Raw genomic sequence first — 57,671 nt, forward strand, 5'->3', positions numbered from 1 at the left:
CCATTGCATAAGCAAGTAAGATCCCTCGAAGATGACGAGGTAGATAGGTCCGAGGTGGAAGCGTGGCGACACGTGCAGCTGACGGATACTAATCGATCGAGGACTTAACCAATACGAAAAGGGGAGCAAGCTCGCTTGCATCCATAGGGCGTTCAAGCTTCTGACGGACAAGTCAGGAGACTGGGATAGAAGAAGCGGAAACGACCGTAGGATGCAGCTTGCGGAACTAGACAATACGAAAAGGGGAAGCGAGCGCTTAGCGCCGGAAGGAAAATGTTCTTCCGACGCGACATAAGTGGAGCCAACTTGAAGAATTAGACATCAAGAAAAGCGAAGCACCGTCTCCTTTCTTCCCTGATCTGTTATCTAGTTTTGAAGGAACCATCCTTCGAATAGTCTAGTGACGATGGCGGAGAGGTCACACCCGTTCCCATCCCGAACACGGAAGTTAAGCTCTCCAGCGCCGATGGTAGTTGGGGCTAACGCCCCTGCAAGAGTAGGACGTTGCTAGGCGGACAGAAGCTAGAGAACTGGTCAATCCGTTCTCTAATTTTTTTGTCCAATTAGATTTTGCGTTTTTATTAACGCCATTAAAATCCTCTCCCCCATAAAAAAGCACCGTGGAAAATAGGTGCCGAAATGAAGAAAAAGCGGCTAACCTTTTATAATGAAGAGGTTAGTCGCTTTTTTTATTCAGTCTTTTTTATGTCAATTCGCCTTTTTCGAACATCAGGAATCAAGCGATGCAGATGAATGATTAACAGTCCGTGATGATAGGTTGCCTCGATTCTCTCCTCTTTTATTGGGAAAGGAAGAGGAATCGTCTTTTCCCATGTTCCTTGAAAAATCCCTTCCTCCACGAGCTCAAACCCTTGAAAATGTAAATTAATCGTTGCTTTAATTTCTAATGCTCTGTAATACGTATATAATTCGACATGCTCTATATCTTCTAAACCAGGCAAACAAACCACAATGAGTAGCTCATTCTCTGCTTTTTTGTATATATTCACTCCTGTCGTGTTCGTTGATTTTTCTGTAGCAGGGAGAAAAGATTGGAAACTCCCCCAAAAATCTTCGTTAAAAAAATTTTCCCAATGCTTCGTCCAGTCTGGAGGAAATGAACCGAATGGGCTTGTTTTCATGTTGTTTCTCCTTTCTTCTCCCTGTTTACTTAAGACTAAACAGAATTTTGTCTGGTGCCTTTCTTGCGTTCTTCTTAAATAGAAAAACCAGGAATCGTCACTTTTGCTATTTTATCATATGTCTCGGCTATAAATTGGTGAAACAAATAGAGAATCCGAACATTATTTTTTATTTTAAAAAAAACGTTCGATTCTGTGTTGACATCGTTACAAAAACATTGATAAGATAGTGGTAACTTGATAACATTCCCTCATATAATCTTGGGAATATGGCCCAAAAGTCTCTACCCAATAACCGTAAATTATTGGACTATGAGGGAAAGGATCGAATGGCTTTTTCGCCTTTTTTATGGCCGAATTATGCCCAGAACGGTGCTTTCCCTCAAATAAGGAACACGCGTTCTGGGTTTTTCTATGGTAAAAACTAATGAGGTGAGAGCAAATGAACCCGCTTGTTGGTGTCATTATGGGAAGTCAATCGGATTGGGATACAATGAAGCATGCTTGTGATATATTATCGGAATTACACATTCCGTTTGAAAAAAAAGTGGTTTCTGCACACCGAACCCCTGACTACATGTTTGAGTATGCAGAATCTGCGGAAAAGAGAGGCATTAAAGTAATTATTGCCGGAGCCGGGGGAGCCGCACATCTACCTGGGATGGTAGCCGCAAAAACAACGTTGCCTGTTATCGGTGTGCCCATTCAATCAAAAACGTTAAATGGTTTAGATTCTCTTTTATCGATCGTACAAATGCCAGGAGGTGTGCCTGTTGCGACTGTTGCTATTGGAAAGGCAGGAGCGACGAATGCAGGCCTTTTAGCCGCGGCCATTCTTGGGATTTTCGATTCCGAATATATGAATGCTTTAAAAGCGAGAAGAGAGCAAATTCGTAAAGAAGTATTAGAAAGCAGTGATGATCTTGAATAACCAGATGATCGTACCTGGACAAACCATTGGGATTATTGGAGGCGGACAGCTTGGTCGAATGATGGCTATTGCCGCTAAAGAAATGGGGTTCCGCATTGCCGTGCTTGACCCGATCGCCGATTCTCCGTGCGGTCAAGTAGCAGATATCGAAATTACGGGAGAATATAGCGATTTAAGTGCCATTCAAAAGCTGGCTGAGGTAAGCGATGTGATTACGTATGAATTTGAAAACATTGATGCGGCAGCGCTCGATTGGCTTGTCAGCCACTCCTATGTTCCACAAGGAAGCAAGCTGCTCATGATCACTCAAGATCGAGCTACAGAAAAACAAGCGATTGTGACAGCAGGACTTCCAGTTGCCCCTTATCAGGAGGTGCAAACAAAAGAAGAATTAGTGACGGCCGTTGATGCGATTGGCCTGCCGTGTGTGCTGAAAACATGCCGAGGCGGTTATGATGGCAAAGGGCAATTTGTGATTCGTTCCAAAAAGGATGTCCAAGCGGCTAGTTTGTTGCTGCAATCAGGCCATTGTGTGTTAGAAGGATGGGTTTCCTTTGAAAAAGAAGTCTCTGTCATTGTATCAAGAAATGGGCTAGGAGATATGAAAGTATTTCCTGTTGCAGAAAATATCCATCTTGATAATATTTTGCACCAAACGATCGTTCCCGCACGAATGGCTGAGCACATCGCCCAAAAAGCCATCGCTTATGCAGAAAGACTTGCGACGTATTTTGAATTAGTCGGAACACTGGCAGTGGAAATGTTTTTAACCAGTGAAGGAGATATTTATATTAATGAGCTTGCCCCTAGACCGCACAACTCAGGTCATTATACAATTAATGCTTGTGTGACCTCTCAATTTCAGCAACATATTCGTGCCATCTGCAATTGGCCTTTAAGCGGTACAGAGTTATTGAAGCCGGCTGTGATGGTCAATATTTTAGGCGAGCATCTCCAGCCAGTAATAGACTGCATTGCCGAAATGGCCGATATGCACCTTCATTTATATGGAAAAAAAGAGGCGAAGCACAAACGGAAGATGGGACATGTTACGCTGCTTGCTGAAAATGTAGATGCCGCACTGCAACGTATCGATGATTTGAAAATTTGGATGAAATGACAGATGTTTGAGTGCAGAAGGAGGAAAAAAAAATGATCGAACGGTATACAAGACCGGAGATGGGAGCGATTTGGACGGAAGAAAATCGCTTTAAAGCGTGGCTGGAAGTAGAAATTTTAGCTTGTGAGGCTTGGGCGGAGCTGGGAGTCATTCCAAAGGAAGACGTGGCGAAAATTCGCCAAAACGCTTCGTTCGATATCCAGCGCATTAAAGAAATTGAGGAAGAAACTCGTCACGATGTGGTTGCCTTTACCCGTGCGGTCTCCGAAACATTAGGAGAAGAACGAAAATGGGTGCATTATGGATTAACATCGACGGACGTTGTCGATACCGCTTTATCGTATTTACTGAAGCAGGCAAATGAAATTTTGCTTAAAGATTTAGAGTACTTTATTCAAGTATTAAAGGAAAAAGCACAAGAGCATAAATATACGGTCATGATGGGACGGACGCATGGGGTTCATGCAGAGCCGACAACGTTTGGGTTGAAATTAGCTCTTTGGTATGAGGAAATGAAGCGAAACTTAGAACGTTTCAAACAGGCTGCTGAAACGGTTCGAGTTGGGAAAATTTCCGGAGCTGTCGGAACGTATGCGAATATTGATCCTTTTGTTGAAAAGTATGTATGCGAAAAGCTTGGATTAGAGCCAGCACCTATTTCCACTCAGACTCTTCAGCGTGATCGCCATGCCCATTATATGGCGACATTGGCGCTCATTGCAACGTCCATCGAAAAATTTGCTGTTGAAATTCGTGGTTTGCAAAAGAGTGAAACACGTGAAGTGGAGGAGTTTTTTGCTAAGGGACAAAAGGGATCTTCTGCAATGCCGCATAAACGCAATCCAATCGGCTCTGAAAATATGACAGGGATGGCGCGTGTCATTCGCGGATATATGCTAACGGCTTACGAAAATGTGCCGCTTTGGCATGAACGCGATATTTCCCATTCATCAGCTGAACGCATTATTTTGCCTGATGCCACCATCGCGTTGAACTATATGCTCAATCGCTTTGCTAATATTGTAAAAAACTTGACAGTATTCCCAGAAAATATGAAACGCAATATGGATCGCACGCTTGGATTGATTTATTCTCAACGCGTTTTGTTAGCGTTAATTGATAAAGGCATGGTACGTGAGGAAGCGTATGACTTAGTTCAGCCAAAAGCAATGGAAGCATGGGAGAAACAAGTTCCGTTCCGTTCGTTGGTTGAGGCAGACGAAGCGATCACACAGCGATTGACGAAAGAGGAAATCGATGATTGCTTTGATTACCATTATCATCTCAAGCACGTTGATACGATTTTTACGCGTCTCGGATTATAAGCAAAGCAGGTAAGGTTTTCCCTTACCTGCCCACAAGCCAAAAAATTCCTAATATTCTGTTTTGGGAGGCTTCTACCCATGGTCAAAAAATTAGAGCAGCTTTATGAAGGAAAAGCAAAAAAAGTGTATCGCACAGATGAAGAAGCGGTGTTTTGGATTGAATATAAGGATAGCGCCACGGCATTTAACGGAGAGAAAAAGGCAACTATTGCTGGAAAAGGACGTTTAAATAATGAAATTACCAGCTTATTATTTGCCAAATTGCATGAAGCCGGCGTCAATAATCATTTTATTCGTAAACTTTCGGAAACAGAGCAGCTTGTTAAAAAAGTAACGATTATTCCCCTTGAAGTTGTTGTCCGCAATTATGTCGCTGGAAGCCTTGCAAAGCGGCTTGGCATTGCCGAAGGAACAAGTTTGGAAAAACCGCTGATTGAGTTTTATTACAAAAATGATGAGCTTGGCGACCCTCTGTTGTTGGAAGACCATATTGCTATTTTAAAGCTAGCGACCTCAGAACAAATCGCCATATTAAAGGAGCAGGCTTTAAAGATCAATGAGATCCTCACCCGCCATTTTCACAGCTGTCAGGTTCGATTAATTGATTTTAAATTAGAGTTTGGTTTTGATGCGGAAGGAAACATAATATTGGCGGATGAAATTTCGCCAGATACTTGTCGTCTATGGGATATGGAAACCAATGAAAAATTTGATAAAGATGTATTTCGACGCGATTTAGGAAACTTAACGGATGCCTATGAAGTGATTTTACAAAGATTAGGGGGACAAACAAAATGTACAAAGTAAAAGTATATGTCACATTGCGAGAAAACGTGCTAGATCCACAAGGAAGTGCGGTAAAAGGAGCGCTTCACAGCTTATCTTACCAAGAAGTACAAGATGTGCGGATTGGCAAGTTTATGGAGCTTATGATTGAAAAAAACGATCGCGATATTGAAGAAATTGTGCGCGATATGTGTGAAAAGCTATTAGCCAATACAGTGATTGAAGACTACCGGTATGAGATTGAGGAGGTAGTGGCGCAGTGAAATTTGCAGTGATTGTATTTCCGGGCTCCAACTGTGATGTTGATATGTACCATGCGATTAAGGATGAATTGGGAGAAGAGGTCGAGTATGTATGGCATGATGCCGACCATCTTGATGAGTTTGATGGAATTTTACTTCCGGGAGGCTTTTCATACGGAGACTATCTTCGTTCAGGGGCGATTGCCCGCTTTTCCAACGTGATGAAGGCGATCCAACAAGCGGCAGAAGCAGGGAAACCGATTTTAGGCGTATGTAATGGATTTCAAATTTTGTTGGAAGCCGGGCTTTTGCCAGGAGCAATGCGCCGCAATCACAGTCTAAAATTTATGTGCCGTCCAGTAGAGCTTCGCGTAGAAAATCATGAAACAATGTTTACTTCAATGTACGAGAAGGATGAAATGATTACGATCCCGATCGCCCATGGCGAAGGCAACTATTACTGCGATGAAGAGACGTTAAAGCAGCTGATCGATAATCGCCAAATTGTTTTTCGATACTATGGGGAAAATCCGAACGGCAGTTTAGCTGACATTGCCGGTATTATCAATGAAAAAGGCAATGTTCTAGGGATGATGCCTCATCCGGAGCGTGCAGTGGATGAGCTGCTCGGCAGCGCTGATGGTTTGAAGTTGTTTCAGTCAATTGTGAAATATTGGAGGGAAGCACATGTCGTTACTTCTTGAGCCAAGTCCGACAATGATTAAAGAAGAAAAATTATATCGTGAAATGGGATTAACAGATGAAGAGTTTGCAATGGTAGAACGCATTCTTGGGCGTTTGCCTAACTATACGGAAACCGGCATTTTTTCCGTGATGTGGTCGGAGCATTGCAGCTATAAAAACTCCAAGCCCGTTTTAAAAAAATTCCCGACTGAAGGCGATCATGTTTTGCAAGGGCCTGGTGAAGGAGCAGGGATTGTCGATATTGGTGACGGATTAGCCGTTGCGTTTAAAATTGAAAGCCATAACCATCCTTCTGCGATTGAACCGTACCAAGGCGCAGCAACTGGGGTTGGAGGAATTATTCGCGATGTCTTTTCCATGGGAGCTCGGCCGATCGCCTTGCTGAATTCATTGCGTTTTGGGGAGTTAACTTCTCCTCGTGTCAAATATTTATTTGAACATGTTGTCGCTGGCATTGCCGGATATGGAAACTGTGTTGGCATTCCGACCGTCGGCGGCGAGGTGCAATTTGACCGTGCTTACGACGGAAATCCGCTCGTCAATGCTATGTGTGTGGGATTGATCCGTCATGAGGATATTCAGCGCGGTGTAGCATCGGGTGTCGGCAACACGGTGATGTATGTTGGAGCTAAAACAGGACGCGACGGCATTCATGGGGCCACCTTTGCTTCTGAAGAACTGACCGAAGAGTCTGAAGCAAAGCGCCCAGCGGTTCAAGTCGGTGATCCTTTTATGGAAAAATTGTTGCTGGAAGCTTGCTTAGAAGTCGTTCAGTCTGATGCGCTCGTTGGCATCCAAGACATGGGCGCTGCCGGGCTTACTAGTTCTTCTGCTGAAATGGCCAGCAAAGCCGGCTTTGGCATTGAGATGAATTTAGATCTTGTGCCACAGCGCGAAACAGGGATGACTCCGTACGAAATGATGCTTTCAGAATCGCAGGAACGGATGCTTCTTGTTGTGAAAAAGGGCCGCGAGCAAGAAATTTATGATTTGTTTGCTAAATACGGGCTTGAGGCCACTGCGATCGGAAAAGTAACGGATGACAAAATGCTTCGTCTTTATTTCCATGGCGAAGTGGTCGCTGAGGTTCCAGTCGATGCTTTAGCGAAAGATGCACCCGTGTATCATAAGCCGTCCAAAGAACCGGATTATTATCAAGAATTTCAACAAATCGATTATCTTCCGACGGTAGAGAACTATGAGGAAACACTGCTTTCATTGTTAGCGCAACCGACGATTGCGAGCAAGGAATGGGTATATGATCAATATGATTATATGGTGCGAACGAATACGGTAGTCGCGCCGGGATCAGATGCGGCGGTTGTGCGTATTCGCGGGACAAAAAAAGCATTGGCGATGACGACGGACTGCAACTCACGCTATATTTATTTAGATCCAGAGACAGGAGGAAAAATCGCCGTTGCGGAAGCGGCCCGGAATATTGTCTGCTCAGGCGCTAAGCCGCTAGCGATTACAGATTGTCTTAATTTTGGAAATCCTGAAAAACCAGAAATTTTTTGGCAGATTGAAAAAGCGGTCGATGGAATGAGCGAGGCGTGCCGTTTATTAAATGCACCGGTCATTAGCGGCAATGTATCGCTTTACAACGAAACGAATGGTGAAGCGGTGTACCCAACCCCTGTTGTCGGAATGGTCGGGCTCGTTGATGAATTGAGCCATATCACGACGCAAGCGTTCAAACAGTCTGGCGATTTCATTTATGTGATTGGAAAAGCAAAGCAGGAATTTGGCGGCAGTGAATTACAAAAATTATTAGAAGGCCGCATTTTCGGCAAAGCGCCAAGCATTGACTTGCATGTGGAGGCCGAGCGCCAGCAAGCGCTTTTAGCGGCGATTCGCGCCGGATTGGTTGCTTCCGCTCACGATGTATCTGAAGGCGGTTTGTCCGTAGCGTTAGCTGAATGTTTAATGAATGCGGATGGATTAGGAGCAAAGGTAAAGATCAGCGGCGATGCGGTTGCCGAATTATTCAGCGAAACACAATCGCGTTTTATTGTGTCCGTGAAAAAGGAACATCAGGCGGCCTTTGAACAGTTCATAGAAGCGACTTTGCTTGGAGAAGTCACTAGTGATGGGATGCTTCATATCGAGGCAGAAAGCGGTAAAACAGTTGTCCAGCTTTCGGTTACACAAATGAGAAGCGTGTGGAAAGGAGCTATTCCATGCTTGCTGAAATCAAAGGATTAAACGAAGAATGTGGAATTTTTGGGATTTGGGGACACGAGGAAGCGGCACAAGTCACTTATTATGGATTGCACAGCTTACAGCATCGCGGCCAAGAGGGGGCAGGGATTGTCGTTTCCGATGGTGAAACATTGAAGGGACATAAAGGTCTCGGGCTTGTGACGGAAGTATTTAGCGATGGCCAGCTACAGCAATTAAACGGAGCGGCAGCGATTGGGCATGTGCGCTATGCAACAGCAGGAGGCGGAGGCTACGAAAATGTTCAGCCTCTGCTATTCCGCTCGCAAAGCGGAAGCATTGCTTTGGCCCATAACGGCAATTTAGTCAACGCGGCTGAGCTTAAGCTCCGTCTTGAACAGCAAGGAAGCATTTTTCAAACGACTTCGGATACGGAAGTATTTGCTCATTTAATTCGTCGTAGCATGGCGCCAACGTTAAAGGAGCAAATCAAGGTGGCCCTCAACTATCTCGAAGGAGCATTCGCCTTCCTTTTGTTGACGGAAACAGAAATGTACATCGCTCTTGATCCACAAGGATTCCGTCCGCTTTCTATCGGCCGTCTTGGCAATGCTTATGTCGTCGCTTCGGAAACGTGTGCGTTTGATGTAGTGGGAGCTGTGTACGAGCGCGAAGTAGAGCCTGGAGAACTGATTATCATTAACAAACACGGCATTTATGCAGAACGTTATGCGGAAAAACGCCCGCGCTCGATTTGCAGTATGGAATACATTTATTTTGCCCGTCCTGACAGCAATGTCGATGGGATCAATGTTCATACAGCCCGCAAAAATTTAGGAAAACGCTTGGCGCTTGAAGCGCCAGTCGATGCAGATGTTGTGACAGGTGTGCCTGATTCCAGCATTTCTGTCGCGATTGGTTATGCAGAGGTGACAGGAATTCCATATGAGCTAGGATTAATTAAAAATCGTTATGTAGGGCGGACGTTTATTCAACCGTCGCAGGCATTGCGTGAACAAGGCGTGAAAATGAAGTTATCTCCTGTCCGGGGAGTCGTAGCTGGCAAGCGGGTCGTCATGGTTGATGACTCGATTGTGCGCGGAACGACAAGCAGACGAATCGTCAACATGCTTCGAGAAGCTGGGGCGAAAGAGGTCCATGTTCGCATTAGCTCACCGCCTATTACTCATCCTTGTTTTTATGGAATTGATACGCCAACAAAAGAGGAACTCATTGCTTCCGCCCATTCGGTTGAAGAGATGCGGCAGATGATTGGCGCCGATTCGTTAGCATTTTTAAGCCATGAAGGATTGCTGGAAGCGATTGGGCGTTCGGCGAACGGTTCTCTGTTTCGCGGTCAATGCATGGCATGTTTTACCGGAGAATACCCAACTAATACATGCAGCCAGTTATTAGAGCAAACAGTTAAGCAATAAAGGAGGACTTAAAATGGCGGAGTCGTATAAGCGAGCGGGTGTCGACATTGAGGCTGGATATCAAGCGGTTTCGCTGATGAAAAAGCACGTACAAAAAACGAATCGGAAAGAAGTATTGGGCGGACTAGGCGGTTTTGGCGGCATGTTTGACCTATCGCAGCTCGGATATCGTGAACCTGTTCTTGTATCGGGAACAGATGGGGTTGGCACGAAATTAATGCTAGCTTTTATGATGGATGAGCATGATACCATTGGAATCGACTGTGTGGCAATGTGTGTCAATGATATTGTCGTTCAAGGCGCAGAACCGCTGTTTTTCCTTGACTATATCGCGTGCGGAAAAGCGGTGCCTGAAAAAATTGCGCAAATTGTTAAAGGTATTTCCGATGGCTGTGTGCAAGCGGGATGCGCCCTCATTGGCGGCGAAACAGCAGAAATGCCTGGAATGTATGGCGAAGAAGAATATGATGTGGCTGGATTTGTGGTGGGAGTAGCGGAGAAATCCAAACTTATCACGGGAGCAAACATTCAAGAAGGCGATGCGCTTATTGGGCTTGCTTCAAGCGGCATTCATAGCAACGGCTATTCGCTTGTGCGGAAGATTGTGCTTGAAGAAGCCCAACTTGACCTTCATAAAACGTATGAGGGATTCGCTGCTCCACTAGGTAAAGAGCTGCTAAAACCGACGCGCATTTATGTGAAGCCGTTGCTGGCAGTGATGAAAGAATTTGCGATCAAAGGCATGGCCCATATTACTGGGGGCGGCTTTGTTGAAAATATCCCTCGCATGCTGCCAAGCGGTTTTTGTGCCGAAATTGATTATGGCTCTTGGCCGATTCCGCCGATTTTCGATTTGCTTCAGGAGAAGGGACATCTGATGCGCCAGGAGATGTTCAATATTTTCAACATGGGGATCGGTCTAGTCATGGCGGTAGATAGCGAAATGATTCAACCGCTATTGGAACGTTTAGAACAGCTCGGAGAGAAGGCGTATCTGATCGGACGGGTGAAAAAAGGAGAAGGAGTTGTCTTTGCTGGAGGGAAAATGGAATGAAACGAATCGCTATTTTTGCATCTGGCAGCGGAACGAATTTTCAAGCGATTGTCGAGGCTGTCAAACAAAAAAGACTGCAAGCTGACATTGCTTTGCTTGTATGCGATCGCCCGGGAGCAAAGGTGATTGAGAGAGCGAAGAAAGAAGGGATCGCTACCTTTGTTTTTCATCCAAAAGATTATGCAGAAAAGGCCGAGTTTGAACGCGATATTTTAATGCGCTTAAAAGAAAAAGGGATTGAGTGGATCGTTTTAGCCGGTTATATGCGCCTAATTGGGCCAACGCTTTTATCGGCTTACGAGGGAAAAATGGTGAATATTCATCCTTCGCTTCTGCCTGCCTTCCCTGGAAAAGACGCAATCGGACAAGCGTATCGCGCCGGTGTGAAGGCAACGGGAGTGACGATTCATTATGTGGACGAAGGAATGGATACAGGACCGATTATTGAACAACGTGCCATTCCTATTTATGAAGGAGAATCGTTGGAGCAATTAGAAGCGAGAATTCATGAGCTGGAGCATCAGCTATATCCCGAAGTATTACAAACATTGTTTGAACATTGAGAGAAAGGATCGAACATGCATGAAAGCTCAACGTGCTTTAATAAGTGTTTCGAATAAAGAAGGTATCATTGCTTTCGCTAAGCGCTTGTCAGAATTGGGAATCGAAATCATTTCAACAGGTGGAACGAAGAAAGCTCTAGAGCAAGAAGGGATTCCGGTGATCAGCATTTCTGAGGTCACAGGATTTCCGGAAATTTTAGATGGGCGTGTGAAGACGCTGCACCCAATGATCCATGGCGGACTTTTAGCGATTCGCGATGATGAGCGCCATAGCAAGCAGCTTGATGAGCACCATATTCGACCAATTGACTTAGTCGTTGTGAATTTATATCCGTTCCAGCAAACGATCGCCAAGCCAGAAGTTACATTTGCCGAGGCGATTGAAAATATCGACATTGGCGGTCCGACCATGCTTCGGGCGGCGGCGAAAAATCATCAATATGTAACGGTTGTTGTTGATCCGGCTGATTATGAAATCGTATTGCAGCAGCTCAAGGAAAATGGGGCGGTTTCTCATGATACGAATTTAAAATTGGCGGCGAAAGTATTCCGTCATACGGCCGCTTACGATGCCATGATTGCTGAGTATTTAACAAATTTCGCGGGGGAACGCTATCCAGAATCCTTGACCATGACCTTTACGAAAAAACAAGATTTACGCTATGGCGAAAATCCGCATCAACAAGCTGCTTTTTATCAAAAGCCGCTTGGCTCTATCTTTTCCATTGCGGCGGCTAAACAGCTGCATGGCAAGGAGCTATCCTATAACAATATTAATGATGCGAATGCGGCATTGCAAATTGTCAAAGAATTTGCTGAACCGGCCGCCGTTGCGGTTAAGCATATGAATCCGTGCGGAGTAGGAATCGGCGATACGATTTTGGCCGCTTTTACAAGAGCGTATGAAGCGGATCCAACTTCAATCTTTGGCGGAATTGTCGCCTTGAACCGAGAAGTGGACCGCGATACGGCATTAAAAATGCATGAAATTTTTCTTGAAATTATTATCGCTCCATCCTTCAGTGAAGAAGCCGTTGAAATTTTAACGCAGAAGAAAAATCTTCGCTTATTAACCATTGATTTTGCAGCGCAGCACAAAAATGAACCGTTTTTCGTGTCCGTGCATGGCGGCCTGCTTGTACAAGATGAAGATCGATACACATTGGACGATGCCGAGATAAAAATTGTCACGAAACGGCAGCCGACCGAAACGGAATGGGAAGATTTAAAGTTGGCATGGAAGGTGGTCAAGCATGTCAAGTCCAATGCGATTGTGCTCGCGAAAGACCATATGACAATCGGGGTCGGAGCAGGGCAAATGAATCGCGTGGGCGCAGCTAAAATTGCGATTGAACAAGCGGGTCATAAAGCGCAAGGAGCCGCTTTAGCCTCTGATGCATTTTTCCCGATGGATGATACAGTAGAAGCAGCAGCCAAAGCAGGAATCACCGCGATCATTCAGCCGGGCGGATCGATCCGCGATGAGGATTCCATCAAAAAGGCAGATGAATACGGCATTGCCATGGTCTTTACTGGCGTGCGCCATTTTAAGCATTAAGGAGTGAAGCAAATGAAAGTACTCGTAATCGGTCGTGGGGGACGGGAGCATGCGATCGTTTGGAAAGCGGCGCAAAGTCCGCTTGTGCAAAAGCTGTATGCCGCACCGGGGAATCCGGGAATGGCTCAAGCAGCCCAACTGATTCCCATCGATGAACAGGATATCGAAGCGCTTGTGCATTTTGCTAAAAACGAAAGAATCGATTTGACGATTGTCGGTCCAGAAGCACCGTTATTGAATGGAATTGTCGATCGCTTTGAAGAAGAAGGGCTACGTATTTTTGGACCGAAAAAGAAAGCCGCACTGATCGAGGGAAGTAAGGCGTTTGCAAAGGAATTGATGCAAAAATATGGCGTACCGACAGCGGAGTATCGCTCCTTTACTTCATATGAAGAGGCCAAAGCGTATGTGGAGGAAAAGGGAGCGCCGATTGTCATCAAAGCGGATGGACTGGCGGCTGGAAAAGGTGTTACTGTGGCGATGACGGAACAAGAGGCCTTAGCCGCTTTATATGATATGATGATCGAAAAGAAATTTGGGGCAGCAAGTGCGCAAGTCGTGGTTGAAGAGTTTTTAGAGGGGGAAGAGTTTTCGTTGATGGCTTTTGTCAACGGTGAAAAAGCTTACCCAATGGCGATCGCCCAGGATCATAAACGCGCCTTTGATAACGATGAGGGTCCGAATACAGGAGGAATGGGAGCGTACTCTCCTGTGCCGCAGATTTCTGCAGAAGTCGTGGAGCAAGCCATTGAGCAAATCATTCATCCCATCGCAAAAGCGCTTGTCGCAGAAGGAAATCCATTTACAGGCGTTTTGTATGCAGGGCTAATCGCAACCCCTCAAGGACCAAAAGTCATTGAATTCAATGCCCGTTTCGGTGATCCGGAGGCGCAAGTGGTACTGCCCCGTCTAGAAACAGATTTGGTTGAGCTGCTGGTCGATTTACTGGAAGGGAAAGAGGCGGAGCCGAAGTGGTCCAATGAAGCGGTTATTGGCGTCGTTTTAGCTTCTAAAGGCTATCCGGATGCATATGAAAAAGGAGCGCCGATTATCGGGCTGGACGCGTTGAAAGAAGACACACTTGTATTTCATGCTGGAACGAAGGTTGAAAATGGCATCGTATGCACAAATGGCGGCCGTGTGCTGCTCGTTGCGGCAAAAGGTGAGACGTTGCGGGCTGCGCAGCAAGAAGTGTATACGGAAATTTCTCATATCCAATGTGATCAATTATTTTATCGAAGCGATATTGGTCGCAAAGCTACCGCACGCGCTTTTTCTTCACATAAACAAAAGTAAGAGCGACAATGCTCCCGATTAAGGTAGCAAGCACAAATGACATATCGGTCATATATTCAAGCAGCATTATGAATTCTCTCCTTATCCATAGATTAGAGGGCTGGCTTATGAAAGTCAGCCCTGTTTTTATCATTAAGTTGGGTTGTTTGCTGTTTCCTTTGTTTGTTCTTGCTCTCGGCATTTTTCATACAATGCTGTGAGCGGACAGAAGCGTGTAATTCCCTCTGCCACTTTCATAGCGGCTAACCAAGCAATCACCATATAGGAGTCGCGCCAAGGATGTTTGACCATTTTGGAAGTGGCCCAGGCAAGCATGGTTAATCCGCATGTGATTCGAATGAAGGCGTTCAGGATGCCAATATTTACTTTGACCATATATTTCCTCCTCTTTTTTTGTTTGTGTAAATGACTTTAATACGGTAAAATGATCATATGGTACAATTTTGGAAAAAAAGGAACGGGGATGTATATATGGCCGAACAACGCTATCAGTGGAACACCGAGCAGCTTCGCGAACAAATGGCGATCATTGATGGAAAGCGATCGCCAGCAAAGTTGCTTACCAACGCGACGTATTTGCATTCATATTTACGTAAATGGGTGAAAGGGAATATTTGGATAAAACATGATCGCATTGTTTATGCGGGCGAGCGTTTGCCAAGCGATCTGGAACAGTGCGAAGTGATTGATTGCAGCGACTACTATTTAGTCCCTGGCTATGTCGAACCACACGCCCATCCTTTTCAGTTATATAATCCCCAAACGTTTGCCGAATATGCAGCAAAGTTTGGTACGACAACGATTATCAATGATAACTTATTCCTTGTTTTGCAGCTCGCAAAAAAGAAAGCGTTTTCTTTTTTGCGGGATATGGAATCGTTACCGGCAACGATCTATTGGTGGTGCCGTTTGGATGGGCAGACAGAACTCGCTAAAGAAGACGATACTTTTTCTTATGCCATCATTAAAGAATGGCTTAAGCAAAAATCAGTCATACAGGCTGGCGAGTTAACAGGCTGGCCGAAGCTTCTTGCCGGAGATGATACGATGCTTCATTGGATTCAAGAGGCCAAAAGTATGAAAAAGCGAATTGAGGGACATTTTCCGGGAGCTTCAGAGAAAACGCTTACAAAAATGATGCTGGCTGGCACGGACTGCGACCATGAAGCCATGACAGGCAAAGAGGTATACCATAGGCTTTTGCACGGGTATACGGTTTCATTACGGTATTCATCGATTCGTCCGGATTTGCCGAAGCTGCTTGAAGAGATGAAAGAATTAGGGATTGAGCAATATGATCACATCATTTTTACAACAGATGGTTCACCGCCTTCATTTTATGAACACGGCATTGTTGATCAGATGATTCGCATCGCGATCCAAAAAGGGGTTCCTGTCATTGATGCGTATCATATGGCAACATTCAATGTGGCGCGCCATTATCATATGGAACATTTACACGGTACGATCACGACAGGACGGTTCGCCAATATTAACTTTTTGCGCGATAAGGAAGACCCGACGCCTGTAAGTGTGCTTTCAAAAGGGCAATGGATGCTGCGAGACGGAGGTTTTGAAACGTGGGATCACGGTATCGACTGGCGAACGTATGGTATAGGTCCACTTCAATTGACTTGGCAATTGTCAATGGATGATTTACAATTTTCCATGCCTCTTGGAATGTATATGGAGAATTCGGTGATTATGCGCCCATATTCCGTATTAATTGACACTGCGCACGATGAATTGGCGGAGAGCTATGATGAGAGCTTTTTAATGCTTATAGATCGGCAGGGGAGATGGCGTGTCAATACAGTGGTTAAGGGGTTTGCCACCCATGTGAAAGGATTGGTCAGCTCTTATTCTAATACCGGCGATATTTTATTAATTGGCAAAAGCAAGCGGGATATGCTAATGGCATTTCAGCGCATGTGTGAAATTGGCGGCGGAATGGTACTGGCTGAAAACGGGGAAATCATTCATGAAATTCCGCTTGTGCTTAACGGGATGATGTCCAATGAACGTGTCGACAGCCTGATCTGCGAAGAGAACAAGCTAAAGGAGCTGTTAAAAGAACGAGGCTATCGCTTTGTTGATCCTATTTATTCTTTATTATTTTTTCAATCGACTCATTTGCCTTATATTCGCATTACGCAAAAAGGAATTTATGATGTCATGAATAAAACGGTACTCTTTCCGTCGATAATGCGTTAAAATATAAAAGAAAAAGGTTGTGTGAGGATTGAAGCGCTGGTTAATTGCCATAAGTGGAACATGTCTTCTGTTTAGCGGCTGTACAAAAGCCGAAAAAAAGGAACGTCAGCCTGCGACAGCTATAGAAACGCCACAGAAGGAACCGGAAAACGAGACTGGGCAACAACAGGTACTCTCGCCATTGACAGGGTTGCCTGCCAAACAGGACGCGAATCATCGTGTGGTAGGTGTGATGATTAACAACCATCCGGCGGCCCGCCCCCAATCAGGATTGCAGAAAGCGGATGTTGTATATGAGGTGCTGGCAGAAGGGGATATTACACGTTTTTTAGCCTTATATCAAAGCGAGTTCCCTGAAAAAGTGGGGCCGGTTCGCAGCGCTCGTGATTATTATATTGAGCTAAGCAAAGGATTTGACGCGCTCTATATTTGTCACGGCTGGAGCCCTGAGGCAAAAAGTATGCTGGAAGCTGGCGGAACAGATTATTTGAATGGGTTGTTTTATGACGGAACGCTCTTTAAAAGAGCTTCGTTCCGAAAGGCTCCACATAATTCGTATATTACATTTGCTAATATCGAAAAAGGAGCAAAAGAAAAAGGCTATTCTTTAGAAGAAACGGTAGAAGCGCTTCCTTTTTTCAAAAATGAAGCGCAAAGTGAACCAGCAGAGCAAGTGGATATTTCGTATTCCAAAAGATCGTATGCTCATGTTCAATATCAATACATTTCGGATAAAAAAGGCTACATCCGTTACAGCGGAGGAGAGCAAACGATCGATTATGATACACATGATCCTATTTTGGTTCAAAACGTGTTCATTGTTGCGGCAGTCCACACGATTGCGGATGAATATGGCCGGCGCGATATCGATTTGACCTCCGGTGGAGATGGATATTTATTTCAAAACGGCACCGTCAAGCGTGTGGAATGGAAAAATGTCAATGGGCGGTTGCTGCCGTATGATCATGGTGTGCCGGTCGGATTTACTCCGGGAAAGACTTGGATTAATGTTGTGCCATCACTTGATATGGTCCAATATCGTTAGTATAGTAAATGGAGGGTTGAATACTATATGCAAATTGATAAGCTGAGAGGCAGAGAAGTCGATCAATTGTTTCAAGCCATTCTTTCGCTTCGTGACTTAGAGGAATGCTATCGTTTTTTTGATGATTTATGCACGGTCAACGAAATTCAGTCGTTGGCCCAGCGCCTTGAAGTGGCCCGTATGCTCCGAGAAGGCTATACGTACCACAAAATCGAAACAGAAACGGGGGCTAGCACAGCCACTATCTCTCGTGTCAAACGATGTTTGAACTATGGAAGCGATGCTTATGAAATGGTGCTTGAACGTATTAAAGAAGAGCAAGCTGACGACTTCAAAGAAACGAATCATATAAAATGAAAGGAAGGAGCCTTGTTTTGGTGCTCCTTTTCTTTTTTGAAGAAGAGACATTGGATCTTATGCGGTCCTCGGCTCTTTTTTGTAATGGTATATATAGGTTTGCGATGAATAAGGCTTATAGGCTCATCCATCTGCTTGAGGATTTGTTATAATAAGATGATGGATAAAGAGTGTTCATAACCAGACAAGACGGTTGCTTATTAGCAGTAGACAAAGCGAGGTTCGTCGTTTTTGCCAATAAATCCCCACGTCTGATGACGGAGAAGTAAATGGAGGTTTTTCTATGTACGATATTCACCAGTGGCGTCATGTGTTTAAACTGGATCCCAATAAAGAAATCAGCGACGAGCATCTGGAACAAATTTGCGAATCCGGAACGGATGCAGTCATTGTCGGCGGAACGGATCATGTCACGCTCGAAAATGTCCTCGATCTAATGGCACGCATTCGCCGATTTGCGGTTCCTTGCGTTTTAGAAGTATCGAATATCGAATCTGTGACGCCCGGATTTGATTTATATTTCATCCCGACGGTTTTAAATAGCAGACAGACAAAGTGGATAGTGGATTTGCATCATGAGGCGATGAAGCAATTTGGGGAGCTTATGAATTGGGATGAAATTTTCATGGAGGGATATTGTATTTTAAACAAAAACTGCAAAGCGGCAATGCTTACGGAAGCGAAGACGGAGCTTTCTGACGAAGATATCGTCGCCTATGCATTAATAGCGGAAAAAATGTATCAACTGCCAATTTTTTATTTAGAGTACAGCGGCACTTATGGAAATGTAGAAACGGTGCGCCGAGTGAAAGAGGCGCTGCATCATACGCGGCTATTTTACGGTGGCGGCATTGAAGGCCCGGAACAAGCAAAGGAAATGGCGCAATATGCGGATACGATTGTCGTCGGAAATGCGGTATATCACGATTTGCCGAAAGCGTTAGAAACAGTGAAAGTTGTAAAACGCGAAATTGTCTGAACGGAAAAAATGTAGTAAAATAGAACAAATGTTTGTATGGTGGTGATAGAATTGAATTTCTTATCCAATAAGCTGCTTGCGAATCTGAATCCCGAACAGCAAGCGGCAGTCAAAACGACGGAAGGGCCTTTATTGATCATGGCTGGAGCGGGAAGCGGAAAGACGCGCGTATTGACGCACCGTATCGCTTATTTGATGGCGGAAAAGCATGTTGCCCCCTGGAACATTTTAGCGATTACCTTTACAAATAAAGCCGCCCGTGAAATGAAGGAGAGGGTGCAGTCGCTTGTCGGCGGAGCGGCGGAAGAGATTTGGATCTCGACGTTTCATTCGATGTGCGTGCGCATTTTGCGGCGCGATATCGACCGTATTGGCATTAATCGCAACTTTTCTATTTTAGATGCGACCGATCAGCTTTCAGTGCTCAAAACGATTTTAAATGATAAAAATATCGATCCGAAAAAATTTGATCCGCGTGCCATTTTAGGAACGATCAGCAGCGCTAAAAACGAGCTGCTTTCTCCGGAGAAATTTGCTAAAAAAGCAGCTACTTATTATGAAAAAGTGGTAAGCGATGTGTATACCGAATATCAACAGCGTCTTCTGCGCAACCATTCTCTTGATTTTGACGACCTAATTATGGTGACGATTCAGCTGTTTGAACGCGTGCCGGAAGTGCTTGAGCATTATCAATATAAATTTCAGTATATTCATATTGACGAATATCAGGATACGAACAGAGCGCAGTATATGCTTGTTAAAATGCTGGCCGCGAGATTTCAGAATTTATGCGTTGTCGGTGATTCCGATCAATCGATTTATCGCTGGCGTGGAGCGGACATTCAAAATATCTTATCATTTGAAACGGACTATCCCAATGCCAAAGTAGTACTTCTTGAACAAAACTATCGTTCGACCAAGCGCATCTTACAAGCGGCGAACAAGGTCATTGAAAATAACTACAACCGCAAACCAAAAAGATTATGGACCGAAAATCCGGAAGGAAAAAAAATCGCCTATTATGAGGCGATGAGCGAATCAGATGAAGCGCAATTTGTCGCTGGTAAAATTAAAGAGTATGTGGACAGCAGCAAGCGCCGCTATTCGGATTTCGCCATATTGTATCGCACGAATGCCCAATCGCGGATGATGGAGGAAGTGTTGATTAAATCGAATATTCCTTATCAAATCGTCGGCGGCTTAAAGTTCTATGACCGAAAAGAAATTAAAGATATTTTGGCGTATTTGCGTTTGATCGCCAATCCAAATGACGATATTAGTTTGACGAGAATTATCAATGTGCCAAAGCGCGGTATCGGCGCTTCATCGCTCGATAAAATTGCAAGCTACGCTTCCGCACACGGTCTTTCGATGTTTCAGGCGCTTGGCGAGCTTGAGCATATGGGGATTAGTGCGCGCATTGCCGCTTCGTTGCATGAATTTCGTCGGCAAATAGAACATTGGGGGCAGCTGCAAGAATATGTATCTGTTACGGAGTTGGTAGAGGATGTTTTAGAGAAGTCGGGGTACCGCGAGATGCTTGAAGCGGAAAAAACATTGGAAGCGCAAAGCCGGCTTGAGAATATTGATGAATTTTTATCCGTAACCAAACATTTTGAAAATGTAAGTGAAGATAAATCGCTCATCGCCTTTTTAACGGATCTTGCTTTAGTGGCTGACATTGACCAGTTAAACAATGAAGAGGAAACAGACAAGGAAGCCGTTGTGCTGATGACGCTTCACTCGGCAAAGGGATTAGAATTCCCTGTCGTTTTTTTGATCGGCATGGAAGAAGGCATTTTTCCACATAGCCGCTCACTCGACGATGAAGAGGAAATGGAAGAAGAGCGGCGCTTGGCCTATGTCGGCATTACCCGCACCGAAGAGGAATTGTTTTTAACAAGCGCCCAAATGCGCACCCTGTTCGGCCGAACGAATGTGAATCCAGCTTCGCGCTTTATCGGGGAAATTCCTGATGAATTAGTCGAACAGGTGAATAAAACGAAGCGCTGGCCAGCAAACGAACAAGCGAGAACGAAGTCCGTTCGTTTAGCTGCGGTGCCGACAACGACAGGAGGAGAAGCGGTCGCTTGGAAGGTAGGCGATAAAGCAGAGCATAAAAAGTGGGGAATCGGAACCGTTGTGAGCGTGCGCGGAGACGGAGACGACAAAGAGCTGGATATCGCTTTCCAAAGTCCGATTGGAATTAAGCGATTATTAGCTAAATTTGCCCCGATTACGAAGGTCTAGAGAAAGGATGAACGAACAATGGATCGACAAACAGCTATTGGGCGCATTGAGGAGCTTCGCCGTCTTTTAGATCAATATAACTATGAGTATTACGTATTGGATCGACCATCGGTGCCTGATGCTGAATATGACCGGCTGCTGCAGGAGCTCATCGCTCTTGAAGAGGCGCATCCTGATTTAAAAACGAAAGATTCTCCTTCCCAGCGTGTAGGCGGACAAGCGTTAGATGCTTTCCAAAAAGTGGAGCATCGTGCTCCGATGCTAAGTCTTGCCAATGCTTTTAATGAAGGAGATTTGCGGGAGTTTGACCGCCGCGTTCGTCAAGAAGTTGGCGATGATGTCGCGTATGTATGTGAACTGAAAATCGACGGACTTGCTGTTTCCTTGCGCTATGAGGATGGCTATTTTGCTCAAGGGGCTACACGGGGCGATGGAATAACAGGAGAGGACATCACCGAAAATTTAAAAACCATTCGTTCGCTCCCATTGCGGCTGCAGCAACCTGTCACGTTAGAGGCGCGCGGTGAAGCCTATATGCCGAAAAGATCGTTTGAGCGATTAAATGAACAGCGCCGCCAGCGCGGCGAGGAACTGTTTGCCAACCCGCGCAATGCAGCCGCTGGATCGTTGCGTCAGCTTGATCCAAAAATTGCGGCCTCTCGCCATTTAGACATGTTTATTTATGGTTTAGCGAATGCAGAGGAAATGGGAATCGATTCGCACAGTGAGGCGCTTGATTATTTGCAACGGCTTGGATTTAAAACCAATCCGGAGCGGCGGAGATGTGCGAATATGGAAGAAGTAATTGAATTTATAAAGGAATGGAATGGGAAACGTCCGCAGCTTTCCTATGAGATTGATGGCATTGTGATTAAAGTGGATTCATTTGAACAGCAGGAACAGCTCGGCGCAACGGCTAAAAGCCCTCGTTGGGCGATCGCTTACAAATTTCCAGCCGAAGAAGTAGTCACAAAGCTGCTTGGCATTGAATTAAGCGTCGGCCGTACGGGAGTGGTCACGCCAACCGCGCTTTTAGAGCCAGTTCGCGTTGCTGGCACAACGGTGCAGAGAGCTTCGCTTCATAATGAAGATTTGATTCGAGCGAAGGATATTATGATTGGCGACGCCGTCGTTGTCAAAAAAGCAGGTGACATTATTCCTGAAATTGTAAATGTTTTGCCTGAAAGGCGAACGGGAGACGAAATTCCTTTTGCGATGCCGACCCATTGTCCAGAATGTAAAAGCGAGCTTGTCCGCTTAGAAGGAGAGGTGGCGCTTCGCTGTTTAAACCCAAAATGTCCAGCCCAAATTCGCGAAGGTTTAATCCATTTTGTTTCCCGACAGGCGATGAACATTGAAGGACTTGGCGAAAAGGTGATTGCTCAATTGTTTCAACAAGGGCTTGTACATGACGTGGCCGATTTGTATACATTAACAAAAGAGCAGCTCGTTCCTTTGGAGCGGATGGGCGAAAAGTCTGCCGCGAATTTGCTTGCAGCGATTGAAGCATCCAAGCAAAATTCGCTGGAACGTCTTTTGTTCGGACTTGGCATTCGCCATGTCGGAGCGAAAGCGGCGAAAGTACTTGCCGAGCATTTTGAAACAATGGAACGTCTTGAGTCGGCTACACAGGAAGAATTGCTGGAGATTCACGAAATCGGCGAAAAAATGGCCGATTCCATTGTCACTTATTTTTCGCGGCAGGAAGTAAAAGAACTGTTGAACGAGCTCCGTTCTTATGGAGTGAATATGACTTACAAAGGAACAAAATCAGTAAAAGCAGTTGAAGGAACGTCTTATTTTTCTGGAAAAACGGTCGTATTAACCGGCAAGCTGGAAGCATTATCGCGCAGTGAAGCGAAAGAAAGAATCGAACAGCTTGGCGGCAACGTGACGGGAAGCGTCAGCAAAAAGACCGATTTAGTCATTGCCGGTGCAGAAGCCGGATCGAAATTAACGAAAGCGCAGCAGCTCCATATTGAAATTTGGAATGAAGCGCGCTTTCTTCAAGAACTTGAGCGGCAGGTGTAAGGACCATGAAAAAAATGGCGATATTATCTATAGCAACGATGTTCTTGCTATCGGCTTGTGCTCCGAAATTTGGCCAAGAAGAAGTCGTACAACAAAAAGATAATAAACAGCAAAAAGCTGTGATTCCAAAATACAATATTTCTGATTCGTACTATCGAATGATTTTGCCATTTAAGCCTTCAGAAGCGAGAGGACTTGTGGTGGAGGATTTGAATACACGTTTGGATGTGAATGAGTTTGAAACGGGCTTGATGCGTGTAGCTCAAGATCGTTTCTCACCGCAGGACTATTTATTTCAAGAAGGGCAATATTTGGACAAAAAAACGATTCAGAGCTGGCTTAAGAGGAAAAGCGAAGACGATAAGGGCTTGAATCCGGCGCTTGGCAACAAAGGAACCAATGAAGAAAAAAATACAAAAAGTCCGATTTATTTGGCCAATATTTTAGAGCATGATTATTTAATGAAAAACGATAATAATAAAGTAAAACTTGGCGGTATTGTTTTAGGACTCGCCTTAAATTCCGTCCATTATTATGAGACGGAGCAGGGATATCCGCGCGAGGTGCAAATCGAGGATGACGTCATTGAAAAAGAAGGCAAGCGACTGGCTTCTGAAGTATTGTCGCGGGTTCGTCAGATTAAAGGATTAGAAAGCGTGCCGATTACTATTGCCTTATTTAAGCAACAGCCGCAATCGGCGATTATTCCAGGCCATTTCTTTGCCGTGACGAATGTAGACGAGGGAAGCACGACGATCGACAAATGGGAAAAAATTAATGAAGAATACACTTTATTTCCATCAGATGACGCGGAAAAAAATCACCGCGAAGATTTAATGAAGTTTTTAAATTTTAAATCCGATATCGAAGATTTTTTTCCAAATTATACAGGCGTCATCGGCAAAGCATTTTATGTAGACGATCAGCTTCAGCAGCTGACGGTCAATATTCCGATGCAATTTTATGGCAAGGGAGAGGTCATTGCGTTTACGCAATATGTAACGGGGCTTGTGATGGAGCAATTCCCGGATTATATCACGGTCAATGTCTATATTTCGTCTGTTAACGGCCCGGAAAGCATTATCATCCGCGAAGCGAAGGCCGAACAGCCATTTGTCCATATATATCAATAGACGGAAAACGATAGCGATTGAATAAGTTTTTATTATCCGTTAGAATGATAGATGTGGGTTGTAAACGTTTAATTTCGGCAAAGGGGGCACAAGTATGGTACAACCTTATAGACATGAACCATTCACAGATTTCACAGCAGAAGCAAATAAACAGGCTTTTGAAGCCGGTTTACAACAAGTACAAGCGTATCTTGGCCAAGACTACCCGTTAGTGATTGGCGGAGAACGGGTGACGACGGAAGATAAAATCGTTTCAATCAACCCAGCTAATAAAGAAGAAGTAATTGGTCGCGTATCAAAAGCGAATAAAGAGTTAGCTGAAAAGGCTATGCAAGCAGCAGATGCCGCATTCAAATGGTGGAGTAAAACAAAACCGGAAATGCGCGCTGATATTTTGCTCCGTGCTGCTGCGATTGTGCGTCGCCGCAAGCATGAGTTTTCGGCATTGCTTGTGAAGGAAGCGGGAAAACCTTGGAGAGAAGCGGATGCGGACACAGCAGAAGCGATCGATTTTATGGAGTACTATGCTCGTCAAATGTTAAAGCTGAAAGAGGGCATTCCGGTAGAAAGCCGTCCAGGTGAGTCGAATCGTTTCTTCTATATTCCGCTTGGCGTCGGTGTGGTGATTTCGCCTTGGAACTTCCCGTTTGCGATCATGGCGGGAACAACAGTAGCTGCTCTTGTTACGGGCAATACCGTTCTTTTAAAACCAGCGAGCACAACGCCTGTTGTCGCTTATAAATTTGTGGAAGTGTTGGAGGAAGCAGGTCTTCCAGCCGGCGTATTGAACTATATCCCGGGAAGCGGCGCAGAAGTCGGCGACTACTTAGTGGACCATCCGCGCACTCGCTTTATCAGCTTCACAGGCTCTCGTGATGTCGGCATCCGCATTTACGAGCGCGCAGCGAAAGTACATCCAGGCCAAATTTGGCTCAAACGCGTCATCGCGGAAATGGGCGGAAAAGATACAATCGTGGTCGACAAAGAAGCTGACTTAGAATTGGCAGCTCAATCGATTGTTGCCTCTGCCTTTGGCTTCTCAGGACAAAAATGCTCCGCTTGCTCTCGTGCGGTTGTTCTTGAAGAGGTATACGATCAAGTATTAAATCGCGTCGTCGAGCTAACAAAGCAGTTGAAAGTCGGCAATCCGGAAGAACAAAGCACGTTCATGGGTCCTGTGATCGACCAATCTGCTTACAATAAAATTATGGAATACATTGAAATCGGCAAACAAGAAGGCAAGCTGATGACAGGCGGCGAAGGAGATGACTCAAAAGGCTTCTTCATTCAGCCAACAGTATTCGCCGATGTCGATCCAAAAGCGCGCTTAATGCAAGAAGAAATCTTCGGCCCAGTTGTGGCGTTCACAAAAGCGAAAGATTTCGATCATGCGCTTGAAATTGCCAATAACACCGAATACGGCTTAACAGGAGCGGTCATTTCGAAAAACCGCTTTAACCTTGACAAAGCGCGCGAAGAATTCCATGTCGGTAACCTTTACTTCAACCGCGGATGCACAGGCGCGATTGTCGGTTACCAGCCATTTGGCGGCTTCAACATGTCAGGAACAGACTCAAAAGCAGGCGGCCCTGACTACTTGATTCTTCATATGCAAGCAAAAACGGTATCGGAAATGTTTTAAAGTAAAAACCCCCTCTTGGCGAATGCTGGGAGGGGGTCTAGTGAATTTGTCGATGCGCAAAAAATCCACCTCTGTCCAAACGGCGACTGAGGTGGATTTTTCTAAAATTCCTCTGTCCAGATGGTAAAAATATTGTTGTTATACTTACGTTTCTTTGAAGAGCCTAATATACTTGGTAACATAAAGAAACCCTCGTGTTATGGGGGGATGGTGTAAAGCCAGACTGGAAAGAGAGTGGGTTTCATTTTACAGAGCATAAAATGGATAAGGACTTAGCTCCTCACTTATGAAGACATACCTCTGATATATCCAGTAAGGGGCTTTGGAAACCTAACAATGAATTAAGAATGTTGTTAGGTAACAAACATTAAATTGGGGGTTGTGGAAATATTACGAAGACTTTTGGAATAGCTCCTAAATTCTCATCATGATTTCGTGTTCAGGTTTGGACATTTGAAGAAAATCATTAGGAGGCGGTGATCTTGAGTGTCAATATGTATGGATTAAAGAGAAAAACATTTTATCAGCTTCTTCATTTCTTCCAAAGCTATGCGGACATTATTGAAAAAATCATTTTGTTTGGTTCGCGGGCACGAGGTGATTATAAAGAAACATCGGATATTGATATTGCGATTAAATTTAGAAAAAACAACGAGCAGCTATATCGCATTCAAGACGATTTGGCTGAAGTCAATATAATTTATACAGTAGACGTGATCGATTATGACAAAATAAGTAACGGAAAACTCAAATCGTATATTGATCAAGAAGGGAAAACGATCTTTTTAACGAACGATCGGGGGGAGATAGTTGTGACGATGAATAAAATCATAGATAAGCTTTCCGATTTTGAGAAGGTGCTATATAAACTTCATCAAAGCGTCGGGCGCGATGTCACGAAAGACGACCTTGTTCTTGATGCGACGATTCAGCGGTTTGAATTTACATATGAGCTGGCATGGAAATGGATGAAAAGTTATTTGGAATACAACGGAAACAACGAAGTAACAAGCCCGCGAAAGACGATAAAGGAAGCGTTTAAAGAAGGACTCATTCAAGACGGAGAAACGTGGATTCAAATGCTGGAAGACAGAAACAGAACATCACACACGTATGATGAGCAAATAGCGATGGAAATTTATGAACACATTCGCCAGAGATACGTTTATCTATTTGATCGGTTATTGATGGAAATGAAAAAGCGAGTGGAGGAGTTAGAGAAATAACGCGATATGTTGTCCCCACAGGTTTTCCCACCCTAGATGTCCGACGATTCGGAGTTCTTTTTTGTACTTTGGATATTTTACGTATGGAAGGCTCCTTTTGGTTTTCTCATTTGATTTCTCCATCAATCTCTCAATCCAGTGATCAAAGAACAGCATCGATTTATTTTATGATAGAGTCGGATCATGGAACAGACAACGCTTGTCCTTGTCCGAAGTCGATTCATCTCCCGCTTTCATCAAGCTGTACAAGATTCAGAAACGCGAGACTTCCCGACTGAATAAAGCCAGCTTGGAAAAACGCTTTTTGTTTATGGACAGAATTTTTCTAAATAGAGGAACGATGGTCGGCTATCAGCCATTTGGCGGCTTCAGCATGTCAGGAACAGACTCAAAAGCAGGCGGCCCTGACTATTTGATTCTTCACGTGCAAGCAAAAACGGTATCGGAAATGTTTTAATGAAAATCCCTCTCTGCCTAGGCAGGGAGGTTTTTCATTATGCTATATTCCCGCGTTTATCCCCTTCAAGTGATGTACAAAGCCGCTTTTTCTCTTCTTTTGCTTTGTGTAAGTAGAACTAGTTTTAGACACTTTAAATGTCCGAAGATCACTGTTGATACAAAATGGTTTCCTTTTTAGCGATAAATTTATTACATCAGTGGAAGGAAGTTCACTGATTTTGTCGAATTTTGGTTAATTGTAAATATTTGTGTAGATATGTGGGGGACAAAATAACGAGGGGGATGAAAGCGTTTATATGAATATGTGAGACAAATGACGGAAGAAATCAATCGCATTGCCTGATGGCTGATAAGAGGTGGATCGGTGGTATCAAAGAACACATGCCAAGCTTGGCATACCGCATTTCAAAAGGAATCATCCTTGCGCTGTAAATCTGGAAAGGGGGAGAAGAGGCTAAGATGATTCATATTTTGGTTGTCGATGACCATCGGCTTGTTGGTGAGGGGACAAAGAAAGTACTGGAAAATGAACCAGACTTTCATGTGGAGCTTGTAACATCTGGAAAAGATGTGGAACCAATCATAGAAAGGTACACCTATGATGCATATTTGTTGGATTGGCAGATGCCGGGGATAAGTGGAGTCGAATTAGGTAAGCGAATTCTGCAAAAACAACCAGATGCGAAAAATGTTATGTATACCGGATATGACATCGCGCCTTTTTTTCATTACTTGATCGAATCAGGTATCACCGGCTTTGTCAGTAAAACGGCGACAAGCGAGCAATTAATCACAGCGATTCGTTGCGCATTAAGGAACGAAGCGGTGGTTCCTGTGCATTTGTTGCGCCGGATGCAGCTTTCTGAGGTGAAGGACCGAACGCAAGAAGGCGAACCGGTCGCGCTGAGCCCCCTTGAGCAGGAAATATTAATGGAAGTTGCCAATGGCTTAGGCAATAAGGAGATTGCAAAAAAATGTCATATCAGCCAACGCAGCATCGAACGGCAACTATCCCGCATTTTTGCCAAGCTGCAAGTTTCTTCAAGGATCGAAGCGGTAGAAAAAGCTAGAAAGCTAGGGCTGATCCCCGCGATTCACATGGAATATTAACGCCTCCTTACCAGTGAGGCGTTTTCTTTTTTAAGCCCGCCATTTAGTGACGGAGTTCCGCCAAAAAATGGCGGGGTTCCGCCACAGGTTGGCGGTGGGGGCAAATGAAAATAGAAGTATAATATGAGATATGGGGAGGTGAGAATGTGATGGAGGAAGTTTAGTAGAATTGTCAAATGCCATTCCATAAAACGCAGAAAACGAAAAAAAAACCAAAAATCTATATAAACAATTGGATCTTTTATACTATGAAATGGCTAAAAGGTCGAAGATAGGTATTAAATGTTTTATTTTGTGTATCTGTTAAGAAATTTCTGTTGCTTTTTATTGTAAAAACGAAGTGAATTTTTGTATTGAAGAAAAAAATAATGGATGGGGGAATATTTGAATGAAACAATTTAAAAATCTAGTTTTGAGTATTATTGGAATTAGTCTATTGCTAGGTCTCAGTGTTTCGCCTGCTTCTGCTGCTTACCCTGTTGATGCTAATATAAGTCCTGCACACGAAACGAAAATAGGCTCTTCTGCGTGGTTTACGAAGAGATTATCTTGGGGGGGAGGAGCAACAAATGTATATTATATATCCTACTATGATGGTAAGGCAACTATCTTTTATGATCCACAAGCTAATTACTATTCTTATAGTAGTACTTCTTTCTATGATAAGGGATCGTTAAGCACGAGAACATGGAATACATCCCTTTATGTATCCAACGGCTCTTCCACAACAGTCTATGGAAGTGTAACGTTGAAAGATCGCTAAAAATGATGTGAAAGAAAACGGGGCTGTTGAATCAGAGTCTTATTGATGAAGTCGAGTCTTGAAAATAAATATATGATAATCGCAGTTTGGTTCTTAAAAATGTTCATACAGCCTCGTTTTTAGCTAAGGAGAAGGGGGGAAAAGATGATTCGATTAGAAAATATCAGCCAATCATTTAAGCACCATTCTAGCAAAATCAAAATTTTCAATCATGTTGATCTAGTGATTCAGCAAGGGAGCTGGGTGTCGATTGTCGGTCCGTCCGGATCAGGGAAATCGACTTTATTAAAAATTATGACGGGCTTATTAAAACCGGATACAGGGACTGTTTATTACCGGGATCTCGATCTCTATCGAATGGGCGAACGAGAAAAAAGCGATTTCCGCCGACGTCATATTGGGTTTGTATTTCAAGATTTTAAATTATTGCCGTATTATTCGGTTTTAGACAATGTGATCCTCCCTTTATATTATGATAAAAAGAAACAGGAATTATATGAAAAAGCGAAAATGCTGTTGCTATCGCTCGGCATTCAAGAGCCGTTATTTTCCAGGCTGCCGAATGACTTATCCGGAGGAGAAAAGCAGCGCATTGCCTTTGCGCGTGCGCTCATTGCCGATCCGGACGTATTGGTTTGCGATGAGCCGACAGGGAATTTAGATCGGGAGAATCGCGATCATATGATTGAGATTTTGCGTTCCTTCAACCAGCAAGGAAAAACGATGATTTTAGTGACCCATGATATGGAAGTGGCGGCCTACTCTAATTGCATTTACTTATTAAAAGATGGGCTTCTTCTGCCAAATGAGGTGAATGTATGATCCGGATCGTTTGGCGTCGTCTCGTTCACCGGAAAATGGCAACAATGACGATGCTGGCCGCTCTTATCAGCGTCTATACGCTGATTCCGTTCGGCCTTTTCCAAGCGAAAGAAGCGAAATCAACGGTCGACAGCAGCATTGAGAAATATGGAAGGGGTACATATGATCTATTAGTTCGTCCTACCTCATCAAGAACGCAAGTGGAAAAAACGCTTGGCGTCGTCGAGGAAAACTATATTGGCGATGGAAAGGGCGGCTTTTCCATCGCCGAGTGGAAGCGGATCAAAGCCGATCCGCTGATTGAAGCGGCTGCTCCTGTTGCTTCATTAGGCTACTTTCGCGGCAAGCAGTTTTCCCTAGAGCTCCCTGTTTTACAAAATCCGTCGAGATTCACCTATCAATTTTATACATCAGACGGATATAAAAACTATCCGCTCGGTTCTTCGGGAACATTTGTCTATTTTGAACAGCTCGATCCTGGAACGATTCAGTATGTTACCACAGCACAGCGTTTTGGAAGCGCAGCCATGATGATTGAGATGCCGGAGAATTATTACCTTTTGGTCGCCATTGACCCGGAAAGCGAACAGCAGTTAACCGGCATTGACTTTTCCAAATTAGAAGAACCGCTGGAACTGGATCGCCCTCAGGATCCAAAAGCGATGATGCTAAAAATGACGCTTGAAAATTACGGGAATCCCCCTGTTGTAAAGGTGCTTCAGCGTGATGATTTGAATATCCCCGTTTTTCTTCGCCTGCAAGTGGATACGCTTGAGGTAAGCATCGAGAAGTATCTTCGCAGCCTCCATTTGCAGCAAGGGCAATGGATGATGAGTGCAAGCCCGGAGAAAATCGCCGAGGTTTTAAAGGAACTGAAAAAGGAGAGAGTCGTGCAATCGAAAACGATCGATTTAGATTTATCGAAGTTTCAAAAGCCGTTTGATGGTACGGCGCTGATTCTTAATGACCAGTGGCAGTTAAATGTTGCGCAAAGATATTCAATTGGCGGCGATACGTCCGTTTATTATGTCGCCTCTAAAATTGTTTATCAGCATCTTGATTCCATTCCGACCATCCATATCGTACAGCCTGGTGAGCCGCCGTCTTATAAGCAGGTAGAAAAACGGGGCGTCTCGATGGCGACTGCAACGAAACTCCCTTTTATTATTGAACAGGTAGGCACGTTTTCTCCGAAAAAAGAGCCCAGCAACAAGCTTGCTTCAAGCCCTCTGGGCATTTATGGAGGGATGGAGGCAACAACCGAAGAGGGCCGCATATTAACGCCGACAACAGTACCCGGAAGTTTCATTCCAGCGCCCGCCAGCGGTGTGACGACGTTGGAAGCGGCTGAACTGATCAAAGGAAAGAAACCGATTGATGCCATTCGCGTTCGAATTGCTGGAATTAAAAAGTATGATGAGGCAGCCCGCCGGAAAATTGAGCAGGTGGCCGCTAAGTTGTTGAAGCAGGGATATGAGGTAGATGTCGTAGCCGGCGCTTCGTTTAAGGAAATGACGCTTGATGTCGAGGGGATCGGCAAAGTCAAGGAGCCGTGGACAACGTTAGGAGTCGCCCAACGGCTGACACATACATGGAATGATATGAGTCTTGTAACCACATTTTTGTTTTCTTGCTTTGCCCTGCTTTGGCTCGCTATGAGACTCGTTTTTGAAAAAAATCTACTGGCTCTTGAAAATGAATATCTAACTCTCCTTGGTTGGCGAGAAGGACAGATTCGCAAGCGAAATGCCATAGAGCAATATTTGCTTATGACGGTTGCCTTAGCGGCGTCTTTTAGCATTTTATATGGTTTGGATGCCGCCCTGCCGCTATATGGGGTAGCCGCTGGTTTGTGGATGTTTTCCATAGTGCTTGTGACATTTTTGCTTCACAGAAAAGAAGAACGAAAGGAGCGAACGATCGCTTATCGCCGTTTTTCTTCCATTCGTTATTATCGGCGCTGGATTGTTCCGATGATGGGGATTTTATCGCTTGCCGCCGTGTTGCTGGCTGTACAGATCGCCGCGTTGACCGCTGCCCTGCAGGAGACGGCAGAGACCGCCTTAGGGGAGTATATAAGAAATGCGACCTTTTGGGTGCAAATCTCGATCATTTTATCGTCAACTGGCCTTGCCGCCATCGGTGTGAGCGAAGGGGTTCATACGCTATTGAGCGAACGAAAAAGCGAGTTTCAAATGTATGAGATGATCGGTTGGACAAGAAGAACGAGGATCTGGCATTTTGCAAAGGAAATAGCGGTTTGGGCTCTTTCTGCCATCATTTTCGGATTGGCTTTTGCCAGCCTTGCCCTTTATTTGCTTCATGTTTCCTTTATGTGGAGCGTGATGGGATTAAGCAGTTCGTTTGTGATCTTGGCGATCATGATCGCGGTTATCGTATGGACGCGCCATTTTGATGCGGTTTAGCCTAAATGGTATCTTCCCTCTCCGGCTTTGCCTGGAGAGGGAATGGGTTTTGGGTTGTTTGCCCTATGCCGGTTGCCTGCCTCTCAGACAGAAAAATCGTAAATCGCTTGTTCGAGCAAGATCGTTTGATTTTGTGGCATTCCCGTGATTCCGCATAAAAAAGGGCGATTGATATATAGAGCCCTTCCGGATGAAAGCTTCGCAGATTCATAAAAACGCATCTTGATATGGCCAGCGGGAATCTCCGCATAAGAGCCAAATCGGTCAGCATGATAGCGGACTAAAGAAGAAGAAATATCAAATAAGTGGCAATATTTTTGGACCGACTCGTCGAGGTGGTCCGCTTGAATGCCGATATAGGAAAGGGTTGGCTGTCCATGATGATGCTGCATCAGCTGTTTCATTTCCTGCTTCCGTATGCTGTCTTGTTGCCCCCATTGAATAAAAAATGGATAGCGGTATGTGCGATGGGACTCATCTCTAATAAACAGCATCGACCAGCTGAGCACGGTCCCGTCTTCTCGTTGCCGGTTTCCGGCAAATGGGCCAATGGGGGTTAATCCTTTTTCAGAAATATGGTTCATGATGGCATGGATGTCATTTGTGCGAAAGGCGATTTGTGAAAAGCCGGCCCCTTGGGCGGAGTCTGTGACGATTTGCTGGATCAGTCTATTATCAGACTTTTTCGCTTTGTTAAGGTCCATAAAGCCAATCCATTCAATGTAGCGCAAGTCACGGAAATAGCATAGGCAATTATACGTTCCCCAATCGTGATGAATACCGCCCTGTACGGCGTGGAAGCCCATTTGTGCAAAAGCAGCTTTCGCTTCTCTGGGGGATGCTGTTAGATGAACAAGATGGTCAAAGGTCACTTGCATGGGTCTCTCTCCTTTTCATATATCCATAGAAACGGTTGATTGCGGCATGTTTCAATATGGCTGTTTGATGATCGCCGAAGTGATGCTTTGGTCATGTGGCTGCATGATGAAATCAGCTTGTATTTATTATAAAAATAAGAAGGAAAAAGCGCCAATACCCCCTTTTCTATACTTCGCTGGCGTCTCGGCGGATTGGCCATTCGCATAGAAAGGTAGAAAGGGTTCACAAAGAGGAATTTTTTTAACAAAAGCGAATGTAGTATAGTATGAATCCGATAGAGAGGAGGGCATAGGATGGGTATGGTAGATCTATCCAAAAGGGAGGTTTGGCAGCGTTTTATACGAGAAGGAATATTGGATCAAGGAAGAATCCATCACAGAATTGAAGAATCATGGCAGCTTTGCCGCCGCTATAATGTTAATCCATACGATGGAAAGGGGAAAGTTGTGCTGGAACCGCCTTTATTGCTGGAGCGGAAGCAAAAAAATCGGCGATTGCTGCAGCTGGCAGTTCCTGTTTTAGAAAAGCTACAGAAGCTGATTCAGGAGACAAAATCGCTTTTGTTGTTAATTGATCGCGATGGATATGTTTTATACGCGAATGGACATCAGCAAGCGATCAAGAAAGCTAAAGCGATTCGTTTTACAGAAGGAGTGAAATGGACCGAGGATGAGGTTGGAACAAATGCAATTGGCACAGCGCTAAGAATTCAGGAGCCGATCACCGTTGTCGGCGATGAGCACTACTCAGTCGCTTCCCAGCAATGGATATGTTCAGCTACGCCTATCTATAATGAAAAGAAAGAATTGGTTGGAGCGCTTGATCTTTCTTGCCCCATCAACAGCTCTCTGCTTCAAGACCATGCTTTAGCCACTGTTGTTGCCGCCGCTTATACCATCGAACAGCGATTTCAGCTACAAAAGAAAGAAGATCTATTAGAACTATTTAAGTATACACATCACATTCCCAATCCTCATTCTCCGGTTGTCATCTGCGATTGTCATGAAAAAACGGTATGGATGAACCATGGGTTGCGCGCTTTCTTGCCTAATTTAACCGATCAGCCACTGGAATCCCTTTGCGAACAAAAATGGAGAATTCAAACAAAAAAACCGATTCACTCTGCCGTTGATGGTGAGTTGATCGGCTATGAGGTGACGCTTCAGAGAACCGCCGTTTATCCACAAACCTTTCACTTCTCTGCGCCATCCATTCATTTTGATGGTGTTGCGGGAGAAAGCGAGGTGTTTGCCCATGTTTTGCAAAGCTGCGAAAAAGCAGCAAAAACAGAGACCACGGTTTATATGACGGGAGAAACCGGTACCGGAAAGGAAATGCTCGCCCGCTTTATTCATCAAAATAGCAATCGGAAAAACAAACCGTTTGTGGCGGTCAACTGCGGCGCCATTCCAAAAGAGCTGATTGGCAGTGAATTGTTTGGCTATGCAGAAGGAGCGTTTACAGGGGCCAAGCGGACAGGACATAAGGGGAAATTTGTGCAGGCGAATGGTGGAACTTTGTTTCTTGATGAAATGGGCGAGATCCCTCCAGAGATGCAAGTAGCACTTTTAAGGGTGCTTCAAGAGCGTGAGGTGGTACCTATTGGGGGCGATAAAGCCATTCCGGTTAATGTGAGAATCATTACGGCCACTCATCGCGACTTATACAAGCTAGTGCAGGAAGGAAAACTTAGGGAGGATTTGTTCTACCGAATTTATGTGTACCCCATTCATGTACCGCCGCTTAGAGAGAGAAAAGAAGATATTCCCTTTTTTATTGAGCATTACTGTCAAAAACACCATTGGACGGTAACCTTTTCAGATCAGCTGCTGCAATTATTGATGAATTATCACTGGCCTGGAAATATCCGCGAACTGTTGAATGTTTTGGAAAGAATCCGTGTGGAATATGGGACGCATCTCCCATCGGTTTCTCAGCTTCAGTCGATGCTTGTAGCTTGGAATCAAAATAAAGAAAAAGCGGAGCAGAATCAAGCGCTATCTTACAGAGAGAAGATCGAAAAAGAACGAATGATGAACGTATTGCAGATCACGAACGGAAATGTCAGCAAAGCAGCGGCTACGCTTAATATTTCGCGAAGCACCCTTTATCGTAAATTGAAAAAATACCAGCTCATGTAGAACATCCTAGAAAAGTGTTCCGTTTCTCCGCGTTCTGCGCAAAAGGGAAAAGGTTCGCCAATGAACAAAAATGAAACAAAATGATACAGTATGAAACAAAATGAGAAACAATGTCGCTTTTGTGTATCAGGCGCTTGCAAAAGGATTGATTTTGTAAGCGCTTTTTTGCTGGCACGATACTTGCAATATATAAAAGTGAAATGAATCGAATAGGAGGGAGCATGATGACAATCGCAAAATCACAAACGAAAAGCATCACTCAAGAAAAAGCGAAGTGGATGTATCAAAAAATGAATGAAATTCGCCAGTTTGAGGACAAAGTGCATGAAATTTTTAGCAAAGGTGTTTTGCCTGGTTTTGTTCATTTGTATGCTGGCGAGGAGGCGGTGGCAGTCGGAATTTGCGCCCATTTAAGCGAAAAAGACTATATTACGAGCACACACAGAGGGCACGGTCATTGCATTGCAAAGGAATGTGACTTAAATGGAATGATGTCTGAAATTTATGGAAAGGCGACAGGGCTATGTAAAGGAAAAGGCGGATCGATGCATATTGCCGATGTGGAAAAAGGAATGCTTGGTGCCAATGGAATCGTTGGAGGAGGCTTTCCTCTCGCTGTTGGTGCCGGATTGACGGCGAAGTTAAAGAAAACGGGCGGAGTGGCCGTTTGCTTTTTCGGAGATGGCGCCAACAACCATGGAACGTTTCATGAAGGGATCAATCTTGCGGCGATTTGGAAGCTACCGGTCATTTTTGTGGCCGAAAATAATGGATACGCGGAAGCTACTCCTTTTGAATATGCTTCCAGCTGCCAAAATATTGCCGATCGTGCGGCTGCTTATAATATTCCGGGAGAAATTGTGGACGGTAAGGATGTGGTCGCTGTTTATGAAGCGGCGGAAAGGGCGATTGAGCGAGCAAGAAACGGACAAGGCCCGACGCTGATTGAGTGTAAAACTTATCGAAACTACGGACATTTCGAGGGAGATGCGCAAACATACAAATCATCGGAAGAAAAGCAGAAGCATTTGCAGGAGCTTGATGCGATTGTCAGATTCCGCAAGCATTTGCTGGCGAATGGGCTTGTCTCTGAGCAGGAGCTAATGCATATCGAACAAAATGTGGCAGAAGCGATTGAGAAGGCTGTCGAGTTTGCGGAGAATAGTCCGTTTCCGACCGAAGAGGAGCTTTTGCGGGATGTATATGTATCCTATTAATGAAAAAGTGAGGGGGAGCGAAAGATGACAAGAAAAATTTCTTTCTCAGAAGCGGTCAATGAGGCGATGAAGCTGGCGATGCGAAAAGATCCGAATGTCATTTTGCTCGGAGAGGATGTCGCCGGCGGGGCGACAGTCGACCATTTGCAGGATGACGAAGCATGGGGAGGAGTGATGGGAGTCACGAAAGGACTTGTGCAGGAGTTTGGGAGAGAACGAGTACTTGATACGCCGATTGCTGAAGCGGGATATATGGGAGCGGCTGTCACGGCGGCGGCCACTGGAATGCGGCCAATCGCTGAATTAATGTTTAATGACTTTATCGGCAGTTGTTTGGACGAGGTGATGAATCAGGGAGCAAAGCTGCGCTATATGTTTGGCGGAAAGGCGAAGGTGCCGCTCACTGTGCGGACGATGCATGGTGCAGGGTTTCGGGCGGCGGCCCAGCATTCGCAAAGCCTTTATGCGTTATTTACCCACATACCAGGTTTAAAGGTGGTTGTGCCATCGACTCCATCTGACGCAAAAGGGCTCTTGCTCGCTTCGATTTTTGATGATGATCCCGTGATCTTTTTTGAGGATAAAACACTTTATAACATGAAAGGAGAAGTAGACGAGGAGTTTTATACGATTCCGCTTGGAAAGGCCGATATTAAACGGCAAGGCAGCGATTTGACGATTGTCGCAATCGGAAAACAGGTGCATACCGCGTTAAAGGCGGCAGAATTATTAAAAGAGAGAGGAATTGAAACAGAAGTCGTCGATCCAAGAACGCTATCTCCGCTTGATGAGGAGACGATTTTAGCTTCTGTGGAGAAGACGGGCCGGCTTATTGTCATCGATGAAGCAAATCCGCGCTGCAGCGCTGCTACGGATATTTCCGCGCTCGTGGCCGATAAAGGATTTGATTATTTAGACGCGCCGATCAAAATGATTACCGCTCCGCATTGCCCGGTTCCATTTTCGCCGGCATTGGAGGACCTGTATTTGCCAACTCCGGAAAAAGTGTTGCGGGCAGCAGCTGAAATTATCGGCGATGAAACGATTGTAACCGTGTGAAGCAGACGCGAATCGTGCGGGACATAGTAAAACTTTGTTTTATTTCAATCAGCTGGCATGCGCCTTTCTTTCTTAAAGCGTGAATCAATAGGTCATTCATTTCAGCTGGAGTCCAGCAGCTGACATTTTCTCAAAAAGATAAGAGTGAATATAGGGCGCTAGTATAATGAGCGATTTAACAGCTTTCCAAAAGAAGTCTCCCATCCTCGAGGACCATGAAGGGTGACAGCCCAGTGAGTAGGGGGAGATGAATTTCGGTCGGCGATCCGCCAACGGATAGGATACTCTATCGTTCGAACGGACCCCTGCGGAACGAAGGGAAGCGTAAAGGGTTCTTGTGTAGGGCTTACCGTTCAGCGAACACGCACAAGTCGCTTGAAGCCCTCCTCTAAACGGTGGCGTGGCGGGTGGTTCACAAGAGCGGCTGGCGACATGGACGCTCAGGCGCATGCTGCCTTTATTGATTGCAGCATTTTTCATTCCTTGTATTCATCGGAAAAGGAGAGAGAAATCATGGCGGTTGAAATCATTATGCCAAAGCTAGGAATGAGCATGGAGGAAGGAACGGTAGTCGAGTGGCTCAAAAAAGAAGGAGACACGATTAAAAAAGGTGAGTCGATTGCGGTCATCAGTTCGGAAAAAATTGAAAAGGATATTGAAGCTCCTCAGGATGGAGTGCTATTGAAGATTATGGTGGCGCAAGACGAAACGGTTGCAGTAGGGCAAGCCATCGGCTATATCGGTCAAGAAGGAGAAAGCATGAATGAAGCGGAAGGAAGAGAAGCTGTCAAGACAGAAGAACAGGTGATCAGCGCTGGAAGCCAAACAGCGCGGCAGGAAGCGGCGGCAGCGATCGCGGCTGAAGAGACAAAGCCCGCTCCGCAGATGATGGCCCGTGTTTCGCCTGCGGCGAGGAAGCTCGCTCGCGAAGCGGGGATTGATTTAAGCAAAATTTCCGGTTCTGGCCCAAGGGGAAGGATAACAAGAGCTGATATTGAAAAAGCCATACAAATGGCGCAGGCTCCTGCCCCTTCTGTTGCAGAAAAGCAGCCAAAGCCTCAAACGAATGTTGAAGTTGAGCCAAGCGGTGTGACGGTCAAACCGATGACGGGTATGCGCAAAACTATTGCCTCAAGAATGTTTGCTAGCCTGCAGCAAACGGCGCAGTTGACCATTCATATGAACGCAGATGTCACTCATTTGTTGGAGCTGCAGGAAAAGATGAGACAGGATGAAGCGATCGGAAAACTGACGATCACGGACTTTATTGCCCGTGCCGTCGTTTTATCGTTGCTTCAACATAAACAAATAAACAGCCATTATCAAAATGGACAGATTCAAACGTATGATGCGGTCCATTTAGGGATAGCCGTTGCGTTGGAAAACGGCCTTGTTGTTCCTGTCGTCAAACATGCCGAATCTCTTTCTTTAAGAGAAATTTCACAGCAAATCAAGACGTTCAGTAAAAAGGCGCGTGAAGGGGCTTTAAACAGTGAAGAGATGACAGGATCGACCTTTACTATTACTAGTCTTGGTGCTTATGGAGTCGAATTTTTTACGCCGGTGCTCAATCCTCCAGAGGTAGGAATTCTTGGGGTAGGGACGGCAACCGATGTCCCTGTTTTTATCGGGGAGGACATTCAACGCAGAAAACGATTGCCACTCAGCTTGACGTTTGACCATCAAATCATTGATGGAGCTCCAGCGAGCGATTTTCTCCGCACCGTGAAGACTTATTTAGAAGCGCCGTATCGGATGTTATGGATGTAATCATTAATAGGTTACTTAGATTTGCTTTTTATGTTGAAGTGCTGTATTTGGGAATTAAAGTGCATAGTCTTAGTCTTATTTTATCCAGTTTAAGTTGTAATAGATGGAAAAGAAAAGCCTCTCTTCCTACATGAAAGAGAGGCTTGACATTTTATGCTTCTACCGGAATAAATTGAAAGGTCTGTACGTCAAACAATCCTTGGTCCGTCAATTTCAGTTCTGGGATGACTGGCAAAGCTAAAAAAGCGAGGGTAATGAATGGATTAAACGCTTGAGATGCCCCGATATCCATCAATGCCTCTTTGATTTTTTGCAAGTTTTCGCACACATCGCTGCAGCTTCTTGTCGTCATAAGACCGCCAACTTCAAGCGGCAGGTCGGCTATGATTGCTCCGTCTTTCACGACAACGAGTCCACCGTTAAGCTGCTTGATATGATCGATGGCCAGCAGTAAATCGCGATCGTTTGTGCCGACGGCGATAATATTATGCGAATCGTGGGCGATGGATGAAGCAATCGCGCCGTTTTGCAGTTGAAACCCTTTCACAATGCCAAGTCCGATTCCGCGCTGTTGATGCCGTTCAACAACAACAAGCTTCAATAAATCTTTTGTTATGGAAGGGACGAATCGTCCTTGGTGGACATCGACTGATTCGATCATATGCTTCGTTTGTAAGCGATTGGGAATAATTTCAATAACATGAGCCTTCGTCCCTTTTGAAAAAGGAATTTGCAGATCTCTTTCTGTGATGACGGGGGCGTGAACAGATTGGAGAATTCGGTCTCCTAAATTTTTCTTTTCTGCTGATGTGGAAAAGACGGCTTTGCCGTTTTCGGCCACGAGCACCCCTTTTTTATAAACGTGTGAAATTTGCAATAAACGCAAATCGTCAATCAGTAAAAAATCGGCTTCATATCCGGGAGCGATGGCTCCTTTTGTATTTAAACGATAGCACTCAGCCACATTAAGTGTCGCCATTTGAATGGCCGTGATCGGATCGATTCCTGCCTGTATAGCAAGGCGGATGTTGTGATCGATGCTTCCCTCGGCCATTAGTTCATCTAAATGCTTATCATCTGTGCAAAATAAAAATCGCCGTGCATTTTGGACGTTAACCGCCGGAATCAGCTGAAGCAAATCTTTAGCGACGGATCCTTCGCGAATCATGACATATAGGCCGCGGCGAATTCGTTCTAAAGCTTCTGCGGCCGTTGCACATTCATGGTCTGTTTTTATGGCCGCGCTGGCGTACACGTTTACCGCTTGATGATCCAAGCCGGCCAAATGCCCATCGATGCGTTTGTTCGCTTCTTCTGCCATAATGAGCTTATCGAGCATATGTGAGCGCTCGTGCAAAAGAGACGGGTAATCCATCACTTCTGCCAATCCGAGAACTCGAGAGTCGGAGAGAAATGGAGCCAGCTCCTGCGCGGTCAATACAGCTCCCGCATGTTCAAACGATGTCGCTGGAACACAGGAAGGGAGCATGATATAAACGTCCAGCGGCGCATGCTGGGAATCGTCCAGCATAAATTGTATTCCTTCCACTCCAGATACGTTGGCGATTTCATGAGGATCGGCGATCACAGCTGTCACACCGTGAGGGATCACGGCTTGAGCAAATTCGCTTGGGGTGACCATGGAAGATTCAATGTGCACATGCGCATCAATGAATCCCGGACAAACATACTTTCCTCCGGCATCAATGATCGAATGGCCCTCATATTGTCCGATGCCTGCAATCATTCCGTCAACAATGGCGATATCTCCTTCTTCGATCTCATGAGCGAATACATTGATAATTTTCCCGTTTTTGACCACGAGATCAGCCGGCTCTTTCCGGGCGGCAACGGCGAGCCGCTTCCATAATAACGATTTCATTAGTCTTGCTCCTCTCATCATTTTTACCAAAATCACCTGATTCGTGTTCGCTATTGATTGAAATGTGAGCGAATCTTCCAATAGCAGCTGAAAAAAGGGAGTTTGACAACGCTTCAAAGCGCCATTTCCACAATGTGGCATAGTTGCTTAAATCAAGCCTGAATGAATGGCGCATTTGGAAGCGTCTGATGCCTTGCTTTTTTGTCCAACATCCCTGTAACGAAATCGGCCGTGGAAGCACAGTCCTAACTTCATATCTAAAAAATGGTAATCTGTAAAGTGAATCTATCAAAAATAGGAGGACAGGTACAGCATCATGGCCGCTTTCCCATCATGACGGATAAGTCCATGTAAATTGTTTTCATTGTATGATTGAGAGGGTCCGCTCGTCAAATGATTCGTTAAGATAAAAGACCAAGCATTTAAATCCAGTAGCGCATGTTGCTTTAATCAGTGAAAGTTTGGTATCATCATAGTATTGTGAAAGGTCGAGAATGTTGGAGGTGAACGAAAATGTCAAGAATTTCGATCGAGCAAGTTAAGCACGTAGCTCATTTGGCACGTTTAGCGATTACTGAAGAGGAAGCCGAAATGTTTACGAAGCAGCTAGATGCGATCATTACATTTGCAGAGCAGCTCAATGAACTGGATACGGAAAATGTTCCGCCAACGTCGCATGTGCTGAATATGAAAAATGTGATGCGTGAAGATGTGCCGGCACAAGGCCTTCCGCTTGAAGACGTGTTGAAAAATGCACCAGATCAGCAAGATGGACAATTCCGGGTGCCAGCGATTTTAGAATAAGGGAGGGAAGAGCATGTCGCTGTTTGATTACAAAATGTCTGAATTACATAGCCTGTTGCATAAAAAGGAAATTTCCGTTTCCGATTTAGTCAGCGAATCCTTTAAGCGGATTCATGAAGTCGAAGAGAAGGTACAAGCCTTTTTAACACTTGATGAGGAGCGTGCACGTGCGAAAGCAAAAGAATTAGATGAAAAGCTAGCAACCGAAGAAGAATTCGGCTTGCTTTTTGGCATGCCGATCGGTGTGAAGGATAACATCGTGACAAAAGGCCTTCGTACGACGTGCGCCAGCAAAATTCTTTACAATTTTGATCCAATTTATGATGCGACGGTTGTACAGCGCTTGCAGGAAGCCGATGCCGTGACAGTCGGAAAATTGAATATGGATGAGTTTGCGATGGGATCTTCCACGGAAAACTCCGGTTTTCAATTAACACGCAATCCATGGAATATCGAATGCGTACCTGGCGGCTCAAGCGGCGGTTCGGCTGCGGCTGTTGCGGCAGGAGAGGTGCCATTTGCGCTAGGATCTGATACAGGCGGTTCGATTCGCCAGCCGGCTGCGTTTTGTGGTGTCGTCGGCTTAAAACCTACATATGGACGGGTATCGCGCTTTGGTCTTGTTGCTTTTGCTTCTTCGTTGGACCAAATTGGACCAATTACACGTACCGTTGAAGACAACGCTTATTTGTTGCAGGTGATTTCCGGGCTTGATCCAATGGATTCAACATCAGCCAATGTCGATGTACCAGACTATGTATCGGCATTAACAGGCGATATTCGCGGTCTAAAAATTGCCGTGCCAAAAGAATACTTAGGCGAAGGTGTCTCTGAGGAGGTGCGCCAGTCTGTATTACATGCATTAAAAGTATTGGAAGGACTTGGCGCAACATGGGAGGAAGTATCGTTGCCGCATTCTAAATATGCATTGGCCACTTATTATTTACTTGCCTCTTCTGAAGCATCTGCGAACCTTGCCCGTTTTGACGGTGTCCGCTACGGCTATCGTACGGATAATGCGAAAAACTTAATTGATATGTACAAGCAGACGCGCAGCGAAGGCTTCGGCAATGAAGTGAAGCGCCGCATTATGCTTGGAACGTTTGCATTAAGCTCTGGCTATTATGATGCGTACTATAAAAAAGCGCAAAAAGTGCGGACATTAATTAAGCAGGATTTTGAAAACGTATTTGAAAAATATGATGTCATCATTGGTCCGACAACGCCGACACCAGCGTTTAAAATCGGCGAAAAAACGAGCGATCCGCTAACCATGTATGCGAATGACATTTTAACGATTCCAGTTAACCTTGCCGGCGTTCCGGGCATTTCCATTCCATGCGGATTGGTGAACGGGCTTCCGGTCGGCTTGCAAATCATCGGCAAGCACTTTGATGAAAGCACGATTTATCGCGTTGCGCATGCATTTGAACAAGCGACGGACTATCATAAACAAAAACCGGTATTGTAAGGGGGGAAATGAAGATGAATTTTGAAATTGTCATCGGGCTTGAGGTCCATGTCGAACTGAAAACAAAATCGAAAATTTTTTCCAGCAGTCCAAACGCATTCGGAGCACCCCCAAATACACAAACGAGCGTGATTGATTTAGGCTATCCAGGGGTTCTCCCTGTGTTGAATAAACAAGCGGTTGAATTTGCGATGAAGGCGGCGATGGCATTAAATTGCGAAATTGCCACGGAAACGAAATTTGACCGAAAAAACTATTTTTATCCAGACAACCCGAAAGCGTATCAAATTTCGCAATACGATCAGCCAATTGGCCAGAACGGCTGGATTGAAATTGAAGTCAACGGCAAAAAGAAAAAAATCGGGATTACGCGCATTCACTTAGAAGAGGATGCCGGAAAGCTGACGCATACAGGCGATGGCTATTCATTGGTGGATTTCAACCGCCAGGGCACGCCGTTGATTGAGATTGTTTCTGAACCGGACATTCGCTCTCCAGAAGAAGCGTATGCCTATTTGGAAAAGTTAAAATCGATTATTCAATATACAGGCGTATCTGATTGTAAGATGGAAGAAGGCTCGCTTCGCTGCGACGCGAACATTTCGCTCCGTCCGATCGGATCGGACAAATTCGGTACCAAAACCGAGTTAAAAAACTTAAACTCGTTTAACTTTGTGCGTCAAGGATTGGAATATGAAGCGAAACGCCAAGAAAAAATTCTGCTTTCTGGCGGCGTCATTCACCAAGAGACGCGCCGTTTCGATGAAGCGACAAAAACCACTATTTTGATGCGCACAAAAGAGGGATCTGAAGACTACCGTTACTTCCCAGAGCCAGATCTTGTCATGCTTTATATTGACGATGAATGGAAGGAGCGCGTTCGCGCCTCGATTCCTGAGTTGCCGGATGCTCGTCAGGCTCGTTATATTAAAGAGTTTGGTCTGCCGGAGTATGATGCGAAAGTGTTAACCATCACAAAAGAAATGGCCGATTTCTTCGAAGCGACAGTTGCGAATGGCGCTGATCCGAAATTAGCGTCAAACTGGCTCATGGTAGAAGTATCAGGCTATTTGAACGCCGAACAAAAAGAGCTTCACGACATTGCGCTTACTCCAGAAAGCTTGGCAGGCATGATTAAGCTGATTCAAAACGGCACGATTTCATCGAAAATCGCTAAAAAAATCTTTAAAGAGCTTGTTGAAAAAGGCGGCGACCCAGAAAAAATCGTCAAAGAACAAGGGCTTGTCCAAATTTCTGATGAGGGAACGCTGCGCAAAATTGTGCTGGAAGTGCTTGATGCCAACCCGCAGTCCATTGAGGATTATAAAAATGGAAAAGACCGTGCCATTGGCTTCTTAGTTGGCCAAATTATGAAGGCAACAAAAGGACAAGCGAATCCGCAGCTTGTGAATAAGTTGCTGTTAGAAGAAATCAATCAACGATAACCAATATATGGCTGTCCCAAAAAAGCACTAGGCGAAACCTTTTGGGACAGCCTTTTTATTTGATCATTCAGTGCAAGCGCTGATTGTATGAGCTGAAAAGGTACATTTATCTCGAAAATTCCTTGTTTATCAAACAGGAAAAAGAGATTTTCACCCTCCTGATGGTGCCAAAATGTTTTTGCGCAGGTGTCTATATCAATGAAAGGGTATTGGACCTTCTTTTCATGGATGTTGTCCTTTCGGCTGGTGGCAGCGCTTCTGAATATAAAGGTCATGCCGTTTGGGGGATGATTCCATTTTTTGTAATGAGAGTATTGAAAGGAAAGGATATGGAAGTATATAAGAGCATATGGGAGGATATTGATGTATTTCTGAGGATTCTGGATATATCCGACTAGTATCGTGGGAAATTCGCACATATCGCTTTATATACACTTATTTCCCATTTGTAAACCATATCTATGTATCGGTATAATAATCATTGTAATTATGTAACTATTCAGCATATTATCGCTGGATCTTGTTTTCAGAACCATGGAAAGAGGGGATTTGCTCTGGCGGAAGGCATCAAAAATAAAGAGTGAAGATGATCATAACAGGGCTATGAAAGCAGCATGCCCAAGAATACAGAAGATGAAAGGGAATCATGAGTTGAAATTTAGAAATCCATGTATGATGGAGTGATCTTCGTTCATCCCTTGCTTCATCTTAAGCTGTATTTTCCTTTATCTATGGAGGCGGGTTTTCACTGTGAGACAGCGCTGAGACAAGAGTCTTTTTTCATTTTGTAAACATTCTATCGTTTTTCCTAGTGGATGAACGATCATCGTTTAGAAGGCAGAGCCTTGTTGGCTCAACGATCTGTATGGAGCAGGATGCTTCGTAATCTATGAAATCTTGTCTGACGCTCGTGGCGCGTATGAAGCGATCTTGCCTGGCAAGATGAATCAGTAGGTCTGCTTTATACAAATGAGGTCATGAGATTTTTGTTTTTGCTTAGAGCAAAAAAGATAATTCGTCCATTTTGGACAGAAGGGTGCTTTGTTTTGATGAAGGTAATCGTTCAAATGTTTGAATAACCAATCGCTTTATGTATGATCGGATTTCCCTTCGTCTTGTTTCCTCATCAGTTGAATATCCAGTAGATGTTTAATCTCCTCTTTCATCAAATTCCGTAGCGAATTCTACCAGTCACACATTTCATACCCGCATATGAAGCAGATGCAACATACGACTTCCATTGCTTCGTTTGTTGGCATGAACGCCATCTTTTAGTGTTTGAAGACAGCTTCCGTCATCTGTCTTCAGCGTGAAAAGAAATGAGAGCGGCGCTCCATCCTTTGATACAAGTCCGGTAAACAGAAAAGAGTAGGCGCTTGTTCGTTGTTTCTTCACTGTCTAAAGGAACGGCCATTGGAAATATGGTACATCGCATCTATATGTCTCCGCTATCTAAAACAATCAGCTAATCGTCATGTGACCTTGAAAGTTCATTTAAAGTAATTTGCAGCGCTTGAATGGCGTGGGATTTGTTTTTGGCTATGGAAGAGTTTTTCTTATAAAGTTTCTAGTGATGAGGCATAACATGCTGAATAGTTACGTGATTGTTTCTAAATGATGATTGTACATCCTCTATCACAGCTTTGAGCTAGCTCAATCATGTAAAGGGGAGGAATTTCATTGCGTAAATGTGCAGCTTTGATCGGAACGATTTTATTAGTCTTATCACTGGTGGCCTGCGGAACGGGAGAAAAAGCAGAGAAAGGAAAGATTGTGATTGCCGGTAAAAAATTTACCGAACAAATGATTTTAACGCATTTGCTGGCCGAATACGTAAAAGCGAATACAGATTTGGATGTAGAGGTAAAGGATAGCCTGGGCGGCGCGTTTATGCTGCAACAGGCGATCGAAGGTGGCGACATCGATGCTTATGTAGAATATACGGGTACCGGTTACTTAAATATTTTAAAAAATCAATATGACGCATCGCAAACGCCAGATGATATCTATCAAGCAACGAAAAAAGAATATAAGGAAAAATTTAATATTACTTGGCTTAAGCCGCTTGGATTTAATAATACGTATGCTTTGGCTATGAGAAAAGAGCTGGCGGATGAGCTTGGGGTGAAAACAAGCTCGGATTTAGCAAAAAAATCGAATCAGCTCGTATTCGGTTCAGATGCCGAGTTTTTTGAGCGGAGCGATGGATACGACGGGTTAGTCAAGGAATATGGATTTCAGTTTAAGAAAAAAACGAATATCGACCCTGATTTGCAATATGAAGCCGCTAAAAACGGCGATATTGATGTCATTACTGCTTATACAACCGATGCGCGTATCAAAAAATACAACCTCGTTGTGCTTGAAGATGACAAACATTATTTTCCTCCATACTATGCTGTACCGATTGTTCGCCAAGAGGTTTTGGATGCCAATCCGGGATTAGAAGAAGCGCTAAACAAGCTTGAAAATATCTTATCTGATGAAAAAATGATGGAGTTGAACGGACAGGTCAATATCGAAGGGAAGCAGCCAAAACAAGTAGCGATCGACTTCCTCAAATCGGAAGGACTCATTGACTAAACAGCCAGTTTGAAGGAGGGACAGCATGATTCGATTTGAAAATGTAAAAAAGCAGTATGATGATGGTTTTATTGCTTTAAAAAATATCAATCTCGAAATAAAAAAAGGAGAATTGGTGACGTTAATCGGCCCAAGCGGCTGCGGAAAGACGACGACGATGCGAATGGTTAACCGCTTGACAGAACCGACCTCTGGAAAAATTTATATTGGCGGTCAAGATATATCGACGATTGATCCGGTAGAACTGCGCCGCAACATTGGGTATGTGATCCAACAGATTGGTTTGTTTCCCCATATGACCATTGCGCAAAACATTACCCTTGTGCCCAAATTGAAAAAGTGGAAAGCCGATATGTATGAAAAGCGCGTCGATGAGCTGCTTGACTTAGTTGGCTTGGATCCATCCACTTTTAAGCATCGCTATCCATCGGAATTAAGCGGCGGGCAGCAGCAGCGTGTAGGGGTTATTCGCGCATTGGCAGCGGAACCGGATATTATTCTAATGGATGAGCCGTTTAGCGCGCTGGACCCGATCAGCCGCGAGCAGCTTCAGGATGATATTGTAAAGCTTCAAGAAGAAGTGCAAAAAACGATTGTATTTGTGACTCACGATATGGATGAGGCTCTAAAAATCGCCAATCGCATTGCTATTATGAAAGAAGGGGAAATTGTCCAGTTTGATACCCCGGATAAGATTTTACGGCGTCCGGCCAATGAGTTTGTCCGCGGTTTTATTGGGGAAAACCGGCTTCAGCAGGGGAACTCATTAGTGCCGACGGCGAAAGATTTAATGTCCTCATTTGTTGTCACTGCTTCTCCCAACCGCGGATTAGCCGAGGCTTTTCGCTTGATGAAGGAAAAGAAAGTAGACAGTTTAATGATTACAGACAAAAAGCAAGTCTTTCTTGGCATCGTGACATTAAAAGAGTTGGAAAAACAATATGACAAAGAAGAATGGGTGCTGGCCGATATTACGGACGAGAATTGTGCGACGCTAACGAAAGATGATGATGTGACAAATGTGGCTGAAATTTTCCAAAATAAGGATATAAACGTGATCCCGATATTAGAAGGAGATCGGCTCGCAGGGGTGATTACAAGATCGAGCTTGATGCGCGGCTTAGCCGAATGGGAGTTTCATAAGCAACAGTGAGGGAGTGATAACAGATGAATCTCATCCAAACGTTTATTGACAGGAAGCAAGATATTTGGCTTGCCTTTCAAGAGCATATTATGTTATCCGCCATTTCAATGGCGGTTGCCATCCTTGTCTCTGTTCCGCTTGGCATTCTCTTGACAAGGAATAAAAGGATTGCTGAACCGGTCATCGGAGTGGCCGCGATTATTCAAACTATTCCAAGCCTTGCTTTATTGGGATTTATGCTTCCGATCTTCGGAATTGGCAAGCTTCCGGCTATTATCGCGTTGACCCTGTATGCCTTGCTTCCGATTTTACGAAATACCTATACAGGCATTTTGGGTGTTGATCCGGCGCTTGTGGATGCGGGGAAAGGAATGGGAATGACTTCATGGCAAATTTTGTGGATGGTCGAACTTCCCCTCTCTTTGCCAGTGATTATGGCAGGAGTAAGAACCGCGACCGTGTTAACGATCGGTGTTGCGGCGCTGGCGACATTCATCGGTGCCGGAGGACTTGGCGATCTGATCGACCGCGGCTTGCGGGTGGCGGACAAAAATCTTATTCTAGCGGGAGCGATCCCTGCCGCCATTTTGGCCATTTTATTTGACCTCATATTAAAGAAAATAGAAAACAAAGTAACGCCAAAAGGATTAAAGTCGTAATTCGTGTTTTTGGAAATTGTTTTAAAATGTGTTCTGATGTTGAAGAAGTAATAGCGTTGTATAAAGGTAGCTAGAGTATATTCGATCATCGTAAAGTTATAAATTTGTATAGAAAAATCGAGATCCCTTGCCTTCCCCTCTCTTTAAAGTAGAAAATTACCTAGACATTATGTGTAGAGGGGGATAGGTGTTAGGCGAAAATGCTAGCTTTAGCCTATACAGCGAATGAATTAATAAGTAGCACTCCATGCCATCCAACTTGTCAATGGTTATTATCCTAATAGTTCAAGAACAAGCGGACATTTCATGATTGCATATCAAATGATTGAGGTATTCAATGGTCGTCGATCCCCCAATCGTGCTAAAATCCTGGGAGATTGACGACCCCTTATTTTTTTCGCACTTCCTATCAGACATAATCCCTTTTGAAGATTGTATCAATTTTTTAAGCTATGTATAATGATGGTGTCGTAGTAACTAATTTTTGATATATCAATGGTTAACTGTTTTTTATCTTAACTATGAGGAATCAAAAAGCATTGGAATATCTGAATCGTGACTAGGAGAGTTTTTGTTCGAGCATGAGGATAGATTGAGTAGGAGTGTCTCCTTAGTTTTTTAGATACTGAATGCGAGTGCATTATGTTTTTGTTATAAATATCTTTGAACTGTCCTGTAAATTGTTTTTCATGAAGTGTATATATACACGTTCCCACTTAGAAACTTCATTAATGTCAATCTTTGCGGTACGTTTTACAATAAAAAGAAAATATAAGGAAATATTTTTTGGTTTTTAAAAAATGTTACAAATTCGTTGTATAATGAATTTGTAAGAATGATTCTCCATCTGTTATTGTGCACAGGTTAATGCAATCGTTTGTATTGGCATGTGCATATTTTTTACAATAAAATAAACTGAAAATTGACATAAATAAATTTCCCCTTAATTGAGGAACGAGGTAAAAAGCAATGAAAATAGAATATAAAATGTCTGTATTGGCAACTATGATGGATAGTGTGCAGTATTATTTTTATTCGCTCTATATGGCTATCTTACCTTAAATAAGAATTAAAACATTAATAATGTCATTGTTATCTTACCTACTTAGGAATGAAGACAAATGAATATTTAAGAAAATTCGAGGTAAATTTAATTAAGAATGTAATTGTAAAAAATTTTGAAGGAGGACAAAAGATGCGTATCCATATACTTTTTGTATCCAGTAAAACATGCATGGAGCATAAGAAGAATAAGATCAGAAAAGTCCATATACAGGTAGATACAGCGCAAATTCATGATTTTTTCCGAAGGTACTAGTTGAATTCAGAAAAGTTAGAATAAAATGTGAAATTTTTGCGTTAGATCTTGAATTAGAGGGTTTTTATGGTAAAATCTCCTTAGTTGTAGTAATTCAATCCTAAAGGAGGTGGGATAATGATTAAAACGATCTACTCCCTTGGTCACAAATATTTGATGGAAGGAAATTCATCGATTGTTCAAGCCATCACGCTGCCGGTTGAGCATTCAGCTGCCGCTGTTAAATATGTGGTCATTGTTGATTTGGCGATTGCTGATCAAAAGATTCACTTGATACTTAAAGAGGTGGACTCATCTACTTCGCTTGATTTTTTATGGATTGGCACAGCAGATGGGGCAGCGAGTCCACAATGGTACGGCACGGTGAGAAATGTTGAATATTTGTTAGGGCAAACCATTCCTAACTTGCTTGAACGATGGGATCGTGAAGACCCTTATTATGTTTTTTTAACAGAAGCACATCAGCGGTTTTTTGTTGATTTGGGCGAGACACAAAATTCAGGCGAGCGCTATCGCTATGTATTCAATCCTGACTACATTGGTGGCACGTTGACCGAAAGAGACGGGAAAAAGGCGCTTAGCGCGGTAGCAAAGCAGTTTCAACAATTTGTTGAAGCAAAATTAAATGTAAATTCTAAAGATGTTTTATTATATTCTCTATCGCTTGATGGACAGTTAGTAGTCAAACAGCCAGAATATGAACGGTTAGTCCTTGCCGATAAACTTAGCGTGTTTGAAGACGCAAAAACAGGTGTGTGTGCGCTGACTAACCAAACAGAGGCTGTCACGGGCGAGACTACGAAATTAAAGTTTAACTATTACATAAACCAGAAAATTAGTTTTGCAAGCGGTTTTGACAAAAAATCGTTTGTAAAAAACTTATCCATTAGCCGTGACGCTTACCAAGCGATTATGGCCGGAGAAGCATATATTCTTCGCAACTTTAATACCCGATTTAGCGGTTTGCCTTGTTATATCATTCCAGACTTTTTATACGATATCCCATTTAAGAATGCGCCGCTGGAGACAATTAGCGAGTATATTCAGCAGTTTGTCCGAACCATTAAAACAGCGGAAACCGCTAAAGAGTTGCATAAATATATTGAGAATTACAGGCGTTTTGAAGAGCAGATGGATAACTACATTGCTTTGCATTTTCTTTTTTACACGAAAGCGCAAGCTTCTTTAAAGATTAACAAACTTGTGTCAGATGTTCCGTTAACGTATTTGCGACAGTTAAGCAGAGAGATGAGACAGGTGGAAGGACTAGGGCGCCGATTTTTTAGTCAGACAAAATTTAACCTTGGCTTGGATGCGATTTACTATCTTATTCCGATGCGTGTGAAAAAGGGAGACAACTTAGAGAAGCGCAAAATTTTGCATGTGTATGAATCATTGCTTACAAAAAAGCCTTTATCATACCATTGGCTCATTACGCAATTTGTGCAATTGGCAAAAATTTACGCATATGCACACTATGACGTTTATCAATTCAACGGTAAAAAGGAATATAACGATGTTCAGCTAGTAGATGCAATGATACAAGCACAGCTACTCCTAAAACTGTTATACAAGCTTGAACTGATAAAGGAGGCGAAGGAAATGGCGGATGGCATCTCCTATGCATTGCCGGATGCGGAAATAGCCGATTATATGGGAACGATGAACTACACTGCTGCACAAAGCGCATTGTTTTTGCTTGGCTATTTAATTGCTCGAATCGGAGCTGAGCAAGTCAAAAAAGCGAGCGCCCGGGCAGAAGCGCTTGGACAAGCTCGGACGGGAAGAACGGCGAATAAGCCGATTTTGTCCAAAATCAACTATCACGGCATGAGCAAACAAAGAATTATGTTTCTTTCTAACGAAATCCCCGACAAACTTCGGCAGTTGAAAATTGCTTCTGCGCATAATGAGCTTATTTACGCGGAGCATAAACATTTGTTAGATGCGGCCATGCAGGAAAAATGGAGTTTATCAGATCGTGAAAGCGTTTTTTATTTATTGTCAGGTTATGCTTATGGAACGAAACGGATTTTGGAGAACGCCAAAAAAGAAAAGAATGATAAGGAGGAAAGCAAGTGATGAATAATAGCGATATGTTATTTCTTTATGATGCCAAGCTGACCAATCCGAACGGTGACATCGACGAAGAGAACCGTCCGCGCATGGATTATGAGCGCTCAGTGAACTTAGTAAGCGATGTTCGTTTAAAACGCTATCTCCGTGATTACTTTGAACAAATCGGCAAAGAAATTTTTGTAGGAAAAGTAGATGGAGAGACGGTCAACGCGACTGAACGAATCAAGCATTTATTTGACAAATTTGAAGGAAAGGTAAATGTTAATAAATTATCGAAAGAGCAGCAAGATTGGATGTTGGATCAACTCATTGATGTTCGGCTGTTTGGAGCGACGATGCCGTTGAAATCTGAGGATAAAGGAAGTTCCATGACATTTATTGGTCCGATTCAATTCAATTGGGGCTACTCATTAAACAAAGTGACGCTTGTTGAATCGACGAGCATTACTTCGCATTTTGGTTCGGATAACAAAAATGATGGCGGCAATATCGGAAAAGATTACCGTGTATACTACTCATTTTTAGCCTTTCATGGCATTGTTAGCGGCCATCGCGCCACGCATACACGGCTTGCGGAAGACGATGTTCGCCTGTTGGATCAGGCGATGGTGAAGGCGATTCCGTTGAGTGCCACCCGCAGTAAAGTTGGTCAATATCCGCGTCTATATATGCGCGTGGAATACACTTCTCCAGAATTTGTAGCGGGAGATTTGCGCGATTTAATCAGTTTAACAGAAACAGAGGGGCTGCGCAGCATCTCTGAAGTCGAACTTCGGATCGATGCACTAGTGAATAGATTGTTAGAAATCAATGATGAAATTGCCCATGTTTATTACTGGCAAGATTCGAATTTATTGTTAAGCTACGAAGGACAGAAAGGTCAATTGGCGGATCTTCTGCCTAACGACGTAGCAGGCAAGCTAGTTTCAGTGCTGTAAAAAGGGTGACATGTATGAATATACTCATTTTTGATTTGATCGGGAAGATGGGGCATTTTCGAAAGATGGATACGAACTCATCTTCTCTATCATATTTCTTTCCGCCGCGAACAACGATTGTGGGATTAATTGCAGGAATCTTAGGAATCGAGAGAGACGGTTATTACGAGCCATTTTCATTCGATCAATGCCAAGTGGGGCTTTCCGTCCGCACCCCGGTTCGAAAAATGATACAAACAGTCAATTATATGTTGGTGACATCAAAGGGTCATCTTAACAATAGTGCAGGACATACGCAAATCCCTCTTGAGTTTGTGCTTCCGAGAAAAGAAGAGATGGCATTGCGTTACCGCGTTTATTTTTCTCATAAAGACCCGGTGATTTATGAAGATGTAAAGAAACGGGTTCAGTCAAACCGATATATTTACCCGCCGTATCTCGGTCTGTCGGAATTGCTTGGACAACTAGAGTGGATCGCGGAGGCGGAAGGGGTACAAAATGAGTCAGACGGTTTAATCCCGATCCATTCGGTCGCGCGCATCTCGGATTTGCGCGAGCGCTCGCTTCAGCTGTCAACTGACACGAGGTTTGTGAAAGAATTTATGACCCGCCATTTTACGAAAGAACGAGCCATTCTCGAGACGGACTACTATTTGCTAGAATTGTCGCGGCGGTTGGTCGCTGTTCCTAACGTGCCATACGTTACTGTCACGTACGGCAACGAAAGGGAACATGTGTTGTTCATGTAGCGCGCATGTCAGACCGCCGCGCTATTTTTTAGGGGGTGGAAGCATGTATTTGTCGCATACAAAACCAGATAAAAGATTAGTAGTTCATTTGCGGGAAGTATATGAATATTTAAAAACTCTGCTTGAGTATGTACCTTTATCGAGAGAAGACTACGAAACGGTGCAATACATAGGCAAGATCGTAGCCGTCACACACGATTTCGGAAAATACTTATCTTACTTTCAAACGTATTTGCGAACGAAAGAGACGGAAGGAGATTTACATCATCACTCGTTTATTTCTGCGGTGTTTGCTGCACACTTGCTATGCCGCTCCAAAAGCTTGCCTGCTTCATGGTCAGAATTTGCTCCGCTGCTAGGATATTTTGCCGTCATGCACCACCATGGGAATTTGCGCGATATAGCACTAGATGTAACAGATTCAAATGACATTTATGAAGATGACATACAGCGCTCGCTGTATGATCGGGTGCGGACGTTAAAAATTCAATTGGAAGATATAAAAAAGCATGCCTCGTCCATTATTGGGGATTTATCGCCACTATGGGAGGAGTTGCAGATCCCGCTTTCCTTATCTGAAGAACTTGCAAATTTTATACAACATTATGAGAACGCTTTTGATGAAACGTATCGCCAATTTTATTTGCTTACGCGACGGAAAAGAGGAGCGCTTACGGCAAAATTATATTATTATGCGTTGTTGTTATACTCTGTATTAATCGACGCTGATAAATGGTCTGCAGCTAATATTAAGCGAAACTCGCGCGTCCATATTCCGGGCCATCTAGTCGATCAATATCGCCAAGCGAATTTTGATGTGGAAATACTTGAAGGAACAAACGGTTGGCGCAACCGAATGTATGGGACGGTCATGGAACGAATCGAACAAATTGCCCGCACTAATGCTGCACAAAGGCTATTTACATTGACAGCGCCAACGGGGGCGGGAAAAACGCTTTTATCTATTTCTGTTGCTTTAAAATGGCGGGAACACGCGCAGAAATATGAGGGATATACGCCCAAAATTATTTATGCCCTGCCGTTTACGAGCGTCATTGATCAAAATGAGAAAGTGATTTACGATCTTCTTGCCCAATTACAAGATTTCAAAGGAAATGAGCAACGTTATTTGGTTAAACATCATCATTTATCCACGTTTCAATACCGCACAGACCATCAAGAGTTGCCGCTTAGACAAGCCTTGTTGCTGACAGAAAGCTGGGAAGCCGAGTTTATTATTACGACGTTTGTTCAACTGTTTCAAACTCTTATCGGCTATGAAAATCGGGCGCTGAAGAAGTTTCATCAAATTGCAGGAAGCATTTTAATTCTCGATGAAATTCAAAACGTGCCAGTTGAGTATTGGCCGTTGTTGCGCGTTGTGCTGTCGAATATGGCTGAATTGTTTTCTTGCAAAATTTTATTATTAACAGCTACACAGCCGCTCATTTTTCCACAAGGTGAAACGATAGAGCTTTTAGAATCAGAGTCCGTTCAGCCGATTCACTTTTTTCAAGAAATGGAGCGTGTCCATCTTCAGTGGCTCAAGGGAAGCAAAGGGACATACAATGTAGATGAGTGGATGGAACAATTTCAACTTCACTTTGAGGATGGAAAAACGTATTTAGCAATTTTTAATACAATTAAAACGTCTATTGATGTGTACGAACGACTCAAAAAATGGCTGAAGCAGCACGGTTATCATGTTTTCTACCTTTCTACCAACATTGTTCCTTGCGAACGTAAACAGCGTATTGAAGCGATCAAAGACCTTCTTAAAGAGAAGCAAAAGGTAGCCGTCATTTCTACACAGGTTGTGGAAGCAGGAGTAGATGTCGACTTTGATGTGGTGTACCGCGACTTGGGACCGACTGACTCCATTGTACAGGCGGCGGGACGCTGCAACCGCAACGGGCAAAAGGATTGTTTAGGGAAAGTGTACATTACGCCGATGGAACGAAATGGGGCGTTGGAATCCAAATATGTATACGGTGCGGTCCATACAAATATCGCTAAAGAACTGCTTCCAGAGGAATCGATGTTGGAACACCAATTTTTTGATGCTATCCATCAATATTTTTCCAATGTAAAAAACGCTAAATCGTTCACAGCCTCCGATGGGATTATAAAAGCGATGGAAGAGTTAAAGTTTGATGCCAAAGATAAGCCGGGAATCAAGCAAAAGCCGGAATATGTATCAGAATTTCAACTGATTGAAAACGCACATCAAGCAGTAGATGTGTTTGTCGAAGTGGATGACCGCGCTATAGCAATCTGGCAAGAATATATAACGACCGTTATCGAAGAAAGCAATTTAGAAACGAGATTTGAAAATTATTTGCGTTTAAAAAGGGATATCCTTCAGTACGTAATTTCGGCACCGATTCAGCTTGTGAAAAATTTAGACCGCGATTTATATGAAAAAACACGAATGCTTCATTTGTCTAATGATCTATTAAACCAATATTATAACAGCGAATATGGACTGATTCGCTCGAGTGAGATGGTGGATGCATGGATTATGTAATGGATGTAAATGGCACGCATATTTGGTACTACTTTATTTGTAAACGCGAGGTTTGGCTGATTGCCCACCAAATTGCGGCCGATCAAGAGGACGATAACCTCGAAATTGGCCGCTTCATCTCGGAAACAACGTATCAGCGCCAGAAAAAAGAAATGCTAATTGGCAATATTAAAGTGGACCGTATTCGTCGCGAGGGGGACACTTTGGTTGTTGGAGAAGTGAAAAAAT

Annotated in this window: 45 protein-coding genes, 2 rRNA genes, 1 pseudogene and 1 riboswitch (1 of these 49 running past the window's edge); of the genes and pseudogenes, 43 read left to right on the plus strand and 5 right to left on the minus strand. The window is 44.0% G+C overall.

From position 1 onward, the window contains the following. A 23S ribosomal RNA gene (locus tag AT864_RS08900) occupies positions 1-112 on the plus strand; the annotation flags it as partial. 284 nt (positions 113-396) lie between these two features. Continuing rightward, a 5S ribosomal RNA gene (gene rrf / locus AT864_RS08905) occupies positions 397-513 on the plus strand. Positions 514-689: 176 nt separating this feature from the next. Here the strand turns inward: rrf and AT864_RS08910 are convergent. Further along, positions 690-1,142: an Hsp20/alpha crystallin family protein gene (locus AT864_RS08910; RefSeq protein WP_066148383.1), complete on the minus strand. Its 453-nt coding sequence runs from the start codon at positions 1,140-1,142 to the stop codon at positions 690-692. Between the two features lie 231 nt (positions 1,143-1,373). Then, positions 1,374-1,475: riboswitch (purine riboswitch) on the plus strand. A 109-nt stretch (positions 1,476-1,584) separates the two neighbouring features. Between AT864_RS08910 and purE the strand changes: the two genes are divergently transcribed. The 12 genes from purE (at position 1,585) to purD (ending at position 14,321) form a co-directional block, all read left to right on the plus strand. Further along, entirely contained in the window at positions 1,585-2,073 is a 489-nt protein-coding gene (gene purE / locus AT864_RS08915; RefSeq protein ID WP_066148385.1) for a 5-(carboxyamino)imidazole ribonucleotide mutase, read from the plus strand. Continuing rightward, positions 2,060-3,193, plus strand: a complete 1,134-nt coding sequence (gene purK / locus AT864_RS08920; RefSeq protein WP_066148386.1) for a 5-(carboxyamino)imidazole ribonucleotide synthase — start codon at positions 2,060-2,062, stop codon at positions 3,191-3,193. Before purE ends, purK begins: the two co-directional genes overlap by 14 nt. Before the next feature lie 32 nt (positions 3,194-3,225). Continuing rightward, positions 3,226-4,518 (plus strand): adenylosuccinate lyase, encoded by a 1,293-nt coding sequence (purB, locus tag AT864_RS08925; protein ID WP_066148388.1) that lies wholly within the window; start codon positions 3,226-3,228, stop codon positions 4,516-4,518. A 78-nt stretch (positions 4,519-4,596) separates the two neighbouring features. Beyond that, on the plus strand, positions 4,597-5,325 hold the full coding sequence (gene purC, locus AT864_RS08930) for a phosphoribosylaminoimidazolesuccinocarboxamide synthase (RefSeq protein ID WP_066148390.1): 729 nt from the start codon (positions 4,597-4,599) through the stop codon (positions 5,323-5,325). Continuing rightward, positions 5,313-5,567, plus strand: coding sequence for a phosphoribosylformylglycinamidine synthase subunit PurS (gene purS / locus AT864_RS08935; protein WP_044741330.1), 255 nt, complete (start codon positions 5,313-5,315; stop codon positions 5,565-5,567). The genes purC and purS overlap by 13 nt, the downstream gene beginning before the upstream one ends. After that, positions 5,564-6,250 carry a phosphoribosylformylglycinamidine synthase subunit PurQ gene (gene purQ / locus AT864_RS08940; RefSeq protein WP_066148392.1) on the plus strand — a complete coding sequence of 229 codons (687 nt, stop codon included), beginning with the start codon at positions 5,564-5,566 and terminating at the stop codon, positions 6,248-6,250. Before purS ends, purQ begins: the two co-directional genes overlap by 4 nt. Continuing rightward, a complete protein-coding gene (purL, locus tag AT864_RS08945; RefSeq protein ID WP_066148394.1) occupies positions 6,234-8,459 on the plus strand; it encodes a phosphoribosylformylglycinamidine synthase subunit PurL in 2,226 nt (741 codons plus the stop codon). Before purQ ends, purL begins: the two co-directional genes overlap by 17 nt. Next, a complete protein-coding gene (purF, locus tag AT864_RS08950; RefSeq protein ID WP_066148396.1) occupies positions 8,435-9,850 on the plus strand; it encodes an amidophosphoribosyltransferase in 1,416 nt (471 codons plus the stop codon). The genes purL and purF overlap by 25 nt, the downstream gene beginning before the upstream one ends. 13 nt (positions 9,851-9,863) lie before the next feature. Further along, a complete protein-coding gene (gene purM / locus AT864_RS08955; RefSeq protein ID WP_044741334.1) occupies positions 9,864-10,904 on the plus strand; it encodes a phosphoribosylformylglycinamidine cyclo-ligase in 1,041 nt (346 codons plus the stop codon). Further along, a complete protein-coding gene (gene purN, locus AT864_RS08960; protein ID WP_066148397.1) occupies positions 10,901-11,467 on the plus strand; it encodes a phosphoribosylglycinamide formyltransferase in 567 nt (188 codons plus the stop codon). Before purM ends, purN begins: the two co-directional genes overlap by 4 nt. A 19-nt stretch (positions 11,468-11,486) precedes the next feature. Beyond that, positions 11,487-13,025, plus strand: coding sequence for a bifunctional phosphoribosylaminoimidazolecarboxamide formyltransferase/IMP cyclohydrolase (gene purH, locus AT864_RS08965; RefSeq protein ID WP_066148401.1), 1,539 nt, complete (start codon positions 11,487-11,489; stop codon positions 13,023-13,025). 12 nt (positions 13,026-13,037) lie between these two features. Continuing rightward, positions 13,038-14,321 (plus strand): phosphoribosylamine--glycine ligase, encoded by a 1,284-nt coding sequence (gene purD / locus AT864_RS08970; protein ID WP_066148404.1) that lies wholly within the window; start codon positions 13,038-13,040, stop codon positions 14,319-14,321. On the opposite strand, the gene AT864_RS18675 is transcribed toward purD, so the two are convergent. Together AT864_RS18675 and AT864_RS08975 are read right to left on the minus strand one after the other, a co-directional pair. Beyond that, entirely contained in the window at positions 14,284-14,502 is a 219-nt protein-coding gene (locus AT864_RS18675; protein ID WP_369815515.1) for an EYxxD motif small membrane protein, read from the minus strand. The genes purD and AT864_RS18675 overlap by 38 nt on opposite strands. Continuing rightward, the gene (locus tag AT864_RS08975) at positions 14,454-14,696 is read right to left on the minus strand and encodes a DUF2892 domain-containing protein (RefSeq protein WP_066148406.1); all 243 of its coding nucleotides are present in this window, start codon (positions 14,694-14,696) and stop codon (positions 14,454-14,456) included. The genes AT864_RS18675 and AT864_RS08975 overlap by 49 nt, the downstream gene beginning before the upstream one ends. 96 nt (positions 14,697-14,792) lie before the next feature. On the opposite strand from AT864_RS08975, the gene AT864_RS08980 reads away from it, so the two are divergent. The 14 genes and pseudogenes from AT864_RS08980 (at position 14,793) to AT864_RS09045 (ending at position 32,778) form a co-directional block, all read left to right on the plus strand. Then, positions 14,793-16,535: an adenine deaminase C-terminal domain-containing protein gene (locus AT864_RS08980; RefSeq protein WP_066148408.1), complete on the plus strand. Its 1,743-nt coding sequence runs from the start codon at positions 14,793-14,795 to the stop codon at positions 16,533-16,535. A 28-nt stretch (positions 16,536-16,563) separates the two neighbouring features. Beyond that, a complete protein-coding gene (locus AT864_RS08985) occupies positions 16,564-17,580 on the plus strand; it encodes a DUF3048 domain-containing protein (RefSeq protein WP_044741339.1) in 1,017 nt (338 codons plus the stop codon). Between the two features lie 27 nt (positions 17,581-17,607). Then, on the plus strand, positions 17,608-17,937 hold the full coding sequence (locus tag AT864_RS08990; protein ID WP_044741340.1) for a YerC/YecD family TrpR-related protein: 330 nt from the start codon (positions 17,608-17,610) through the stop codon (positions 17,935-17,937). A gap of 283 nt (positions 17,938-18,220) precedes the next feature. After that, positions 18,221-18,916, plus strand: a complete 696-nt coding sequence (locus AT864_RS08995) for a heptaprenylglyceryl phosphate synthase (RefSeq protein ID WP_066148410.1) — start codon at positions 18,221-18,223, stop codon at positions 18,914-18,916. Positions 18,917-18,967: 51 nt separating this feature from the next. Then, complete coding sequence (gene pcrA / locus AT864_RS09000; RefSeq protein WP_066148412.1) at positions 18,968-21,166, plus strand: DNA helicase PcrA; 2,199 nt, start codon at positions 18,968-18,970, stop codon at positions 21,164-21,166. An 18-nt stretch (positions 21,167-21,184) separates the two neighbouring features. After that, the gene (ligA, locus tag AT864_RS09005) at positions 21,185-23,197 is read left to right on the plus strand and encodes an NAD-dependent DNA ligase LigA (protein WP_066148414.1); all 2,013 of its coding nucleotides are present in this window, start codon (positions 21,185-21,187) and stop codon (positions 23,195-23,197) included. A gap of 5 nt (positions 23,198-23,202) precedes the next feature. Next, positions 23,203-24,330, plus strand: a complete 1,128-nt coding sequence (locus tag AT864_RS09010) for a CamS family sex pheromone protein (protein ID WP_066148416.1) — start codon at positions 23,203-23,205, stop codon at positions 24,328-24,330. Positions 24,331-24,424: 94 nt separating this feature from the next. Continuing rightward, the gene (gene pruA / locus AT864_RS09015; protein WP_066148417.1) at positions 24,425-25,972 is read left to right on the plus strand and encodes an L-glutamate gamma-semialdehyde dehydrogenase; all 1,548 of its coding nucleotides are present in this window, start codon (positions 24,425-24,427) and stop codon (positions 25,970-25,972) included. 494 nt (positions 25,973-26,466) lie between these two features. Then, the gene (locus AT864_RS09020; protein ID WP_082741665.1) at positions 26,467-27,198 is read left to right on the plus strand and encodes an HI0074 family nucleotidyltransferase substrate-binding subunit; all 732 of its coding nucleotides are present in this window, start codon (positions 26,467-26,469) and stop codon (positions 27,196-27,198) included. 277 nt (positions 27,199-27,475) lie between these two features. Next, positions 27,476-27,655 (plus strand): annotated as a pseudogene (locus AT864_RS09025) (L-glutamate gamma-semialdehyde dehydrogenase); the annotation flags it as partial. A gap of 461 nt (positions 27,656-28,116) precedes the next feature. Further along, the gene (locus AT864_RS09030; RefSeq protein ID WP_066148420.1) at positions 28,117-28,767 is read left to right on the plus strand and encodes a response regulator transcription factor; all 651 of its coding nucleotides are present in this window, start codon (positions 28,117-28,119) and stop codon (positions 28,765-28,767) included. A gap of 388 nt (positions 28,768-29,155) precedes the next feature. After that, positions 29,156-29,530 carry a hypothetical protein gene (locus AT864_RS09035; RefSeq protein ID WP_066148421.1) on the plus strand — a complete coding sequence of 125 codons (375 nt, stop codon included), beginning with the start codon at positions 29,156-29,158 and terminating at the stop codon, positions 29,528-29,530. A gap of 144 nt (positions 29,531-29,674) precedes the next feature. Then, complete coding sequence (locus tag AT864_RS09040) at positions 29,675-30,352, plus strand: ABC transporter ATP-binding protein (protein ID WP_066148423.1); 678 nt, start codon at positions 29,675-29,677, stop codon at positions 30,350-30,352. Further along, positions 30,349-32,778: an ABC transporter permease gene (locus tag AT864_RS09045; RefSeq protein ID WP_066148425.1), complete on the plus strand. Its 2,430-nt coding sequence runs from the start codon at positions 30,349-30,351 to the stop codon at positions 32,776-32,778. The genes AT864_RS09040 and AT864_RS09045 overlap by 4 nt, the downstream gene beginning before the upstream one ends. Positions 32,779-32,861: 83 nt before the next feature. Here AT864_RS09045 and AT864_RS09050 read toward each other — a convergent pair whose 3' ends face one another. Then, positions 32,862-33,656 (minus strand): VOC family protein, encoded by a 795-nt coding sequence (locus AT864_RS09050; protein WP_066148426.1) that lies wholly within the window; start codon positions 33,654-33,656, stop codon positions 32,862-32,864. 294 nt (positions 33,657-33,950) lie between these two features. Here AT864_RS09050 and AT864_RS09055 point away from each other — a divergent pair, with 294 nt between their 5' ends. The 4 genes from AT864_RS09055 to AT864_RS09070 all read left to right on the plus strand — a co-directional run bounded on the left by AT864_RS09055 (position 33,951) and on the right by AT864_RS09070 (position 39,844). Next, positions 33,951-35,798, plus strand: a complete 1,848-nt coding sequence (locus AT864_RS09055) for a sigma-54-dependent Fis family transcriptional regulator (protein ID WP_066148427.1) — start codon at positions 33,951-33,953, stop codon at positions 35,796-35,798. A gap of 221 nt (positions 35,799-36,019) precedes the next feature. After that, a complete protein-coding gene (locus tag AT864_RS09060) occupies positions 36,020-37,015 on the plus strand; it encodes a thiamine pyrophosphate-dependent dehydrogenase E1 component subunit alpha (protein WP_066148430.1) in 996 nt (331 codons plus the stop codon). Between the two features lie 24 nt (positions 37,016-37,039). Continuing rightward, entirely contained in the window at positions 37,040-38,074 is a 1,035-nt protein-coding gene (locus AT864_RS09065; protein WP_044741354.1) for an alpha-ketoacid dehydrogenase subunit beta, read from the plus strand. Between the two features lie 513 nt (positions 38,075-38,587). Beyond that, a complete protein-coding gene (locus AT864_RS09070; RefSeq protein WP_066148431.1) occupies positions 38,588-39,844 on the plus strand; it encodes a dihydrolipoamide acetyltransferase family protein in 1,257 nt (418 codons plus the stop codon). Between the two features lie 151 nt (positions 39,845-39,995). Here the strand turns inward: AT864_RS09070 and ade are convergent, their stop codons facing one another. Continuing rightward, positions 39,996-41,726, minus strand: a complete 1,731-nt coding sequence (gene ade / locus AT864_RS09075; protein WP_066148434.1) for an adenine deaminase — start codon at positions 41,724-41,726, stop codon at positions 39,996-39,998. 513 nt (positions 41,727-42,239) lie between these two features. Between ade and gatC the strand changes: the two genes are divergently transcribed. From gatC to cas4, 11 genes are all read left to right on the plus strand, one after another. Then, complete coding sequence (gene gatC / locus AT864_RS09080; protein WP_044741361.1) at positions 42,240-42,530, plus strand: Asp-tRNA(Asn)/Glu-tRNA(Gln) amidotransferase subunit GatC; 291 nt, start codon at positions 42,240-42,242, stop codon at positions 42,528-42,530. 13 nt (positions 42,531-42,543) lie between these two features. Next, on the plus strand, positions 42,544-44,001 hold the full coding sequence (gatA, locus tag AT864_RS09085; protein WP_066148436.1) for an Asp-tRNA(Asn)/Glu-tRNA(Gln) amidotransferase subunit GatA: 1,458 nt from the start codon (positions 42,544-42,546) through the stop codon (positions 43,999-44,001). A 14-nt stretch (positions 44,002-44,015) separates the two neighbouring features. Continuing rightward, on the plus strand, positions 44,016-45,446 hold the full coding sequence (gatB, locus tag AT864_RS09090) for an Asp-tRNA(Asn)/Glu-tRNA(Gln) amidotransferase subunit GatB (RefSeq protein ID WP_066148438.1): 1,431 nt from the start codon (positions 44,016-44,018) through the stop codon (positions 45,444-45,446). A 1,680-nt stretch (positions 45,447-47,126) separates the two neighbouring features. Continuing rightward, positions 47,127-48,029, plus strand: coding sequence for a glycine betaine ABC transporter substrate-binding protein (locus AT864_RS09100; RefSeq protein ID WP_066148443.1), 903 nt, complete (start codon positions 47,127-47,129; stop codon positions 48,027-48,029). Between the two features lie 25 nt (positions 48,030-48,054). Next, positions 48,055-49,182 carry an ABC transporter ATP-binding protein gene (locus AT864_RS09105; protein WP_066148445.1) on the plus strand — a complete coding sequence of 376 codons (1,128 nt, stop codon included), beginning with the start codon at positions 48,055-48,057 and terminating at the stop codon, positions 49,180-49,182. A 14-nt stretch (positions 49,183-49,196) separates the two neighbouring features. Then, entirely contained in the window at positions 49,197-49,832 is a 636-nt protein-coding gene (locus tag AT864_RS09110) for an ABC transporter permease (protein ID WP_066148447.1), read from the plus strand. A 1,435-nt stretch (positions 49,833-51,267) separates the two neighbouring features. Further along, entirely contained in the window at positions 51,268-53,232 is a 1,965-nt protein-coding gene (locus AT864_RS09115) for a TIGR02556 family CRISPR-associated protein (protein ID WP_066148449.1), read from the plus strand. Beyond that, on the plus strand, positions 53,232-54,167 hold the full coding sequence (gene cas7b, locus AT864_RS09120; protein ID WP_066148451.1) for a type I-B CRISPR-associated protein Cas7/Csh2: 936 nt from the start codon (positions 53,232-53,234) through the stop codon (positions 54,165-54,167). The genes AT864_RS09115 and cas7b overlap by 1 nt, the downstream gene beginning before the upstream one ends. A gap of 14 nt (positions 54,168-54,181) precedes the next feature. After that, entirely contained in the window at positions 54,182-54,916 is a 735-nt protein-coding gene (gene cas5b, locus AT864_RS09125; protein WP_066148453.1) for a type I-B CRISPR-associated protein Cas5b, read from the plus strand. Positions 54,917-54,959: 43 nt separating this feature from the next. Continuing rightward, complete coding sequence (locus tag AT864_RS09130) at positions 54,960-57,443, plus strand: CRISPR-associated helicase/endonuclease Cas3 (RefSeq protein WP_066148455.1); 2,484 nt, start codon at positions 54,960-54,962, stop codon at positions 57,441-57,443. Continuing rightward, positions 57,431-57,671, plus strand: partial view of a CRISPR-associated protein Cas4 gene (gene cas4 / locus AT864_RS09135; protein WP_231734620.1) — the 5' portion only. It continues 272 nt past the right edge of the window; only the first 241 of its 513 coding nucleotides appear in the window; the start codon lies at positions 57,431-57,433; the stop codon falls past the right edge of the window. Before AT864_RS09130 ends, cas4 begins: the two co-directional genes overlap by 13 nt.

Source organism: Anoxybacillus sp. P3H1B, from assembly GCF_001560855.1.
Classification (GTDB): Bacteria; Bacillota; Bacilli; order Bacillales; family Anoxybacillaceae; genus Anoxybacteroides; species Anoxybacteroides rupiense.

Coding starts and splice junctions, on each gene's coding strand:
- AT864_RS08910 (WP_066148383.1), bottom strand. CDS start 1,142: ATGAAAACAAGCCCATTCGGTTCATTTCCTCCAGACTGGACGAAGCAT.
- purE (WP_066148385.1), top strand. CDS start 1,585: ATGAACCCGCTTGTTGGTGTCATTATGGGAAGTCAATCGGATTGGGAT.
- purK (WP_066148386.1), top strand. CDS start 2,060: ATGATCTTGAATAACCAGATGATCGTACCTGGACAAACCATTGGGATT.
- purB (WP_066148388.1), top strand. CDS start 3,226: ATGATCGAACGGTATACAAGACCGGAGATGGGAGCGATTTGGACGGAA.
- purC (WP_066148390.1), top strand. CDS start 4,597: ATGGTCAAAAAATTAGAGCAGCTTTATGAAGGAAAAGCAAAAAAAGTG.
- purS (WP_044741330.1), top strand. CDS start 5,313: ATGTACAAAGTAAAAGTATATGTCACATTGCGAGAAAACGTGCTAGAT.
- purL (WP_066148394.1), top strand. CDS start 6,234: ATGTCGTTACTTCTTGAGCCAAGTCCGACAATGATTAAAGAAGAAAAA.
- purF (WP_066148396.1), top strand. CDS start 8,435: ATGCTTGCTGAAATCAAAGGATTAAACGAAGAATGTGGAATTTTTGGG.
- purM (WP_044741334.1), top strand. CDS start 9,864: ATGGCGGAGTCGTATAAGCGAGCGGGTGTCGACATTGAGGCTGGATAT.
- purN (WP_066148397.1), top strand. CDS start 10,901: ATGAAACGAATCGCTATTTTTGCATCTGGCAGCGGAACGAATTTTCAA.
- purH (WP_066148401.1), top strand. CDS start 11,487: ATGAAAGCTCAACGTGCTTTAATAAGTGTTTCGAATAAAGAAGGTATC.
- purD (WP_066148404.1), top strand. CDS start 13,038: ATGAAAGTACTCGTAATCGGTCGTGGGGGACGGGAGCATGCGATCGTT.
- AT864_RS18675 (WP_369815515.1), bottom strand. CDS start 14,502: ATGCCGAGAGCAAGAACAAACAAAGGAAACAGCAAACAACCCAACTTA.
- AT864_RS08975 (WP_066148406.1), bottom strand. CDS start 14,696: ATGGTCAAAGTAAATATTGGCATCCTGAACGCCTTCATTCGAATCACA.
- AT864_RS08980 (WP_066148408.1), top strand. CDS start 14,793: ATGGCCGAACAACGCTATCAGTGGAACACCGAGCAGCTTCGCGAACAA.
- AT864_RS08990 (WP_044741340.1), top strand. CDS start 17,608: ATGCAAATTGATAAGCTGAGAGGCAGAGAAGTCGATCAATTGTTTCAA.
- AT864_RS08995 (WP_066148410.1), top strand. CDS start 18,221: ATGTACGATATTCACCAGTGGCGTCATGTGTTTAAACTGGATCCCAAT.
- ligA (WP_066148414.1), top strand. CDS start 21,185: ATGGATCGACAAACAGCTATTGGGCGCATTGAGGAGCTTCGCCGTCTT.
- AT864_RS09010 (WP_066148416.1), top strand. CDS start 23,203: ATGAAAAAAATGGCGATATTATCTATAGCAACGATGTTCTTGCTATCG.
- pruA (WP_066148417.1), top strand. CDS start 24,425: ATGGTACAACCTTATAGACATGAACCATTCACAGATTTCACAGCAGAA.
- AT864_RS09020 (WP_082741665.1), top strand. CDS start 26,467: ATGTATGGATTAAAGAGAAAAACATTTTATCAGCTTCTTCATTTCTTC.
- AT864_RS09030 (WP_066148420.1), top strand. CDS start 28,117: ATGATTCATATTTTGGTTGTCGATGACCATCGGCTTGTTGGTGAGGGG.
- AT864_RS09035 (WP_066148421.1), top strand. CDS start 29,156: ATGAAACAATTTAAAAATCTAGTTTTGAGTATTATTGGAATTAGTCTA.
- AT864_RS09040 (WP_066148423.1), top strand. CDS start 29,675: ATGATTCGATTAGAAAATATCAGCCAATCATTTAAGCACCATTCTAGC.
- AT864_RS09045 (WP_066148425.1), top strand. CDS start 30,349: ATGATCCGGATCGTTTGGCGTCGTCTCGTTCACCGGAAAATGGCAACA.
- AT864_RS09050 (WP_066148426.1), bottom strand. CDS start 33,656: ATGCAAGTGACCTTTGACCATCTTGTTCATCTAACAGCATCCCCCAGA.
- AT864_RS09055 (WP_066148427.1), top strand. CDS start 33,951: ATGGGTATGGTAGATCTATCCAAAAGGGAGGTTTGGCAGCGTTTTATA.
- AT864_RS09060 (WP_066148430.1), top strand. CDS start 36,020: ATGATGACAATCGCAAAATCACAAACGAAAAGCATCACTCAAGAAAAA.
- AT864_RS09065 (WP_044741354.1), top strand. CDS start 37,040: ATGACAAGAAAAATTTCTTTCTCAGAAGCGGTCAATGAGGCGATGAAG.
- AT864_RS09070 (WP_066148431.1), top strand. CDS start 38,588: ATGGCGGTTGAAATCATTATGCCAAAGCTAGGAATGAGCATGGAGGAA.
- ade (WP_066148434.1), bottom strand. CDS start 41,726: ATGAAATCGTTATTATGGAAGCGGCTCGCCGTTGCCGCCCGGAAAGAG.
- gatC (WP_044741361.1), top strand. CDS start 42,240: ATGTCAAGAATTTCGATCGAGCAAGTTAAGCACGTAGCTCATTTGGCA.
- gatA (WP_066148436.1), top strand. CDS start 42,544: ATGTCGCTGTTTGATTACAAAATGTCTGAATTACATAGCCTGTTGCAT.
- gatB (WP_066148438.1), top strand. CDS start 44,016: ATGAATTTTGAAATTGTCATCGGGCTTGAGGTCCATGTCGAACTGAAA.
- AT864_RS09105 (WP_066148445.1), top strand. CDS start 48,055: ATGATTCGATTTGAAAATGTAAAAAAGCAGTATGATGATGGTTTTATT.
- AT864_RS09110 (WP_066148447.1), top strand. CDS start 49,197: ATGAATCTCATCCAAACGTTTATTGACAGGAAGCAAGATATTTGGCTT.
- AT864_RS09115 (WP_066148449.1), top strand. CDS start 51,268: ATGATTAAAACGATCTACTCCCTTGGTCACAAATATTTGATGGAAGGA.
- cas7b (WP_066148451.1), top strand. CDS start 53,232: ATGAATAATAGCGATATGTTATTTCTTTATGATGCCAAGCTGACCAAT.
- cas5b (WP_066148453.1), top strand. CDS start 54,182: ATGAATATACTCATTTTTGATTTGATCGGGAAGATGGGGCATTTTCGA.
- AT864_RS09130 (WP_066148455.1), top strand. CDS start 54,960: ATGTATTTGTCGCATACAAAACCAGATAAAAGATTAGTAGTTCATTTG.